Raw genomic sequence first — 57,295 nt, forward strand, 5'->3', positions numbered from 1 at the left:
CCCGGGAGGGGACCTCAAGGTGGATTTCGGACGGACCTCAGACGGTTGGGCAGATCTGCTGGCCACCGCTGGGCAGTTTTCGTGGCCGCCAGCGGGCAGGTTCGTGGCCGTCTACGGGCAGTTTTTCATGGCCGCTAACAAACGGGCCGCACTGGCTCTCGGCCTTGCACTGAGCGTGGACCTTCGCCCGACTGCTTGAAGCAATCCGGCCTCATCGGGATTGGCTCGCTTCAGGGACGTACCGCGACGACGATCCCAGATGCTCACGCGTTTGCTCACACGCGGGCCATAACAGGGCGGATCAGAGCGGACAGAACAACATGTGACGGGCGCCCTCTGAGTAGCTGACGCCCAGGTCAGGACACGTTTTGCCTGGTCAGGAGGCAAATGTGTTCCGGCACCCCCTTCCGACTGTTAATCCGGCAGGCAGGGTTCGAGACCCTGGCGGCCCACAGTGTAGAGATCCGCTGATATATGTATTTGCATATCTAGACGGGTAGGTCGGCTCCCACGAGAACCGTCGTGCTCACGCGCGTTGCCGGACCGGCGTTCGGAGATGGGCGGAGCAGATGCCCGCTCGGCAGCCCGGAACTACCTCCGGCGTGGCCGCCGTTTGCGCTCGACGCCGACCACGAGGCCCACGAGCCCGCGGAGGCCCGGCCGGCGAAGTGATGGCCCACACACAGCGCCGGAGTAGAGCCCCGGGTTGATGCCGCAGAACAACACGATCAGGCCGGGGCCGGCCACGTCGCCGATCGTCGATCCTTCCGCCGTCTCGAGCTGCTGGCGGGTCGGGCGCCAGGGGGTCGGCGCCGAAAGGCTCAGGGGAGGGCCTCGACGACGTAGTCGATGCACGCCGTGAGTGCCTCGACGTCCGCGGGGTCGACCGCGGGGAACATGCCGACCCGGATCTGGTTGCGACCGAGCTTGCGGTAGGGCTCCACATCGACGATCCCGTTGGCCCGAAGGGTCTTCGTCACCGCCGAGGCGTCAACCGTTTCCTCGAAGTCGATCGTGCCAACCACATGCGAACGCGCGTCGGCATCCTCGACATAGGGCCTCGCATACGGCGTCCGATCGGCCCACGCGTACAGACGCCCGGACGAGGTCGACGTACGTTCCGCCGCCCACGCCAACCCTCCCTGCCCGTTGATCCAGTCGATCTGCTGCGCCATGAGGAACAGCGTCGCCACCGCCGGGGTGTTGTACGTCTGGTTCTTCCGGGAGTTGTCCAAGGCAGTGGGAAGGTCGAAGAAGTCCGGCACCCACCGGCCCGAGGAGGCGATCTCGTCAACCCGGGCCAGCGCTGCGGGCGACAGGAGCGCCAGCCACAGCCCGCCGTCGGAGGCGAAGCACTTCTGGGGGGCGAAGTAATACGCGTCTGCTTGCATGATGTCGACCGGCAAGCCCCCGGCGCCCGAGGTCGCATCAATGAGCACGAGAGCGTCCGGGTCCGCACCCTCTACGCGGCGCACGGTGGTCATCACCCCCGTCGAGGTCTCGTTGTGGGGCCAGGCGTACGCGTCGACGCCGCCCTCGGCATGGGGCATGGGGCGGGAGCCCGGTGCCGATTCGACGACGGTCGGGGCCTCGAGGAAGGGCGCCCGACCGACGGCCTTGGCAAACTTCGACGAGAACTCGCCGAAGGACAGGTGCTGGCTTTTTCGCCGGATAAGGCCGAAGGCGGCGACATCCCAGAACGCCGTGGCGCCCCCGTTGCCGAGCACGACCTCGTAGTCCTCGGGGAGGGCGAACAGGGAGCGCAGCCCGTCCCGGACCCGGCCGACGAGGTTGCGGACCGGCGCCTGCCGGTGGGACGTGCCCAGGACGGCCGCGCCTTCGGATACCAGAGCGCTCAGCGCTTCCGGCCGTACCTTCGAGGGTCCGCAGCCGAAGCGCCCGTCGGCGGGCAGCAGCGTGGCGGGGATCTTGATCGTGGGCTCACTCACTGAAAGCCGTCCTTTCTGAGCAGTCAAGAGGATGGAGCGGACGAAAACTGCGCACCTCAGCATTCAAGCGCTCGGGGGCCGCTCCATGGGGCAGGTGGTCAGCTCCTTCGAGACGACCAACTAAGAGCCGATGATTCGCGGTTTCTCGCGACTGGGTCTCCAGGCACGATTGTATGCCGACGGCTCCTAGCGCGGGTCTGGCACGATAGGTTCTCGCCTCGCCGCTAATCACTCTGGTTTATTACGCCACAGGCTCGATTGTTTGTTGGAAATCGGCCTCGTAGTAGTCGGCCTCCGCCGCACTTTTCAGGTGCTGGGGGACAAACGCCCGCTGGCCGATGCCCGGTTCCCGGAGGCGCTCGGCGACCAGCGCCCGCACCGTGGACTCGGCCACCGGGGAATCAAGCTCGTCGGCCACCCGCTGCCAGATCCGGCGGGCGGTATGGCGCTGCTTTCTCGGTGCCTTGTCGTCGACCAGGATCGCCTCGACGAAGGTCCCGATCTCCGGGGTCAGCACCGGGCTGGTGCGCTCCGGCACCTTGTGCTCCGGCGGAACGGAGGACTCGATGGCCTAGCGGACCGTCCACCGGTGTACCTGGTACTTGCGGGAAATGAGCGTACCCCCATGCCCTGTGGCTGCTCTGAGCCTGGCCGCCCTGCCGGACGGGCTCGCCGAGCCCCCGGTAGGAAGCCCGATCTAGCTTCAGGTTCCTCTTCCGCGCGCCCGTCGGGCCCTGCGCCCGCGTCCACGGTACTGGGCGCCCTAGCGGTGACATCGTCAACCCGTGCAGACGGGCTATCGGGAGGCAATAGCTCGCTAGGTCCGCCCCTGTTTTGGCTGTGGCCACACCGGGCATATAGCGCCTCGTCGTCGCCCCGGCTCTGGCGGTCGACTGCAGTCCCCCGCATAGCGTCACGGGCGGATCGAGGAGGAACGGTGGCGGACATCGTGGGTCGGACCGTCGAGCTGGAAATCGTCGGCGGCACCGTCGAGGGTGAAGCTGACCAGGTGCTGACCGACCAGGCGTGTGCATTCGTCGCCGACCTTCATCGCCGGTTCGAACCGGCCCGTCGGCGGCTGCTCGCCGCCCGGGCTGAGCGCCAGCGGCGCCTCGATGCCGGCGAGCGCCCGGAGTTCCGGCCCGACACCGCTGCGGTGCGCGCCGGGGACTGGCGGGTCGCCCCAGTCCCCAGCGACCTCGCCGACCGGCGGGTCGAGATCACCGGCCCCGTCGAGCGCAAGATGATGATCAACGCGCTGAACTCCGGCGCCCGGGTCTTCATGGCCGACTTCGAGGATTCCCTGTCGCCGACGTGGGCCAATGTCGTAAACGGCCAGCGGAACCTGCAGGACGCCGTCCGCCGGACGATCACCTACACCGCTCCCGACGGGCGCCACTACTCGCTCGAGCAGAACGTTGCGACGCTGGTCGTGCGGCCGCGCGGCTGGCATCTCCACGAGAAGCACGTCCGGGTGGCGGGCGAGCCGGTGTCGGCGAGCCTCTTCGACTTCGGCCTGGCGTTCTTCCACAACGCGCGTGAACTCGTCGACCGTGGTTCCGGGCCCTACTTCTACCTGCCCAAGCTGGAGAGCCACGAAGAGGCTCGGCTCTGGAACGAGGTGTTCCTCGCCGCCCAGGAGGCCCTCGGCCTGCCCGCCGGAACCGTGAAGGCGACCGTGCTCATCGAGACGATCCTCGCCGCCTTCGAGATGGAGGAGATCCTCTTCGAGTTGCGCGAGCACGCCGGCGGCCTCAACGCCGGGCGGTGGGACTACATCTTCAGCGTCATCAAGAAGTTCCACCAGGACCCGGGCTTCGTCCTGCCGGATCGGGCGCGGGTGACGATGGCTGTCCCCTTCATGCGGGCCTACACAGAGCTTATGGTGGCCACGTGCCACCGGCGCGGAGCCCATGCCATCGGCGGGATGGCGGCGTTCATCCCCAACCGCCAGGACCCGGAGGTCACCGAGGCTGCCCTCGCCGGCGTACGGGCGGACAAGCTCCGTGAAGCCGCTGCCGGCTTCGATGGGACCTGGGTGGCGCACCCCGATCTGCTGCCGACGGCCGCCCAGGTGTTCGACGACACGCTGGGTGACCGTCCCAACCAGCTCGACCGCCTGCGGGAGGACGTCAAGGTGACCGGGGAGGAACTGCTGGCTGTCGCCGATACCCCCGGTGAGGTGACGGAGCCGGGCGTCCGGACCAACGTGAGCGTCGGCATCCAGTACCTGGAGTCCTGGCTGCGAGGGGTGGGGGCGGCCGCGATCGCCAACCTCATGGAGGACGCCGCCACCTGCGAGATCTCGCGGGCACAGCTCTGGCAATGGCACCACCACGCGGCTCGCCTCGACGACGGGCGGGTGGTAACCCCACAGCTCATCGGTGAGATTGCCGACGACGAGTTGGCGCGGCTCGAGGCCGCCCTGGGCCCCGAGGTGTTCGCCCAGGGCCGGTTCGGCGAGGCGCGCCGCCTTTTCGAGCAGGTCGTCCTCGAGGAACCCCTGGTCGAGTTCCTCACACTGCCCGCCTACGAAGAGCTGCCGTAGGCTTACCCCTAGACTTTGGTCGGCCCGCCCGGGCGCCCGCCGGTGAGACCCAATCGAATGCCTGCTCGGGTCTGGTCCTACTCGCTGCCGCGGTCCTGCCGAGAATCCCTGAAGCCGGGCGCCGGCGGCTGGGATGTCCTCTTACTGCGGGAAGTGGGCTTCTCGGGGAGGGCTGACGGGACGTTGCCTTTGCTGCGACGGCCGTCGGCCGACTGGGCCCGGCCGCACGCTCGGCAGAGGTGCGCCCGGAGGGATTCGAACCCCCGACCCTCGGTTGAGAAGTCCGACGCTCTATCCAGCTGGATACCGGGTGATGGTAGCCACACTGGCCCGAAGGGTGGCTCGCAGGCTTGTCCGCAACGTCGCTTTCCGTAAGGATGTCATCGGGCAATGATCCGCCTCTGTGGGAACCCACGGACCAGGCGCATCACAGTTGGACGAACCGACTAGGCGGAGGGACAAACGTGATCCAATCGCTCACGACGCCGCACTTCAAATTGCAGTACGACGACACCAAGACCCCCAACGGCCAGCAGCTCATCCAGGCGTTGCAACAGACCTGCGAGGGCGACTATGCGCGGCTGAAGGAGATGTTCGGCGCGGAGCCATCGGCCCAGGTGACGGTGACGGTCGACAACGGCGTCGGTGGCCAGGAAAACGGCAAGGACATCACCCACGACGGCGACGCCGGACGTGGGTCGAGCGGCGACTTCGACTACCTGCGGAATTCGTTCATCGCCGAACTCGCCGAGATATTCATGTATGCCCAGAACAAGCAGTGGAACCCCGCGGACAGCAAAGGGGAGGCGTTATCGAGGGTGCTGGCCCAGTTCTTCTATCCGGGTGGACAGCAGCCGAGCTTCACCGTGCACCAGTGGGTCGACGACCTGCCAGACGGCCAAACCCCCACCAAGGACGGACTACACACCGGCCCGGAAGGTCTGGAGGACTGGATTTCGAACACCGACGACAACGACACCAGGGCAAAGTCCATCGGCTGCGGCGTGGCCTTCCTCCACTACCTGCACTACCACGTCGGCTACTCGTTCAAGGAGATCGTATCCATGGCGGGTGCAACCCTCGAGGACATCTACCGGGGACTGACGGGCTCGTCAGGGGGATTCCAGCCTTTCGCCGCTCTTGTTCGCCAGACGTTCCCCAAGGGCCAGCCCTCAAATCTCAACGGCGACAACAAGACGCCGAACTCCGACCAGTTCTTCCCGCTGCCGAGCAACTCCTTCTCGTCAGGGTTCCTCATCCAGGGTCACTTCGGGGCCAAGGGCAACTTCGAGGTCGTGGTCCCGGACGTTGCCGGCCTCTCGCACTACGACCGCAACAACGACGACCCCAACCTGCCCTGGAGCGGCCCTTTCAGCTTCGGAAGTCAACTCGGACGCATCGATGGCCCCGTCAGCCTCATCCAGTCGAACTACGGCCTGCCGGGCAATCTCGAGGTGGTGGCGGTCGCGGGTTCAGACCTGGTGAGTTTCTGGCGTGACTCGGGGCCGGCCTTTACCTGGAACGGTCCCTACACCATCCACCAGGGAGTGCGAGATGTGCCGGCCCTCGTGCAGAGTCGGTTCGGGCAGCGGGGCAACTTCGAGGTCGTCGCGCCGGTTCTTGACGGGCTGATCCACCTCTGGCGCAACAACGATGACCCGGCGATGCCCTGGAGCGACCCCACGCCCTTTGGTGCCGGGATCGGGCTGGTCGATGCGGTGTGCATGATCCAGAGCGACTATGGCGTCCCCGGCAACCTCGAGGTCATCGCCCGAGTCGCTGACCAGCTCTTTCACTTCTGGCGGGATTCCGGTCCGAACGCGAGCTGGAAGGGCCCATTCCCCATCCTCGCCGGGATCACCGGCGGACCGGCGGGAGCCGCGTGGCGACCCAACCTGTCGCTCATCCAAAGTCGTTTCGGCCGCCAGGGCAATTTCGAGCTCGTCGCACCAGCTCGTAACGGCGGCATCGTCCACGTGTGGCGCAACAACGATGACCCCGCCATGCCGTGGAGCGCGCCAACGGTTTTCGGCACCGACCTAGGGCAGGTCGACGCAGTCAGCGTCATCCAGAGCAACTACGGAGACCTCGGCAACCTCGAGGTGGTAGCAAAGGTTGGGGATGAGCTCGCCAGCTTCTGGCGCGGTGACGGCCCAGATCTGGTGTGGAACGGCCCCAATGTCTTTGCGAGCGGGCCCCACACTGGCGGGGGCGGGTCCGGCGGCGGCGGGTCCGGCGGTGGGGGAAGCGGCGGCGGGGGCGGCCATCCGCCCCACGAGCAGTGAGCTGACGTTCCGCTCAGAGATCGACGTGGATCGCCTCCCGGCAGTACCGCCTCCCCGCCCTCGCTCCGGGGGCTTCGACGAGTCCTACAACCACACCCCGCCCTGGGACATCGGCCGGCCCCAACCCGCCCTGGCGGCCCTGGCGGCCAGCGGGCAGATTCGGGGACGGGTGCTGGACGTCGGCTGCGGCACCGGTGAGCACACCCTGATGGCCGCCGGGCTGGGCCTGGTGGCGGTGGGGATCGACCAGCAGCCCCGGGCGATCGAGAAGGCACGTGCCAAGGCGGCAGAGCGTGACCCCGGCAGAAAGCTGACCGTGAACTTTGAGGTGGGCGACGCCCTAGACCCCGTCGTGCTGGCGGCGGCGGGGCCCTTCGACACCGTCTTGGACTGCGGCCTCTTCCACGTCTTCGACGACCCCGACCGCCCCGTCTTCGCCCGCGCGCTGGCGGCGGCCACGGCGCCCGGCGCCCACTACTTCCTGTTGTGCTTCAACGAGCACGTCCCCGGCGACTGGGGGCCCAGGCGGGTCACGCAGGCCGAGATCCACGCCACCTTCTCCGCCGATGCCGGCTGGCGGGTGGATGGCATCGAAGCCGCCTCCTTCAGCGTGCTCCTGGCCCCCGATGGCGTGCCCGCCTGGCTGGCGGCACTGACCCGTCTCTAGGATTCCAGCCTGCTCCTTGTCGATCGTGCGCTACCCCCGCGCAGTGGCACCCGAGGCGACAATCTGCTCGGCGGCCTCGCCAGCGGCGGCCAGGAGCGCCGACGTGGTGCTCCCCTCCCCCTGCCCCATCACCACGCCGACCGCAGTCAGCGAACGCCCGCCGACCGTCACTCGGGTGAGGAAGGCTAAGCACCCTCCGGCCGCAGAGTCTGACCCAGTCTTGCCAACATAGCCTTCGCCGATCAGTGGATTGAAGTTAGTGACCGTACCGGCCACCGGAAGCGTCACGGCGGCCATCGAGACGATCTCGCCGAAGACGGGGGAGCGCATCGCCTGCTGGAAGACGCGCAGCTGGTCGGCAGCGGTGGAGACCGTGCCCGGATCGAACCCACTCGGATCGGTGTAGGTCGTCTGGCCCATCCCGAGTGCGCGGGCCTCGGCGTTCATCTCGGCCAGGAATCGGGTCTCGCTTCCCGCCACCTCGTCGGCAAGCATCCCGGCGATGTTGTCGCCGGATGGGATCAGCAACGCTTCCAGCAGCTGTCGCTCGGTCAGCCGCTCGCCGGCGTGCACCGCTACGACCGACTGGTGCTGGGCGGCGTCCTTCGCCTCGGCCCGAGCCTGGGCGGCGGTGACGGTGACCGTGAACCCGTCCTGTGCACCGCTCAGCGGGTAGCTCTTGAGGGTCAGGTAGGCGGTCATCACCTTTGCCAGGCTGGCGATCGGGGCTGGCCGTTCGTCCGGGCTGGCTGCCGGCTGGCCATCGCCCAGCACATACGCCGCCTGTCCACGCGCCGGCCAGGCAATCGTGGCCGGTTGTTCGTCCGTCCCGGCTGCCGGCGGGCCGTCCGTGCCATTGCGCAGCTGGGGGGCTGCCGAGACCGCCCGGGCAGCCACAAGGGCGAGACAAGCGAGGCCGGCGAGGCCGGCGACGAGTGCGGTCGGTCGGGTACGGCGGGCCGCCGGTCGTGCTGGTGCGCTGCGGGTCACGCCCCCCAGTCAAGCTAGCGCCGCGTTGCCCCGACGTATGTAGTTTCTGATACACCGACGATAGGCCCCGGGTCATAGCATCGTGTGAGCGTGCGTGTGTTGATCGTGGAGGACGAACCCTTCATGGCGGAAGCCATCCGCGATGGCCTCCGCCTGGAGGCGATCGCCGCCGACATCGCCGGGGACGGTGTCACTGCTCTGGGCCTGCTGAGCGTCAATGCCTACGACATCGCCGTCCTCGACCGCGACATCCCCGGCCCCTCGGGCGACGAGATCGCCGGGCATATCGTCGGGTCGGGCAGCGGCATGCCGATCCTGATGCTCACCGCTGCCGACCGGCTCGACGACAAGGCCTCCGGGTTCGGACTCGGCGCCGACGACTACCTCACGAAGCCGTTCGAGCTCCGAGAGCTGGTGCTCCGCCTCAGAGCGCTCGACCGCCGGCGCGGCCACAACCGACCACCCGTGCGAGAGATCGCCGGCCTGCGGCTGGATCCCTTCCGCCGGGAGGTCTACCGTGACGGCCGGTACGTGGCTCTCACCCGGAAGCAGTTCGCCGTGCTCGAAGTTCTCGTCGGCGCCGAGGGCGGTGTCGTCAGCGCCGAGGATCTCCTGGAACGGGCCTGGGACGAGAACGCCGACCCCTTTACCAACGCTGTGCGCATCACCGTGTCGGCCCTGCGCAAACGATTGGGCGAGCCCTGGATCATCGCCACCGTCGCAGGCCTCGGGTACCGCATCAGCACACAACCCGCTGCCCCGGGTGGAGAGGGAGACCGTGGATAGACCTCCGGGCTTGAGTGTCCGTCTCAAACTCACCCTCAGCTACGCCGGCTTCCTCATGGTCGCAGGCGCCTTGTTGGTCGCCGCCGTTGGGATATTCCTCCTGCGATATGTCCCGCTCCACGAGTTCGTCATCGCTCACCCGTGGGCCACCCCGCAGTTGGCGCCCGGCCGCCGGGTTCTCCTGGCCGATTTTGTCCCGACCGCCGCCATCGCTCTCGGGTTCCTGCTGGCGTTCGGTCTCGTGGGTGGATGGTTTCTCGCCGGCAGCATGCTCGCCCCGCTGGGGCGAATCACCGACGCCACCCGCACGGCCGCCACCGGCTCGCTCTCCCACCGGATCCGGCTTCCGGGCCGCAGAGATGAGTTCCGCGAACTCGCCGACAGCTTCGACGCCATGCTCGCGCGGCTCGAGGCTCACGTCGCCGAACAGCAGAGATTCGCGGCCAACGCCTCCCACGAACTGCGCACCCCGCTGGCGATCACGCAGACGCTTCTCGACGTGGCCCGGAAGAGTCCGGACGGCGACATGGATCAACTCGTCGAGCGCCTCCGCGCGGTCAACACCCGGGCGATCGACCTCACCGAGGCACTGCTCGTGCTCAGCCGCGCCGACCAGCGCTCCTTCACCCGGGAACACGTCGACCTGTCCCTCATGGCGGAGGAAGCCACCGAGACCCTCCTCCCCCTCGCAGAAAAACGCGGCGTCACCATCGAGACCTCCGGCGACATGACGCCCACCATCGGCTCGGAGGCCCTCCTGCTGCAGCTAACAACGAACCTCGTACACAACGCGATCGTCCACAACCTGCCGGAACACGGCACGGTATGGGTCAGAACCCGCGCGCAGCCCAACAGCGTGCTGCTCGCGGTCGAGAACACGGGCGAGAAGATGACCCCGCAGGTAGCTTCCACGCTTGCCGAGCCGTTCCTCCGCGGCACTGAACGCGTACACACCGACCACGCCGGTGTCGGCCTCGGCCTGGCAATCGTCGAACGCATCACCCACGCACACGAGGGGACCCTCGCCCTCACCCCCCGCGCCGGCGGGGGGCTCTGCGTCACGGTGCAGCTCCCCGCCGGGCCGACGGCGGTCGGGTCGGGTTAGGCGGCTGCGATGTTCGTCTCCGGCAATTCCTGGTCGACGACTCCGGCTGGGAGCCGGTCCACTTCTAGCAGTGGCTGGGGGACACGCAGGCTGGGCAACTGCTCGGGGCCCGGATCGCGTCCCGCGGGGTTGGCCTGGCCCGCCAGGATCAGCAGGCCAAACCGGCAACGAAGGTGCCGACGCTTGCCTCCCACAAGTCCTGCGCCTGGTCGGGCGGCAGAAGCCCCGCCAGCTCGGTGACGGCGAGCCCGGTGCCCAGCGAACTCAACCCGATGGCCATCGGCATGGGGTCCCCCGGGCGCAGCAGGCCCGCCGCCTGAGCCCGGCGGATCCGGCGCAACAGCGTCTCCCACGCCCGGAGCGACTCGCTGCACGCGTCCTCGTCGAATACCTGTCCGGGGGCGGGGGTGAAGACCAGCCGGAAGAGGTCCGGGTGGTCCCGGACGAATCCGCGAAAGGACTGTGTCACGGCGGCGATGACATCGGCACAGGGGTCGTCGGAGGCGGGCCGGCGCTCCACCTCGGCTCCGAGAAGGCGGAACGTCCGCCCGATGAGCGCCTGCTCCAAGCCGTGCTTGGAGCCGAAGACCGAGTAGACCGCCCGGGTTGAGGTGCCCACCCCTTCGGCAAGCGCGCGCACCGACACCGCGCTCAGGCCCCCTTCGGCGATCAGGGCCTCCGCTGTCTCGAGGAGTGCCTGGCCCGTGGCGGCGTCGTGTTCCCTCTTGCGTCCCATGATTTCTCATGTTACCGTACCGCTGTTACGTTACGTCGTTACGCTACAGTGTCGCGTATGACACCCGGCCCGAGAGGAGGCACGAAATGAGTGACGGCCCGAACACCGGTGTAATGGGTCCCCCGCCGTTCGACTGGAGCCTCGGCGAGTACGAGCGCACGGCGGCGGCCTTGGCGCCTGCGGCGGCCCACGCGGTCCGGCGAGCCGGGCTGACCGGGCGCGAGACGGTCCTGGATCTCGGCTGTGGCACGGGCAACGCCAGCCTGCTCGCCGCCCGGACGGGTGCCACCGTGACCGGGCTGGACGGAGCCAGCCGCTTGCTGGCCGTTGCCCGCGACCGGGTGGCCGCCGAGGGCCTCACCGCCAGCTTCGTCGAGGGCGACTTCCACTCCCTCGACTTCGCCGACGAAAGCTTCGACGTGGTGCTGTCTGTCTTCGGTGTGATCTTCGGCGACCCTTCCCGCGTCCTGCCTGAGATCCTGCGCGTGCTGCGTCCTGGCGGCCGAGCGGTGCTGACCGCGTGGCTACCCGAAGGCCCGATCCACAGCTACATCGGCGGCATCGTCGGCCTGTTTGCCGAGGCGATGGGCATGCCGTTCCCGCCCCCGTTCCCGTGGAGCGAGCCCGCCGCCCTGCGCCCCTTCCTGGAGCCTGCGGGCTGGCGGGTAACGAGCGAGGATGGGTCGGTGGCGTTCGTCGGGGAGTCGCCCGAAGCCTTCCTTGCCGAGCAGGAGGCCTATGCCCCGCCGGCGGTGAGCACCCGCGGCCTGGTGGAGCACTTCGGTCTGGCCCCCCGCATCCGCGAGCAGTCTCTTGCCATCCTCCGTGCGGGCAACGAAGACCCGGCGGCTTTCCGGGTCACCAGCCCGTACCGCGTCCTGGAGCTGTCCTCCTCCTAGGAGCTCTGACGGCTTTCGGCGAGGCGGGTCACGTTGCAGACCTGGGCCCGGAGGGGGGAGCTGCCGCTGATCGGATCGCTCGGCGTCTGGCCGAGCACCAGGTTGAGGTTGGCGCTGCCCGGACCGAAGGGCGGGTAGCCCGGGAGGCCCAGCTCATCGCACGGCTCGAACCAGCCGTGCTGGGCGCACACAACGCCGGGGGCCAGCGTGCCGTTGAGCACGGCCCGCGCCCGGACGCTGCCCTTGGGCGTGGTGATCTCTGCCCAGTCACCCTCCGCCAGGCCGCAGGCCGCGGCCGTGTCCGGGTGCAATTCGACCTCCGGATCTGGGGCGCGGCGGCGCAGGCTGGCAACCTGGCGGTGTTGGGTCTCGCAGAAGTGCACCTCCTTGGCGCAGGTGAGCACCAGCGGGAACTCCCCGGCGAGGTCGGGCCGGGAGCGGGGGCTCAACGCAGGCTCGGTGAAGGTTGGGAGCGGCGGCTGCCCGACGTCGAGGAAGCCCTCCACGTAGAGCTCGATCCGTCCCGTCGGCGTGGCGAACCCGGCTGGTACGCCGTTGTCGCCCGGTGCCGAGTACTTCCGATGGCGGGTCTGCAGGGGCAGGCGAATCCCCGCGGGGTTCCCGCGCAGCTCCCGCAGCGTCACCCCACTGGGTGCGAGGTGGTGCTCCCAGGCGGCATCGACGTCCCCGCCGAAGAAGTGCGCGCCCAGTCCGAGCCGGGTCGCCAGGTCGAAGATGATCCCGATGTCCGAGCGGGCCTCCCCCACCGGCGCCACCAGGGGGGTACGCAGCTGCACCAATGACTGGGCCTCCTGCGAGACTTCGAAGCCGACCTTCAGGCCTTCGGCCTCGAAGGCACCGGTCACCGGCAGGACGATATCGGCTTGCTCGGCGGTCGGGCTCATGAACATGTCCAGGTGGACGTGGAAGTCGAGCGCCTGCAGCGCGTCCCGGCCTCGTGCGCTGTCGCCGTGGGCCATCAGCAGGTTGGACCCGAAGCTCACCAGTCCGCGCGCCCGGTAGGGCCGGCCCTCGAGGGCCGCCGTGTAGAAGTCCTCCCCGGTGGTAAACCCGAAGCGGGCCGGGCCGAGTGGCCGGTCGCCGACCCCGATCGCCTTGGCGTGTTGCGCCGGGTCGAGCAGCTCCATCCCGGTGATCGGGTTGGTCGGCACCGGTGTGAACAGGACGTTGCCGCCGGGAGCGTCCAGGCAACCGGTCAGCGCATACAGCACATTGATCGCCCGGATGATCTGGGTCGAACCACTGTGCTGCTCGAGGCCGCTCCAGGCGTAGAACGCGACGGGGCGGTTCTCCCACAGCACCTGAGCGGTGCGCTCGATTTCTGGGGCCGGTATGCCCGTGGCCACTTCCGCGACCATCGGCGACATCGCACGGCACTGCTCTGCGAGGAGGTCGAATGCCGGCCGGCAGGCCACCGTCCCGTGGGTGGTGGGTACCTGCACGATGCCAGCAAGGGCGAGGTGGTCGTGGTTGTCCACATCCGTACCGCGGGCAGCCGGATCGAGGGTGGCCAGCTGATTGGTGACCTCGTCCCAGGCGACGTAGTGCCCCGGGCTTCCGCCGGCTGACACGTCGTCGCCCCGCAGGAACCGTCCCGTGTCGGTGCGGACGAGCATGGGGGCGTTGGTCCAGCGGCGCACGAACGGCTCGTCAAACCAGCCGCGCTCGAGCATCACATTCGTGATCGCCAACGCCACCGCGGCGTCTGTACCGGGGCGCACCCGCAGCCACGGATCGGCCTTGGAGGCCAGCCCGGCGCGGCGCGGGTCGACGACGACCAACTTCGCACCGCGACGCAGCGCGTCCCTGGTGGCGATTGCGTGGGAAAGCCGCGACACCGACGGGTTGTAGCCCCAGAACAGGATGCACCCGGCCCGTTCAAGATCGGGCATGTACTGGCCGGGCACGGACGCCCCGTAGGTGTACAGCGACGCCAAATAGCGCCCCCAGCCGCACAACTCCATTGAGCTGAGGAAGTTCGGCGTATTGAATGCCCGCTGCAGCCGCTGGATCCAGTCGACGCAGTCGACGATCGCCGACGTCGACGGTGACACCGAACTGAACACGACCGATTCCGGGCCGTGGTCCCGGGCCAGCGCCCGAAGCCGGTCGGCGACGGTACTCAGCGCCTCCTCCCAGCCGATGCGCTGCCAGCCCGGGTCGGCCGCACCCTTCGCGGCGGTGCGCTTCATCGGGTAGCGCAAGCGGTCGGGATGGGCGGCGATCTCCGGCGCCGCCTTGCCCTTGACGCACAGCCCCTTTCCCGTGGGATGCGCGGGGTCGCGGTCGAGCGTGAACGTGCCCTCGGTCACCGTCGCCCGCGCCCCACATCGGGAGACGCACAGCGGGCAGTACGTGGCCACCTCAGTCGCAGTGGGCGCCTCGGCCATCAGTTCCCTCCCCGACCCGATATCAGGGGCTCGACCCTCCAGCACCGACCCTACAGCTACGGCGCCCGGCCCGTCGCCGCACCATGGATGGCAATGAGTTTCGCCGAGATTTCCCGTCTGTCTAGACAACCCTTATCACCGTTGGCGAGGAGGAAAACATGACCGCTACCTACACCTTCGACGTCTTCTCCAGCCTCGACGGCTACGGTTCCCACACCGGCAACTGGGGCGGCTACTGGGGCAAGCAAGGTCCCGAGCTGCTCGACCGGCGGCTGGCGGTGTACGACTCGGAGCAACGGATGGTCTTCGGGGCCAACACGTTTCGGCAATTCTTGCGGATGCTGGCGCCGAGCACCGACGGATCCGAGGTGGGTGACCCCTGGGTCGCCCGGATGAAGAGCATGCCCGCAACGGTGGTGTCGACGACGCTGGAGGGTCCCCTCGACTGGCCGGACGCCACCGTCGTGCCCGGTGACGCCGTCGCCATCGTCGCCCGGCTCAAGGAGGAATCCGGCGTGCCGTTGCGCTCCCACGGCAGCTTGTCGCTCAACTGGGCGCTGATGGCCGCCGGACTGGTCGACCTGGTCCAGGTGACGGTCTTCCCGGTGATCACCGGCCGGACGGGCACGGATCCGATCTTCCAGGGTGCGGGCGACTTCGACCTCGAGCTGATCGAGAGCCGGACGCTCGACGGCCACATCCAAGAGCTCATCTACCGGCCCACCCTGCATCCCTGAGCATGGCATCCCGACCCGTCAAGCTGGCAAACTCGATCCGGCGGCCCCTGGTAGAGATGGTTGAATCGTTAGACTTCTAAGCAAGCAACAAAAGCCGTGCCGAGCACGGCTTTTGTGCCCCACCTCGGCCAGTGCCCCCTCTCGTCACAGCGGCGGGCCATAGGCTGGGCGGGTGCGAACTGGGGCGCGGGATCGGCGACCTCTCGTGAGACCGTCGGGGATCTGGCACTGGATCGGGGCCCACAAGCTCATCGCGGCGGGTGAAGCCGCGGCCCTGCTGGTCTCCCTCACCCTGGTCGGCGTCGCCGGCTACGGCCGCATCCATGCCACCACGGCTGCGTCTGCCGCCCAGGCCCTGCAGCAGTTCCGGGCTCGAGCGGCTTCCCCTTCTCCGGCCCCGGAGCCGATCGCAACCGACACCGCCGACCCGACGCCTTCGCCGGCGCCCTTGTCGACGCCTTTGTCGAGCCCAGCTGCCGCTGGGGCCGCCACGAGCACGGCGGCGGCGGCCGCCCCTACTCCGCGCCCGGCGGTGGCGAGCGCCGCCACGCCCGCGCCCCCGCCCACAGCGTGCACCGGGTGGGACTGCCCCTACCTCGGCCCGCCCGCCCCCGGCGTCACCCAATGGTTCCAGTGCGGGCGCACCGATGGACAGTGCACCGGGGATTCCAGCGAGCCGCCGGCCACCGAGACGTTTGTGATCCTGGTCCCCATCACCCGGGACCTCCCGCGCACCGGGGTGCGGACCATCACCCGGCTGGGGCCCAACTCCTGGAACATCACCCACGTCTTTGCGAACGAGCACAGCGAGCAGGAGGACCTGAACGGGAGCGCCAGCGGGGTCACCAACAGCCGCCTCCTCACCGACATCAGCGTGCTGGGCACCGACAACTCGGTCGCGATCAGGGAGGCGCCGCCCTTCCCGGCGGTCGTGCTCCCGCTGGCAGTCGGCAAGACGTGGAGCGGCCACTGGGACGATGCCAACGGCGGCGTCAACGCCGACTACGCCAACGCCGTCCTCGACCGCCAGACGCTCACGATCGGGGGGCAGCCGGTGCAGACCTGGGTCGTCGACACCCACCTGAAGCTACTGGGTCCCAGCACCCACGGCGACGTCGAGATGAAGTGGTGGGTGTCCCTCAAGTACTCGGAGACGGTGCAGGAGTACGAGACCCAGAACATCGTGGACCCGCACGGGTACACGTACCAGTCCCAGTGGATGATCACCGAGGAGAGCCTCACGCCGGCGACGTAGTCGCCCCCGGGGGTGGCGGCCTACGAGGTCGATCCGCCGCCGAAACGCGGGCAAAGTGACCTCAACGATCTCCGAACGAACCTCGTTAGCACAGGGGCCCGATGGGGGTCAGGGGGGAGGCACGCAGGATCCGCCCGAAGGGGAACGTCGGCGGCGGGCGGCTGATGAAGGCCGCCTCTGTGGTGACGGTGCCCGGCGCCGGGCCGGCTGCCGCCTGCGACGCCGCCGGTGCGGCAGCCAGGGCGAACTCGCGGGGCGGGGGCTGCGTCGGCTGACCCGTGCCGCCCGGCAGCAGCTCGACAGCAAGGACGCTGAGCCCGGTCGACTCCGGGAGGTGGATGGCCTTGAGAAGCGTCGCCAGCTCGGTCTGCGTCCACACGCCCATGGCGATGCGGTCCCGTTGCGTGCGGGTCCCGAGGAAGTTCTTCAGCAGGCCCGCCACCTCGGCGCCCAGGCCTTCCCGGCCGGGACGGAGGAACACACCGAGCGAGGTGGCGAGCAGCACGTTGCGCATCGAGAAGCCGTCCGCCTGCACCACCTGGCCGTAGACGAAGAACCACATCTGGGTCTTCGGTGGGTCCAACGGCGTCACCAACCGGGTGCCGTTGAGGACCGGGGTGGCATATGGGGCGGTGGCGATAACCAGGCTCGGCGGCGCCGGGACGACCTGCAGGCCGCCGATGATGCCGGGGTTGAAAGCGATCGGCCCGACCGGTGCGAGCGGGGTGGCGCTGGCCGCGGGGGGCTGGGCTGCAGCCACCGTGGGGGGCTTGGCCACCGATGCCAACCCGGGTACCACTGAGGTCACCGGCCGCACTTGGGCTGCGGTAATGGCACTCAAGGCGGCCGGGTTGACGGCCGCCCGTACCGCGGGCGAGGAGGTGGCGGCGGGCGCCGCCGGAGCGGCCGGACCAGCAGCCGGCGGGGTCACCGAGATGATGGCGTCCAGCGGGAACGACACCGCCGAGGCCCGGAGCTGGGAGATCAGCGACGGCGTCGGCACCGCCGGCGGGTAGGTGTAGCGCCCGGCCCGGCAGGTCAACGCCGGCGCGGGGTGCTGGACGCCCACTACCCGCAGGGGCGTGCCGAAGCGGGCGTTGGCGGTGGACCACCAACGGAGATCCCCGATCGGGCCGGCGTGGCCCACCCGCAGCTCGTAGGTGTAGAAGCCGAACAGCTCGGGATCGTCGGCGGCCACGCCCGGGGGCAGCGGCAGCAGGAAGTGCCGGTTCGACGTCGACGACGGGATCAGCTGGGTCATGGCGTTGATGCCGCCCCGGTCGTCGGTATCCGAGGGCACGACCACCCGCACCAGCTCGGGGTCGAGCGCCAGCGGGGGGTCCCCGGTGGTGGCGGTGAGCGACGGCAGGGCGTCATACAGCAAGGGGTCAGCGCCATGGGCCAGCACCCGGGCGAAGAGGGCGTCGCCCACCTGGTTGTCGATCGGGTCCACCAGCTCCACCCACAGCGACCGCTGGCGCTGGATCGTCGAGGCGTAGCCCGGCCCGATCTGGTACGGCGTCAGGGCGATCCCCACCGAGGCGATAGCGGGCACCTGAGCGGGCGGGATGGCGATGGGCAGGCGGAGATCCAGCGGTGCCCGGGCGAGGTCCGCCCCGGTGATGGGTGGCACCACCGTCGTTCCCGCCAGGGGCGCCGGGGCTGCCGGGTCCGCCGGGTCCAGGGGTGGCCCGGGCGGGGTCAGGGTCGGGTTCACGAACCAACGGTGCTGAAGCGACTCGGGGAACGCCGAGTCGGTGTTGGGCTCGTGGGGATCGACGGCATCCAGGAACACCAGCCGGGTGCGTCCCCGGGCGGCGACTGTGGGGTTGGTGGTGGCTGCTGCGCCCAGCACCCGGGGCACCATGATGGCGCCCACGGCGGCCGGCGGGGGTACCGAGGCCTCGGTGTCGGTGGGGCCGCCCCGCAGCACGATGAAACCCGCACCGTCGAGGCCGTCCCAGGTCCAGTCCCGTTCCAGGTCCACCATGATGGCCACCACCCACTGCTTGAGCAGGTCGCTGGTGGCCCCGAAGGTCAGGGTCTCGGAGTCGGCCGACAGGGTGGTCCGCAACCCCTTCGACGCCCCGAAGACCACCCGCTGGCCCGGCGGGCTGGTGAGCGAGTTCCCGTTGGCGGCCACCCCCAGCTGTTCGGCCAGCTGGGCCACCAGGGAGGGGGCGGCGACATTTGCCGGCCGGCGGAACAGGTACCCGGTCACCGGCTCGTTGGCATCGGCCTGCTGCAGGAGGGCGGGCTCGTTCACCGGCTCGGCCCGCACCCCGATGGTGACCGCCATCGTGGGCGTGGCCTCGGGGGCAAAGTAGCCGGTGGTGTCGGCCCGCAGCCGGGCCCGGATCTTGATCTGGACGTCGCGGCCCCGGGGGATCAGCAGCGGACCGGAGGCGGCCTGCTCGGCGGCCCAGCCCTCGATGTTGGTGGCATCGACATAGGTGACCGGCACCGTCGTCCCGGGGTCGGTCTGCAGCGGAGCGGCCCCGGTTAGGGCCTCCAGGGTCCGGGTGGCGTGGTACAGGGACTGGAACGTGGCACCGCCGGTGTCGTGCAGTGGGTGGCGCACCAGCACCTCGATCTCGACGGCGTCCACGTCGGGGTCCGGCAGGCCGGCGACGACGGTGGGCACCGGCGGCTTCGGCGAGCCGGGATGGGCCGCGTGCGCGGCGTTGGCGGCCTGGATGGCCGCCACCTGGCTGGCCGCGGTGTCCACCAGGGCGCCCACTATGGTGCTGCGGGCGGCGGCCGTGGACCCCAGTCCGGTGTAGAGAATCTCCGGGTAGCCCATGAGGGGCCGGCTGATCGTGAGCGCGGTAGGCGTCGCCAGCACGGACCCGGTCGCCGGGCCGGCAGGGGTCTGCACCACGATGGGCGCCTTGGGCGGCACCATGCGCTGGAACGTCTGCAGTGCCGTGGCGTTGGGCGGCGGGTTGATCGGGGCGTCAACCGGGTCCGGCCCGCCGCCGGTCAGGTCGGAGAGCCGGACCCGGAAGGCGTAGAGGTGCCCGTAGGACAGCAGCGTCGTCAGGCCGACGGCGGTGCGGGACGACGGGGGCACGGCGGTGCCCCGGGTCAGTGCCAGGGGCACGTGGTCCGGCTCGCACAGCGACCCGCCCCGCCAGTTGGCGAAGTAGCGGGGCAGCCAGGCGTCGGTCACCGCCGGGTTGTTGGGCCGGGTCGAAGCGGGCTCGATCGACAGCTCCCCGGTGAAGGTGCCCAGCGATCCCACCTGCGTGGTGACGCTCTCGAGCGACTGCCAGGCCGGGGCGGCGGGGGGCCCGCCGGGCGCGGCCGGGGTCACGTCGGCCACATCGACCCGGTAGCCCAGCACGCCGAGCGGGGCGGTGGGCTGCGGGTTGCCTGCGCGCTGCGCGTCCAGGAGCGACAGCTGGTCGTTGTGCCAGGTGACCACCTGCTCGTCGTCCCATCCCACCTGGATCCCAAGGTCGCTGGCGGGGGCCAGGGAGCCGTCGCCCACCGCGGCGTCGGTGTTGGTGGGCTGCGAGCAGTGCACCAGCTTGGCGAAGCCGTCGGCGTACTCCTCGGCCACGGCGAAGGCGCGGTCCGGGGGCGGGGATGCCCCGTCCACCACGAACTGCTGGGCGGCGAACACGGCCCGGGCAGTGGCGTCCAGCGGTGGGATGCGGGCGGCGTGGGCCCGGATCGATCCGGCCACCGAGGCGCCGGCCACCGCCCATGGGTCCGCCGGGGCCAGGGTCACGAAGACCCACCCGCCCCCGGCCAGCGCCGCCGCCTGGCCGGCGGGCAGGGTCACCGTGAGGCCGTAGAGGATGCCGAGCTTCGTGGCCAGGACCGGCTGGCGCAAGGCGTAGGAGATGATCTCGCCCCAGGAGATGGTCGAGGGCGGCGTCTGACCGGTCACCGCGGGTTCGTTGCGCACCTCGCAGCCAAAGTCGTCATCCGTGGTGGTCAGCACCCCGGTGGGCGGGCCGCCACCGGCGGCCAGGTACGACGGCGGGAGCGCCTTGCGCACCCGAGCCGTGACAGGCGCCGCGGCCGCCGGGGGCCCGATGGTCTTGCCGGTGGCGGCCACCGAGGTCTGCAGAAGGTGGAACGTGGCCACCGGGTCCGCCGCCGGCGAGGTGACACCGGGCGTGACGGTGAACAGCCCGGGCGCGGCGACGCCGGGCAGGGCCGCCACGGTCGGCTGCACGTGGACGGCGAATGTGGGCTTGCCGGCGGCGAAGGAGGGGGGCGGCGGGGCGGCGGCGATCAGCGGCCCGGCAACCGGGTCCACGCTGGGGATCAGCAGCACGTTGAGCGTCAGCGTCCCCGTGCCGTCCCAGTGCTGGGGGAAGGTCATCATCACCAGGTTCGGCGCGCTCGCCACGGCGTCCCTCCTACAAACTGACCGTCGTGGAGAAGCCCCACGAGCCGTCGAAGTCGATGTTGATGATCCAGCAGATGGAGATGTGGATCCCCACCGCCACGTCGCCGGAGAGCAGTGCCTGGGTGGGATCGGTACCCGGCTCCAGTGCGATGTCGAGGGCGGCGCTGAGCGTCAGCGACGCCGATGCCAGGCCCCCGAGCACGTCCACCTCGGCCTTGCCGGTGAGCATCAGCCCGATGGTGATGGCGGCGCTGGCGATCTCCAGGCTGATCGACACCACAATCGAGGCGCTTCCCGAGGCGATGCCGACGTCGATGGCCAACCCCAGCCCCAGGCCGGCCTCGATGTAGACATCGATGGCGCCGTGGTCGACCCCGAGGACGATGGCCCCCGTCCCGGCCAGCGGGTCGACCGTCCACTGGAACGGCTCCTCCTTGGAGCCGATGCCCACGTGGAAGGCGGCGTCCGTCGGGATGGTTGCGGTGAAGCCCAGGTCGATGCCGAGGTCGGTGATGTCGCCGAAGCCCAACGGGATGGTGGGCAGCGTGAAGCTCTGCAGCACGCTGAGCTGGTTGCCGGTGAAGCCCACGTCGAGGTCGGCGTCGCCGCCCAGGTCCTTCGCCAGGTCCGAGAGGCCCGAGAACAGGTCCTTCACGGCCGACAGGGCGCTGCCATAGAGCACAGCCAGCGGGTTGGGGGCGTTGCCCGCGCTGTCGGGCAGGCTGGTCGGGTCGGGCAGTGGCCCGACAAAGCCGGGCTGCATCCCGGAACCCGCCTGGAACCCGCCGCCGATCTGCAGGAGGGGGTGGAGCCGAACCCATCCACCACCGCCTGCACGCTGATGTTGGTCAGCGAGATGGCCCAGTTCGGGGCGCCCGGGGTGGCGTCCAGCTTCAAGATGGCGTGGGCCTTCGTGGTGGTGCCGTCGCCGTCGGTGGCTTTGTACGACAGCACCAGGTGGACGATGCCCAGGTCCAGCAACGTCCGGTCGGGCTGGTCGATGTCCCAGCTGTAGGTTTTCGAGAACCCGTCGGCCTGCAGCGGCACGGAGTCCAGGTCGGGGATCTGCAGGATGGACCCCAGGTCGGGGAACAGGCCCCCGACGCCCAGCAGCGCGCCGACATCGGCCAGGCTGGGCTTGTGGGCGAACCCCATCTTCTGGCCGGTGTCGCCCACCAGGGGGTGCTCGAAGAGCGTCTTGGCCGTCCCCGTGCCCTGCAGCAGGCTGTAGAAGGTGGCCGGGGCGTCGGGTGACTGGGCGTCCTCCGGGTCGAGCAGCCGCCATCCCTGGTGGTAGGTCTCGGCGCCGGTGGGCGGCGTGGCGGGCGGCAGGCCTCGGGTCAGCGGGACCGGGGTCCCCTGCGGCACACCGGTGGGGGCCTTGGCCGTGCTGACCCGGCGGGCCACGCTCCACTGGCCGTCCTTGGGCAGGCGGGGGGCACCGAACAGGGCCACCTGCAGCATGTTGTTCGTGCTGGTCACCCCGGCGGCGAAGGAGGCGAGGGTCATGGTGAACTGCTGCGGGCCGGTCCCGCCCACCCGGGCGATGCCCGCCGTGGTGCCCGCCACCCGGTGCACCTGCTGGAGCATGCCGATGATGTCGGCCGCGGACGGCGGTACGGGCGGGACCCGGGGAGCGGGGGGCGGCGGTTGCACGACGGGCTTCACGGCCCAGCCCTGGATGGCGCCGGCCGGGATGGCGCCCAGCCCGGTCTTCCCGTTGGCGTCCACCTTGAGGCCGGCGTCCAGGAAGACCGTGGCGTCGAAGACCACCGGGGCGTACTCGCGGCCGTTGAAGGTCACCACCGCGGTCCCCGGGAAGGTCAGGTTGTGGATGGCGTCCAGCTTCACCACGGGCCGGGCGGCCATGAGGGTCGAGGCGTCGAGCAGCTCGAAGGCGCCCGCGCCGACAGCCACCCAGCCGGTGTCGTGGCGGATGACCTCGCCGCCGTCGGAGCGGTCGAAGACCACGGTGCGCTGGATGCGGATGCACCACGGCAGGATCCAGGTCTGGAACTCCACCAGCTCGTGGGCGGTGCGCCCGAGGAGGACGTCGAAGTTTGCCCGTACCACCCCCACCACCTTGGGATCGGTCCAGCTCCAGTCCGAGAACATCGACGTGCCGTAGCCGGACAGGTCGATGCGGCCGACAGGGATGCCCCCCTGGTTGCCGCCCGGATTGAAGGCCTGGTTGAAGAAGTCGGCCGGTGCCAGCTGGGCCGGCGTCGCCCCCATCACCAGGGATCCGTAGGAGTTGTCCGCCAGCGTCGGCGAGAAGGTCCCGACCGTCGCCGACCCGGGCAGCGTGGGCGTCGCCAGCAGGGGCGAGGCGGGCGGCCCCGGGTCGGTGGCGGTGGCCCGCACCGACAGCACCGCCGCCCCGGCCATGCCGGCTTCCGGGAACTGCAGCTTCGGCACCGCGTAGGTTGCCGGTCCGGTACCCGCCGCCGGGGTGCCGGGCTGGCGGCCGGGGCCGTCCACCAACCGGGCCGTGATGCCGAAGGGCAGGGTGAAGGTGGCCGCCGTCGGGTCCTTGCCCGCCAGGCCGGTGTAGGTGTCCAGCACCTGCAACGGGAACAGCGGCACATCGGTGCCCGTGGACACCAGGAACGTCGTCGGGGTGCCGTCGGTGGGCGAGGAGGCGTCGAACCACTGCGGGAAGGCCTGCGTGCCGTCCACCACCGGCTCCCAGGAGATGCCGGGAACCGTGAACACCATCGTGTCGGCGCTGGGGGCCTGCAGCTCGATGCCGTGGAAGCTGAGCTGCGGTACCCCGGCCCCCAGGACGGCCACCCCCCACTGGCTCCCGAACGACGACACATCGAGGAGGGCGAAGCCCACGCCGCCGACGCGTTCGGTGCTGGCGAGGGTGGCATCAGGCCCCGGAGCCGGGGCCGGGGCTCCGACCAGGTTGGCGCCCGGCACGGTGGCCGCCGGGGAGCCCGCTGCGGTGGCTCCGCCCGCGGCGGCGAACACCCGGCCCACGGCCAGGTCCGAGGGCCGGATCAGGGCAATGCTCAGGGCCGCGGGGCTGGTGGGGCCGATGGCCGACCAGGTGACCAGGGCGGCCACGCCCACGATCTGCTCGGTGCGGGGACTGGCCAGGTAGGCGGCGGCGTAGGGGTGTGGCAGCGTCGGGATGACGACCTCGGCCGGGAAGACGACCTCCGCCCGGCCCGACAGGGTGGGCGGGCCGCTGCCCGGCACCAGGGTGCCGTTGACGAAGAAGCCGTTGGGGGTCCCCACCGGGATGATGGCGTTGGGCGTGTCGATGGCGATGCTGGTCTCGGCCTTGGGCGTCAAGGGGGAGCCGATGTCGACCGTGGTCTTCGCCGCCGTCAGCGTGCGCAGTTCGAGGGCGTGCCCGGCCAGGGCGATGCGGCTCCCGTCCGCCGCCACCGGCTGGTCGACGACCGCGCTGAGGAGGCCGCCTGCCAGCACGGTCTCCGCGGTGGGCGTGAAGCTGAAGCCGATGGCGGCGCCGATGGGCAGGTCGAGGGTGACCTCGGGCTGCGGGCGGGGAAGGTCCGGGAAAGCCGCATTGGCGGCCAGCAGCGGGTGGCCGGGACTGCTCCACAGGCGGTACCGCCGGGCAGCCCGACCCTGGAGGGCCGTGAGGCCGGCCAGGCGCTGGGGCGTGAGGGCGATGACCGCCCCGGCCAGCCGGGTGGGGTGCGCGACCCCGGCCAGCTGCACCGTGAGCCCGGGTCCGGCACCGAAGGCGGCGGCCCAGGCCTCGGCGGGCTCGGGCAGGGTGGCGGGCGTGGCCGAGCCCAGCTCCACCACCGGGAAGAGCAGCCCACCGGTCAGCACCGGCGCCGAGCCGCCCAGGCCGAACTCGGCCGACGCCGCCCCGGTGGGGGCGAAGGTCGCCGGCGACGGCGTGCACGGGATGGCGGCGAACGGGGTGGGAAGATCCAGCTCGGCGGCGGCCGCGCCCGGTTTCGGTGCCAGGGCCACGGTCTGGCCGTACAGGGCAGCGGTCGCCTGGCCGGTGGGCAGCACGGTGGCCGAACCGGCGCCCGTCCCCGGAGCGAACGTCACCGTGGCGCCGGGGAACGCGGTGAGCTTGGCCCCCTGGAAGTCCCTGCCGATGGCGTCGCCCGCGGGCGCGGCCAGCGGCGTGCTGCGGGAGGTGACCGAGAGGGTGAGCGTCGCCGCCGGGTCCAGCGTGATGCCGGCGGCACCGAAGGTGACCGCTCCCGCCGTCTTCAAGGTGGCGTGGGCGAAGGGGACGCCCACCAGGGCGGTGCTCGAGGCGAAGGCGGGGCCGAGGAGCGAGGCGTCGAACCACAGGGTGCCGCTGGCGAGGGTCACGCTTGCCGAGGTGGGGGCCTGCTGGCCGCCCCCGGTCACCACATAGCCGATGGTCGTCCCGCCCCGGACCAGGGGCGTGGTGACCGGTGTGAAGTGGAGCGGGAACGGGATGGGCGTGAAGACCTGCTGCAGGCTGGCAGCCGCCGGGAGCGAGGTCCGGATGCCCGCCAGCTGCCCGGCCAGGTTCCTGATCGGCTGTGCGGCTACGCCGTCGATCGGTTCCATCGCTCCTGCCTTCCGCACCCCCGCCCAGGGCCGCGATGGCTCGCCACCCTACATCCTGGGAATCCGCAGTCAAGAGCTCTGCGGGATCCAGTCAAACTTGGCGAGACGCCTGGGGTGTGGGGCGCCGAGAGGACGCCCGCGGGACGCTCCTGGGGCCCCGGGTATTACAGGGGTAGCAGCGCCACCGCGTTTCCCTCCCGGCGCGCCCGGGCAAGACGACCACGTGAGCAGTGCCCCCGGCGCGTTCCCGAAATGGAACAGGAGGCGGGATGATCGACCCGCGGCTTGAGATCAGCATCGGCGTCGTGGCTGTCGGCACGGTGATCTTCCTCAGCTCGGGGGTCGCCGTGGGGCGCTTCCTGAACGACCGGATCGCCCAGTACCACGCCCGCAAGCTCGTGCGCTACACCGTCGGAGCCCTCAGCCTGATTGCCCTCGCCACCACCTGGCATGCCTTCGCCGGCCGGGCTGCCGAGATCCTCGGGTTCGCCACCGCCGGCATCGCCTTCGCCATGCAGGAGGTGATCGGGGCGCTCGCCGGCTGGTTCAACATCGTGTCGGGGCGCATCTTCGAGATCGGCGACCGCATCGAGATGGGAGGCGTCCGGGGCGACGTGATCGATATCACGCTGCTGCGGACCAAGGTCATGGAGATCGGCGACCCCGCCGACGTGGATGCCTGGGTCAAGGGCCGCCAGCCCACCGGCCGCATCGTCGCCATCTCCAACAAGGCGACGTTCACCAATCCGGTCTACAACTTTTCGGCGATGTTCGACTTCGTATGGGAGGAGATCACCATCCCGGTGGCCTACCGGAGCGACTACACCGTGGCCGAGGAGATCCTCCTCGACGAAGCCCGCCGGGTCTCGTCGACCGAGGCCGCCGATCAGGCCATCCAGCGGGTTGCCCGCCGCCACCCGGTCCCCAAGGCCGATGTGCAACCCCGGGTCTTCGTGCAGGCGACCAGCAATTACGCGCAGCTCTCCGTGCGCTTCGTCATCCCGGTCCGGGCGTCCCGGGCGGTGCAGGACGCCATGACCCGGCGCATCCTCGCCCGCTTCCAGGAGGCGGGCGTCGAGATCGGATCCTCGACCTCGGAGGTGACGGTGTTCCAGCCGCCGACGGCGAACGGAGGAACGAATGCGGGAGCGAACGGGGCGGCGGATGCGGATTCCGGGGCGGCCCCCGGCGTGACGGATGCGGTGGCCGGCGCGGCGGCCGCAGCGGCGTCCGACCCCGAGGCCCAGTAACCCCGGGCGAGCGTCAGGCTCCCGACTCGGCCGGATCCGCCTTGGCTGCCCCCCGCTTGGCGGGGGCGCGCTTGCGAGCGGCGCGGGCTGCCAGGCGCTCCTCAGCCAGCAGCTGCTCGCGTGCCTGACCTACGCGGCGGAGGAAATTCTTGGCGATCATGTTGCCCGGCTCCAGGGTGATCACCCGCGCATAGAGTTCCTCGGCGGCGCTGATCTCGCCCTTGTTGAGCAGGCAGCGGGCAAGACGGGTCATCGCAACCGTACGTTCGGGATCGATCTCAAGCAGTTGCTGGTTCACGGCCTCGGCCGCCGCCCCCCACTCCTGGTCCGCGGCGAAGAGGTCGGACTGCCCTTGGAGGACCCGGACTCGCCCAGCGGCTTCCCCGGAGCCCGCGGCTGCGGTGTCCCCGGCATCCAGCGGTTGGTGCGGCATGGCGCCTCCTTTTGCTCGACCGCGGGTGGCATGCACCGCGGGTGCTGCTCAGAAATACGCAAGGCCCCCGGGGGGTTCCCGGGGGCCCGGTTTGTGTCGTGGAACGGTTGAGTTATGACTGGATGGGCGTGACCGCGCTGGCCTGCAGACCCTTCTGGCCCTGCGTGATCTCGAAGGACACGCGCTGGCCCTCCGTGACCTCACGATAGCCCGGAACCTGGATCTGCGACTGGTGAACGAACACGTCCTCGCCGCCGCCATCCGGCGTGATAAAACCGAAACCCTTTGTTGCGTTGAACCATTTCACTGTACCAACGGTCATTCTAATCACCCTCTACTTTCTGTGAAACCACAATAGAACTGCGCTTCTCTGCACCTGCTTTGTTACCGAAATTAAGCCAGATTAAATCCTACCCCGGACATCACCTGCCCGGTCAGCGGGGCCTGCGGGGGCCTCGCCCCGGGGCCTGGCTGGGCGGTCGCTGGACTGGGGTGGGTGGGCGGATCATCTGCGGCCCCGAGCCCTCCCGCTCCAGCAGCACGGCCACGTAGTTGGTGGTGTACGAGCGGTGCGTCTCCCGCCATCCCGTGTTCAGGAGGTGGCGCAACCGTCCCGCCGACCCCTTGCGGAGCCGTTCGGTGTCCGGTGCCTTGAGGTACAGCCGCTCCCGCATCATCTCTGGCATGTCGTCTCCCAACGATTGGCTTCTGGACTGCTAGCACCGGTTGCCGCCCCAGCCTGAGTGGGCCGGCAAGGCATGGGTGCGTGCCCGGCAGCGGATGCGTCAGCGAGGCCGGTTTGCGGTGCGCAGACCCGGCGCAGCGTGCCCGCAAAGACCGTGGCGGCGCTTCCACACATATCTGGTTCCTCCCTTGGCGCCGCAGGCACGGCAGCGTGCTGCAATTCGGGGTCCAGACGGGGAAAGCTTCGGGCAACCGAATATACAACTCGCCCGAGCCTATCACACCCGTGACCGGCTCCTGAGCACGGCCCCGGCCCGCCCGCCTCGGACCGTACACTGCCCAGCCATGCTGGCCGGGAGTGGGCCTCTCACCGAGTTCGCGGCCCGGGTGCGGGCGCATCCGGGTCTGCGCGGCAAGGCGGCGCTCCGGATGGTGGGCTCGATCCTGCCGGGCACCGACTGGCTCTCCCAGCCCGGTGACGACGCCGCTGCCCTTCCCGACGGGGAGGGGTTCCTCCTTGCCGCCGGGGAGGCGATCTCGCCGCACTTGATCGCGTTCTCCCCGTCGGCGGCGGGCATCGCCGCGGTGGTCGCCAACGTGAACGACATCGCCGCCATGGGGGGACGGCCGGTGGCACTGGTGGACACCGTCGTCGGTCCGGAGCACGCCTGTGCCGAGGTCCTCCGCGGGCTGCGCCTGGCCTGCGGCGTGTACGGCGTGCCGCTGGTCGGGGGCCACCTGACCGTTGCCGAGGAGTCCCTGTCGGTCTCTGCGTTTGCGGTCGGCCGGGCGCGCCGCCTCCTGGCCGCCCGCCATGTCGCCCCCGGCCAGACCGTGCTGCTGGCGGCAGCCCTGGACGGGCACCTCGAGCCCGGGTTCCCCCTTTTTTCTTCGTTTACCGAGCGGGGCGGTGAGCTGGGCGACGACATCGGCGTGCTGGCGTCGCTCGCCGAGTCGGGCGAGGCGGTCGCGGCCAAGGACGTCTCGATGGCGGGCATCCTCGGCTCGCTGGCCATGCTGCTGGAGCCGACCGGTTCGGGGGCCACCGTGGACGTCACCCGCATCCCCACACCGCCGGGCGTGGCGCTCGAGCACTGGTGCCTGCTGTTCCCGACGTTCGCCTTCCTGGTGTGCTGCGCCCCGGACCGGGTCCCCGCCTGCCGGGCGGCGTTCGCCGCCCGGAACCTGGCCTGCGAGGCGATCGGCGAGGTGGACGGCACCGGGCTGCTGCGGATCCGGCGGGGGGCGGAGGAGGCGACCATCCTGGATGTCCGCCAGGGCGTCACCGGCCTGGGGGGCTCGCTGTAGAGGTCGCTACCCGGGCGAGAGATCGATGGCCATCTGCTGGTGCGGCAGCCCGGCGTAGTCGACCAGGCCGCCGACGGTGCGCCACCCGAGATGTTCGAAGAAGATCACGTTCGCCGGCTGGATGTGGGCCACCATCCGCCGGCCTCCGCGCTCGCCCGCGGCGCGGACGGCGAAGCGCACCAGTTGCCCGCCCATGCCCCCTTTGACCGCCCCGGCACGGAAAGGCGGCAGCACGGCCAGCCGGTCCCCCTTCCAGATCCCCTCTTCGCCGCCGGCAGCATCGGGGGCCAACGGGTACAGGCGTACAGCCCCCCCAGCGACGGCCCCGCACAGGCCGAGGACGCACACGGTGCCAGGCGCACCGTCATGGACGTCGCGATCGCTGAACGGGAACACCCCCTGCTCGAGCACGAACACACGCCGGCGGATCTCGTAGTGCAGCGCCACCTCCTCGATGCTGGTGACCGGCCGGCAGGTCACCGCCAGGCCCCGCTGCACCGCCTCCCCGGCGATCTCGGGCCGGAGGAAGGGCGAGAGGACAGCCGGGTGGGTCACCGCACCGTGACGATCGGGAGCTGGCGGCCGGGCCGCCCTGGCTCCTCCCCTTCGTAGGAGCTGAGCGCCGAGCACGCCCCGCACCGGGCGCACCCGGCGTGCACCTGCCAGGAGGCGAGACCCCGCTGGGCGAGGTAGGGGCCGACCGCCCGGTAGACCGACTCCATGTACTCCGGATCGGGCGGCAGCTCGGAGCCCATCAGGCTCCCGGGCACCGGCCGCAACGGCACGATGAATGGGTACACGCCGGCGTCGATTGCCCGCCGGCTGGCCTCGATGGTGACCTGCGGGTCCTCCCCCATCCCAAGGATCACGTAGGTGGAGACCTGGCCCCGCCCGAAGAGCTCCACCGCCCGTTCCCAGGCACGGAAGTACCCCTCGACGCCGGTCCGTGCCTTGGCGGGCGCTACCCGGGCCAGCACCACCGGGTCGAAGGACTCGACGTGGATGCCGACTGAGCGCACCCCTTGCTCCTTGATCTCCTCGAGGACCGACAGGTCGTCCGGCGGCTCGAACTGAGCCTGCACCGGCAGGCCGCTGGCCTCCCGGATCGCCCGGGCGCAGCGGCCCAGGTAGCGGGCACCCTTGTCCGCCCCCCGGGTGGTCCCGCTGGTCAGGGTGACGTCCACCGCGCCGTCCAGGTCGCGGGCGGCAACCGCCACCTCGGCGAGGTGCTCGGGCTTCTTCACCGGGATGGTGCGCCCGGCGGCCAGCGACAGCTCGATCCCGCAGAACTGGCACTGGTCGTCGGTGTCCCAGTAGACACAGGTCTGGATCACGGTGGACGCCAACGAGTCCAAATGGAGCAGGGCGATCTTCCAGTAGGGGATCCCGTCCGCGGTGGACAGGTCGTAGAAGCGGGGGCGTGAGGGCACCTCGGCCCCGGCGAGGCGCCTGCCGTCGCGGTAGACACCCCAGCCCCGGTTCCCGCCGTCCCCCTCGGGGCCTTCCTCCTGCAGGTGGAAGGGGGACTCCGAGACGTAGTCCGCCGTGAACGGGAAGGTGACCTGCACGCCCTCGACCCGGATCATGCCGGCATCCGAGGGCCCCGCCCCGCCGGTCCGGGCCGGCACCCCACTCCCCGCAGGCGTGGGGCCGCGCACGATCTGGACGCCGTAGCTCTGCAGCTCGGCGATCAGCCTGCCGAGTTCAGCGGTGGGTGCCATAGAGCTCTTCGAAGTTGCGGTGCAGGATCCGGTCCTTGAGCTCCGTCCCTACTGGTGCCCCGTTGACCTTCCAGTACTCCCCCCAGAAGTCGCTCCAGGGCTCGTCGGAGGCGAACAGTACCCGGTCGTGGCCCACGCCCCGCTTCTCGATCTCGGTCAACAGCCAGCGCACCCCGAAGCCCACGGTCCAGGTGGTGTCGGTGTACACCTTGAAGCCCTGCTCGACCCAGTCGAGGAACCGGGGCACCAGGCGGATGTGGCCGCTGACCCCGCCGCCGAAATGGACCAGGTAGATCTTGACCCGGCGACCGTAGCGCTCCACCAGGGGGATGAAGTTGGAGATGTCGGAGTTCCCGCCCGGGCTGGTGTGGAAGTGGAACACCAGGTCGTGGGCTTCGGCGGCCTCGAAGCAGGCCTCGGCGATCTCCCGGGTGGCGTCGTCCCAATTCTCCGGGTTCGGGTTGCCTCCCAGGAGGAACGTGGTCTTCAGCGCCACGATCCCGGGCTCCCCGGCGTAGGAGAGCGCCTCGCGGGTCATCTCGGCGTTCTGGGGCAGGAACGACACCCACAGCCCGCCCAGGATCCGGTCGTGCGACGCGGCGGCATCCAAGACGAGGGGGTTCAACAGGAAGGGCTGCTCCTGGCGCGGGATGCCGTAGTTGGGCAGCACCAACCCCCGCTCGCACCCGTAGGCGTCCAGGTGCTTGATGTAGTCCCGGGGAGTGGCGAACTCGTACACCGTAGGCTTGACCGCCTCCTTGAGGTCGTAGAACTTCCAGGCAGCCATCTCGCCCAGGTGGCTGTGCCCGTCGATCACCCGGCCGGCAACCCGCTCATCGGCCATGCGACTCCTCCGAATCCTCGAGCCAGTACGAAATCATCCTGAAACAACTATAGGAAATGTTCTTCTACTGACAGTTCATCCTCCCTCCGGCTTTCCAACCCTGTCAAGAGCGCCGGCCGGCCCGGCGCCGGCGCCCTCGATCACCGCCCGGAGTTCGGCATGTGCCGCCTCCCATCCGGCCATATCAGCGGCCTCCCGGCGCTCGGCGGCCTCCCCCCGCGGCCTGCCGCTGGTGGGGTCCAGCGGCACGCGCTCGAGGATGAGCCGGGGCGTGTCGGTATCGACCTGCTCCTCGGTGTAGGAGGAGATCCCCATGCCGCCCGGGAGGTGCATCTCCAGCCGGCGGAAATGCCCGAAGCAGGCCAGGTCGAGGCTGCCCACCTGGTCGACGACGACCCAGCGCTCGCCGCGGCGAGCGGCGTCCGCCACCCGCCGAGCCATCTCGGCGGCTCTGGCCTCAGCCGCCAGCTCGCGATAGCGGATGGCGAAAGCCGCCCCAGCCACCAACTCGGCGACGGCCGCGTCGCCGGATCCGCCCAACTGCTGGAGCTGGCGTGCCGCGCGGCGGGCAGCCCCCGGCCAGGCATCGGGCAGGGACTCGAGGTCGACGACCTCCTTCAGCTCGTCGGCCAGCAGGCTCGCCGCGCGCACACCCCGCTCGTAGGCAGCAGGGTCGGACAGGACGACCGGGTACAGCCGCCGCTCAGCCTCGCTCCAGCGGCGGACCAGCTCGTCGAGATCCTCAGGCATCCCGCGCGGCTACACGTTCCAGGTGTTCAGCACCAGCGCGCCCGCGCGCCAGGCCGTGATGGCGGCATCCAGGACGTCGCGAGGGTTGATCGGCTTCACGCCCTCGATCATGTCGACCTCACGCATGCCGTAGAGGGCGGCAGCGGAGAACCGGCAGGCGTAGACCTTGCCTCCTTCATCCATGAAGGTCTTGATCTGCTTGTTGTAGGTCTGGTTGCCGGGGAACGCCTCGTCGCCCACGTGTGGGTAGCCGCGGGTGCGGGAGGCGATCAATGATCCCGGACCGAAGAGGACAACGCTCGTGTCGAAGCCCTTGCGCCGGATCCGCGTAGCGGTCAACAAGTTGACCAGTGACGCCGAGCTTTCGAATGGCACGCAATGAAAGAAGACGAAGGCCTGCTCGCCCGGGTTGGCCTGGTGATCGGGGAACACCTTGTCCTCATAGTCAACAATGGCGTCACCCGGGTTCGCTGGTTGTCCCACTATCTCAGCCATATCCGCTCCCTTCTGTCGTTTGGCTTCCTTTCCGGCTCCCTCTAAAATTTCCCCTTTCTTGTCTTACGGCTCGGGTGTACCCCTTCCCTCACGCAACGGCCGGTAGCTCCAGTGCCGGCGATGGCTGCCGGGCATCAGCTGCATCATCGATCGCCGCCACGCCCACGGCACCACCCGGTAGGCGGGCACGAACACCCGGCGCCAGAACAGCGGTCCCACCCCGCCTCCGGGCAGGGGGGGCGCTGTCCCCAGGTACCGCTTGGCCATCTCGCGCTCCGAGGCCTCCAGCAGGTAGTGCTGGGAATTGGTGCGCAGCCATTCCGAGAAGGACATTACGACCCCGGCCCACGGGCGAGGCGTGCCAGGCCGTTCTGCGCGGCGAGCGCGATGGGCTCGTTCAAGGCACCGATGGGCGGCGAGTAGACGTTCTCCATCGTGGCCAGGTCCCGCAGCGTGATGCCCTTCTTGGCGGCCATCGCCAGGAAGTCGGCCCGCTCCTTGATCCCCTCCCCGCCCACCATCTGCGCGCCCAGCAGGCGCAGGCTCCCGGGCTCCGCCAGGAGCTTGACCCGCACCTTGTGCAGGCCCGGGTAGTAGCGCGCCCGGGAGATCCCCTCGGCGACGCCCATGTGGAACGGGATGCCGAGCGCGCCCGCGGTGGTCTCGCCGAAGGACACCCCGCCGATCATCCACTTGCCGGCCACCATCCCCCAGGGGACGAAGACCGGGTCGTAGGCCCGCTGCCCCCCGGCGGCGTTGGTCCCGGCCACCTTCCCCTGCGAGTAGGCGTGGCTGCCCGACAGGCCCTGCAGGGGCAGCATCGTCGACCCCTGGGGCACCTCGATGCAGTCGCCGGCGGCGAAGACGCCCGCCCTCGAGGTGGCCATGCGCTCGTCCACCACGATGCCCCCGGTGGAGCCGATCTCGATGCTGGCCGCCCGGGCGAGTGCGTTGTTGGGCGTCTTGTGGGTGCACACCACCACGACGTCGGCCTCGATCTCGCCCTCCGACGTGCGCACGCCGGTGACCGTCGTGGATCCGAGGAACGCCTCCAGCCGGGTGTTGAAGTGCATCTGCACCCCCATCTCGGCCCAGGAGGCCTGCACCGGCGCCGCGATGTCGGGGTCCGCCACCTCGGACAGCGCCCAGGGGTGGGCGTCCACCAGGTGGGTCTCCAGACCGCGGTGCGCCAGCGCCGTGGTCATCTCCAGGCCCAGCGGGGAGGCCTCCACCACCACCGCCTTTTTGGCCTGGTCCAGGATCGGGTCCCACTCCATGGCCCGCCGGATGTTCTTGACGTAGTGGAGGCCGTCCAGCTGCGAGCCGGGTACGCCCGGGTCGGCGTACGTGAACCCGGTGGCGACGATGAGGGCGTCGTAGCCCACCCGCTCGCCCCCGGCCAGCACCACCTCGCCCGCCCCGACATCGAGGCTCTCGACGGTGGTCTCGTAGCGGACGTCGATGCCCGCCTTCTCGTAGAACTCCTTGCCCTGCAGGATCAGGCCGGAGAAGCTCTCGATCTCCCGCCCGTGCACGTAGGGGATCCCGCACGGGCTGTAGCCCACATCCTCGAACTCGGTGAACACCTGGACGCGTGCGTCAGGCGACGCCTGCTTGGCGGCCCCGGCGGCACCGATGCCAGCCGCCCCGCCCCCCACGACGACGATCCGCAGAGCCGTAACCGGGCTCCTCTCGGGTGGATTCGTTACCTGAAATTTACTATGATGAATGTTCCATCAACCGCTCTCGTACTCTACTAGCGGCGGTGCGGTCAGTTCAAGGGGCAGTTCAAGGGGGTACCCATCCAGGATGTCATCGCGGCGATCGGGCCGAAGGTGCACCAGCTCCGGCGCCAGAAGAACCTTTCCCTGCAGCAGCTCGCGGAACGTGCCGGCCTGTCGGCCGCCGCCATCCACAAGATCGAGCGCAACGGCATGGTGCCGACCATCACCACGCTGATGAAGATCGCCGCCGCCCTCAACCGCTCGGTGGCCTACTTCGTCGACGAGGAGCCCGCCGAGCCCGCCGTCCTGGTACGGGCGGATGACCGCAAGCCGGTGTTCACCTCCAAGGAGCACCTGGACCTGGCGGGGATCAGCGGCCCGTACGGCCAGTTCTTCATGGCAGGGGCGGTCGCCACCGTGGAACCGGGGGCCGACAGCGGCCCGCGGCCGATGGAGCACCCGGGCGAGGAGCTGGTCTTCCTGCTCGACGGCGCGCTCGGCTTCGAGGTCGCCGGGGAGGAGTACACCCTGCGCCGGGGTGACGCGCTGCACTTCCGCACCGACCGCCCGCACCGGTGGTGGAACCCGTCCACCCGGCCCAGCAAGGCGCTCTGGATGGCGCTCCGCTCCACCTGAGGTGACCCCGACGGATCGCTCGCTGGTGGTGGTCGCGGTGGGCGGCAACGCGCTGACTCGCACGGGTGAGCGCGGGACCTATGCCGAGCAGTGGCAGAACGCCAACCGGATCGCCCTGTCGATCTGGCGCCTCACCCGGGCCGGGCGCCGGGTAATCCTCGTGCACGGCAACGGGCCGCAGGTGGGGAGCCTCTCGATCCAGCAGGAGGAAGGCAGCCGTCTCGTGCCGCCCCAGCCGCTGTCGGAGTTGGTCGCCATGACGCAGGGCGCCCTGGGCGGGCTCCTCTCGCTGGCGCTCCACAACGCCTCGGGGGGCGCGATCCAGGCGGCGAGTGTGGTCACCCACGTCGAGGTAGCTGCGAGCGATCCGGCATTCCAGCGGCCGACCAAGCCGATCGGCCCCTTCTTCACCGCCGCCGAGGCCAGCCAGCTCACAGCCGAGCGGGGTTGGCTCATGAAGGAGGACTCCGGGCGGGGCTTCCGGCGCATCGTGGCGTCGCCCGACCCGAAGCGCGTCCTGGAGGCGGAATCGGTGCGGGCATTGGTCGACCGGGGCGTGGTGGTCCTGGCGGGCGGCGGCGGGGGCGTGCCGGTGGTGCGCCGGGGCAAGCGGCTCCGGGCGGTGGATGCGGTGATCGACAAGGACTTCACCGCCGCCCGTTTAGCCGCCTCGGTGGATGCCGATGACCTCGTCTTCCTGACTGGCGTTCCGCACGTCTACCTGGACTTCGGCACCCCACGCCAGCGGGTGGCGATCGAGCTGAGCGCGGCCGATGCCGAACAGCACCTCGGTGCCGGCCAGTTCGGGGAGGGGAGCATGGCCCCGAAGGTGCGGGCCGCGCTGCGCTTCGTCAGCGGGGCGGTCGGCGCCGGGGGCGGCCGGCGATCCTTCATCACCTCGGCACGCTGGATGCACGCCGCGATGGCAGGCTCGCACGGCACGCGGATCGTCGGCCACACGCAGGCGGCGCTGAACCCCCCGGGCCGGGCGTCGGCCCTGTGAGCGAACCCCGGGCCCGGGTCTACCCGGACACCTACGTGGACTCGGTCCTCCTCATGGGGGCCACCCGGGCGATGGGGGCGGCGGCCGGTGTCGAATGGTCCGCTGCGGTCATGGGAACGCCCGCCAACCGGGAGGACCTGGCCGCCGCCGGGTTCGCGGCGGCGGCCGGAGTGGGGGCCGCACGTGCCAACGACCTCGTCCTCGCGGTGCGTGCCGCCACCGGGGAGGAGGCGGAGGCGGCGCTGGGCGCCGGCTATGCCGCCCTGGGGGCAGCCGGGCGCGCCGGCCGGGCCGCGACCGAGGAAACGCGGCCCGCAGATCTGGACGCGGCGCTCGCCGCGCTCGGGGAGGCCAACGTCGCCATCGTCTCCGTGCCGGGCCCGTTCGCCGCCCTCGAAGCGCACAAGGCCCTCTCCGCCGGGCTTCACGTGCTGCTGTTCAGCGACAACGTGCCCCTCGCCGACGAGGTCGAGCTGAAGAGCCGGGCAGCCGGGCTCGGGCTGCTGGTCATGGGGCCGGGCGCCGGAACCGCCATGCTCGGCGGGACGGGCCTGGGCTTCGCCAACGCGGTGCGGCCCGGGCGGGTCGGGGTCGTCGCCGCGGCGGGAACCGGCGCCCAGGAGGTCATGTGCCTGCTCGACCGGTGGGGGGAGGGCGTGCGCCAGGCCATCGGTGTCGGGGGCCGGGACCTGTCCGCGGCGGTCGGGGGCGAAATGGCCCGCGCCGGGCTCCGGGCACTCGCCGCCGACCCGGCGGCCGAGGCGGTGATCCTGGTCTCCAAACCCCCGTCGCCCGCCATCGCCGCCGACCTCCTCGCCACCCCGATGGGCAAACCGGTCGTGGCGGCGCTGATCGGGCTGCGCGAGCCGCTCGAGGCCCCGGCGGGCGTGACCCTGGAGGCGACGCTGGAGCAGGCGGTGGTGCGGACCATCGAGATCCTAGGCTCCCCGGTGCCGGACCCAGGCGCTGGGCTGGGCGACCTGGTCGGCCCGGCGATCGCCCGCCTCAGCCCGGAACGGCGTGCCGTGCTCGGTCTGTTCTCCGGGGGCACCCTCGCCTATGAATCGATGGTGGTGATGACCCGCCACCTGGGACCCATCCGGTCCAACACCCCGCTGCAGGAAGGCTGGGCGCTGCCCGCCCCGCCCGGGGCGCACGTGTGCCTCGATCTCGGGGAAGAGGAGTTCACCCGTGGGCGCCCCCACCCGATGATCGACCCGGCGGCCCGGGCGGATCGCATCGCTGCGGCGGCGGACGACCCGGCGGTGGGCGCGGTGCTGATCGACGTCGTCCTCGGCTACGGAAGCCATCCCGACCCGGCGGCCGTCCTCGCCCCGGCGTGCGCCGCGGCCGGGCGGGGGGGTGCCGTGGTGGTGGCCTACGTGCTGGGCACCGAGGCGGACCCCCAGCGGCGCTCCGCCCAGGAGGCCGCGCTGGGCGCCGCCGGGTGCCTCCTGGCCCCCACCGCCGCCCGGGCGGCGTTGATGGCTGCAGCCATCGCCATCCGGCAGCCGGAGCTGGCCGGCTCCCGCCCATGAAGGGGCGCCCGGACATGCCTGACCTGCCTAGGGTGGCGCTGGTGACCTACTCCACCCGCCCGCGGGGCGGCGTGGTGCACACCCTGTATCTCGCTGAGGCGCTGCAGGCCGCAGGGTGCCCGGTCCATGTCTTCGCCCTGGGCGACCCGGAGGCGGGCTTCTTCCGGCCCGTCGCGGTCCCCACGACGATCCTGCCCGCCCCCGAGCCGGCCGGGACCCTGGAGGAGCGGGTCTGGCAGTGCGTCGAGACCCTTACCTGTGGCCTGGCCACCCACCTTCCCGGGCGCTATGACGTAGTCCATACCCAGGACTGCATCGCCGCCCGGGCCGCCGCCGCGCTCCGGCCACTCGACCGGGACCTGGTCCACATCCGCACGGTCCACCACATCGACGACTTCACCACCCCGGCCCTGGTGGACTGCCAGCGCCAGGCGGTCGTGGAACCCGACCACATCCTGGTGGTGAGCGACGTCTGGCGCGCGGCGCTGCGGGCTGAGTTTGGCGTCGAATCGACTGTGGTGCCCAACGGCGTGGACGCCGGGCGGTTCGCCCCCGCCGGCCACGAGCGCGCAGCCCTTCGCCGGCGGATCAATGCCGGTGGCCGCTTCCTCTTCCTCACCGTCGGGGGCATCGAGCCCCGCAAGGGAAGCCGGGTGCTGGTCGAGGCGATGGGCTTGCTGCGCGCCGCCCGGCCCGATCCCCCGCTGGTGGCCGTCGTGGGCGGGCACTCGTTCCAGGATCACGCCGCCTACCGGCAGGAGGCGCTCGCCCGGGCCTCCGAGCTGGACCTCGACGCGGACCTCGTGCTGGTCGGGACCGTTCCCGAGGACGAGCTCGCCGGGTGGTACGCCGCCGCCGACGCCTTCGTCTTCCCGTCGCTCAAGGAAGGCTTCGGGTTGGTGATCCTGGAGGCGATGGCGGCGGGGCTGCCGGTGGTCGCCAGCGACATCGCCGTGTTCCGGGCCTTCCTCACCGAACGAGATGCCGTGCTGACCACCGCCGGTGACCCGGCGGCCCTGGCGGCGGGGATGGCCCGGGTGGCCGGCGATCGCGTCCTGCGGGCGCAGCTGGCGGCGGCCGGGCCGGCGGTGGCGGCCCGCTACACCTGGGCAGCGAGCGCCCGCCGGCACCTGGAGGTGTACGCCCGGGCGGCCCTGCCGGTCGTGGGCTGAGCCCTGGGGCGAGGTGCCCGGTGAGGGCGAGGGGGGGCGGGGGGCGGCACAGGGGACGGCGGGGAGTTCTGGGGACTATTTTCCGCCAAAAACACGGCAAAAAGTCCCCAGAACTTGTGCCGAACCGGACTAATCCCCGATAAAGCCCCCATCGGCGGCACCCTGGGGCTGGTTGACCCCCCGCCAGCCGCCGTTCCACGGTGGTTCGGCCCATGTTGGCGGAGTGGTACATCCCCTGGCTGTACCACGCGTGCAAGTAGGAGCAGCCGGCCCCCGGAACCGCAGACCGGCGGCCAGGCCGCAGGCGAAATCGGCCCCCGAGGAGTGGCCGACCGTGGCCAACGCCCGGGCGGCCGCCTGGGCGCCCAGAGCGTCGCCCCGCGCCCCGGCGCAGAGCAGGTCGTGCGCCGGGGCCAGTGCCTGCCCGGCTGCCGCCCAGCCCAGGGCGGCCGACGCCAGGGCGGTGGTCTCCACGCTGGCCGCCAGCGGCCGCAGCCAGCTCGCGGCGGGTGCCCCGAACCGGGCCCGCAGGGCGAAGAACAGCCCGCACAGGGCGTCGTCGCCCGCCGGCGTCAGGCCCGGTCCGGCCCCGCCCAGCACACCGGCGGCGGCTTCCAGGTCGCCCTCGGCGAGGGCGCGCCCCGCCGCCCCCCAGCGCCCGGCGGGGACCAGGGTCCCCTCTGCTCCCCACTCGGCGGCCTGCGCCGCGATGTCGAGGGCCTGGGCGAGGGCTGCCGGGTCGGGCAGCGCCCCGTGCCAGCGGGGAATCCGTTCCGGATCCAGTGCGTCCAGGCAGCCCGCGGAGCCGGGCAGCTCATCCACCACCACCTGCAGGGGCCCGGGAGGCATTCCGGGGAGGACGAGCACCACCGGCTTGCCCGCGATCTGCAGGATCGCCGAGCGAGAGAAGCGCCACCACCCGGTGGGCGGGCCGGGCGAGGACAAGGTGGCAGCCGCCCCGGCCCCGGCCAGGAGGGCCTTCACCCGAGGGCCCCGGCCAGCCAGCGCACTGCCTCCTGGAAGCATTCCAGCGGGGCATGGGCGACACCCGCCCCCACCTGCCCCCGGCCCCCGCGGGCATCGAGGATCCCGGTGGTGATCTGCGGGGTGACCTCCTGGGCCACCACCCGGCGGATATCGATGCCCACGGGCGATCCGGCGAAGTCCAGGTACGGGATCCGGAAGCGCGTGCTCCGGGCGGCGGTGATCCGCTCCATCGCCCGGGTGGCGCCCACCGCGCCGGCCATCTTGCCGCCGAGGAAGGTTGCCACCGCCGGGGAGGCGGCGGCCGCGGCCCCCCCGAGCCCCAGCGTCTCCAGCACCGCGCTGTCGCCGATGTCCGGGGCGGCGTCGGCCTCGGCGTACCCCGGATGAAAGAGGGCGTCCTCCACCGGCGGCGCCGGGGCGACGAACCAGGCTTCCTGGCCCGCCAGGCGGATGCCGAAGGTGGTGCCGTTGCGCGCCATGGTCGCCACGATGCTGGAGCCCGCCACCTCGGCCGCCCAGTCGCTCGCCGCCTTCGCCGCCGCCATGGCGAAGTTCAGGAACAGCAGGTGGTTGCCCGCCAGGAACCGGGCCACGGCGTCCCGGCGGGGGTGGTCCGACGCCACAAGGGCCGGCAGCAGGTGGCGCAGGACCAGGTTGGTGGCCGCCTGGGTGCGCATGTGGGCGTCGTCGCCCATCTGCAGGCCCTGGGCGGCAACCGAGAAGATGTCGATCGGGCTGGACGCCTGCAGGGCAGCGGCGAGGACCGGTGCCACGGCGTCGCGCAGGAACACCAGGCGCTCCACCGCCTCGGGCGACTCGACCCCGAACCACGCGGTGGCGCCCGGGCCCTGGTTGATGCCGGAGAAGGCCCGGTTGCCTCGGGGCCCGTTCTCCACCACCAGCACCGGCGAGCTCGGCGCCAGGACCGTGGCCATCGGGAGTGCGGCAGCGTGGTGGTTGGCGGACTCCAGGCCGATCTCACCCCGGGCGATCATGTCCCCGGCGGCCTGGGGCGTGGAGGCCCATCCCTCGGCGATCGCCGCCGCCCGGGCGGAGCGCCGGAGCGGGTCGCAGAACGCTTCCCAGAGAAGCGGCGGGCCCGGGTGGAGCAGGGTGCGTCCCTCGATCCCCGGTACCACCTCACCCGCCCGGGCAATGCCGACCAGGACCGGGGCGGCGGCGTCGAGGCGCCGGGTCACTTCGGCGTTGGCCGCCTCGAGCGCCGCGGCGTGCCGGCCGTGGAGCACGGTCAGGGCGGCGACCAGGCCCGGGTCGCCCGCGGCGGGGATCCGCCAGTCGACGTCGACTGCCGCCATGCCCTGAGCCCGCACGGCGTCACCGAACAGCGGCAGCCCGACGTTGATCACGGCCACGGAATCCGGGAGCCGGGGCACGGGTGCGGCACTATTGTTCTCAGCCATGGCAGAGCGCTCCGTGACCACGCGGTGGGAGGGTGGCTACCGCATGACCACCGAGGTGCGGGGATTCAGCCTCACCGCCGATGAGCCGCCGCCCGCCGGTGAGGACACAGGACCAATGCCCACCGAGCTGTTCCTGACCGCCCTCGCCTCGTGCTTCGGCATGGCCGTGGCCGCCGCCGCCCACCGCCGGGGCCCCGACCTGCCCGACCTTGAGGTCACGGCCACGGGGACCTACGACGGGCCCCGGTTCTCGCACCTGCGCGTCGTCGTCCGGTCGTCGGTCGGGCCGGAGCAGCTCGAACCCCTGCTGGAGCGTGCGGTGCACGGGTGCTACATCTCGAACACCCTGCTGCGCCCCCCGACCATGGAGTTCGCCGTCGATCCTACGTAGCGCCGCACCGGCCGCTCGCCCGGTCATGCGGTCGCAACCGCCTCTGCCGCCCCCACCAGGGCCGCCTCGGCCGAACGGAACCCCTCCCGGCGCTCCTCAGCCGAGCGGCGCGTGTGTTCCGCGTCGGCCAGCACCTCGGCCACCATCTCCTCCACCGCGGCCGGGGCGGCGCCCCCGGGGGATGCCCGGGTCGACACGATCGACCGTGGGTCGAGTACCTCGGACAGATCCCGGGACCCGAGGCCCAGCGGCCGGCCGAGGCGCTCTACGGCTGCCTCGTCCAGCATGTCGGCGGTGAGGTCGACGCCGCGCAGGCCCCGGCGGGCGGCGGTGCGCACCGCGCCGCCCACCACGAGGTAAGCGGTGCGGTAGTCCACCCCGCACGCCTGCATGACGAACTCGGCGAGGTCGGTGGCTTGGGAGAAACCGGCCTCGAGGGCCTCCCACATGCGGTCCGGGTGCACCCGCAGCGTCCGGACGACGCCGGTCATCAGCCGGGTGACCTTGGCGGCCAGCTCGACGGCCCGGGGGATCTCCCCGTAGGCAAAGATGAGGTTGTCGGTCCGGGCCGAAGGGGTCTTGACCACGGCCAGGAAGCCGGAGAGGCGCCCGATCAGCACCCCGGCCGCGCCCCGGACGATCGACAGGGCGTAGGGGTTCCGCTTCTGGGGCATGAGGACGCTGGCGCGGGTGTAGGCCCCCGCCAGGTCGACGAAATCGAACTCCTGGCTGTCCCAGATCTCCAGGTCCTCGGCCAGCTTGCTCAGGGTGGACACCAGGCTCGCCGCCGTGGCGAGGATGTCGATCAGGCCGTCGATCTGCCACATGGCGTCACGGGTGTGGGCAATGAAGCCGTCGAAACCCAGGAGCTGGGCGGTGCGGAGCCGGTCGAGCCCCAGGCGGCTGCCGTTGACACACCCGGCCCCCCCGGGGCTCCGGTTCACCCAGTCGGCGGCCTCTAGCAGCCGGCCGGCATCCCGCAGGACCGGGTAGGCGAAGGCGAGGAGGTAGTGGCCGAAGGTGGAGGGCTGGGCCTGTTGCAGGTAGGTCTGATCCGCCATCACGGTGCCGGCGTGGGTCCGGGCAACCTGGGCGACCGCGGCACCGAACCCCGCCGCCTCGGCAGCCAGCTCGGTCACCGTGCCCCGCAGGTGCAGGCGCAACGCCACCCGGCCCGCCTCCCGGCGGGGGCGGCCGGCATGGAGCCACCCGGCGTCGTCGCCCAGGCGGTCGGCGAAGTAGGCCTCCCGGCTGTTGTACGGGTCCCCCAGGGCGGCGTCATAGGGGAAGGCCTCGGGGGGGATGTCCCGGTGCACCGCGAGGATGGCCTGGAGCACCCGGGCGGCCGCCGGTGCCGGGACGACGCCGGCCTCGCCGAGCACCAGGAGATGCGCCAGGTCGGCGAGGTTCAGCCCCCGGTGCAGGAGCGGGGCGTCGGCGATCTCCAGCGCGAACCCAGCCTCCACCAGTTCGGGCGCCGGGGCATCCGGGGAGGGCCCCGCCTCGGTTGCCTGCCCCACGGGCCGGGTCACGCCCAGCCCTCGGGTTCCGCCGCCCGCGCCGCCCGGGCCCGCCGCACGACGAGGTCCACCATCGCCGCCGACGCACCGGTGTCCGCGGTGCCCAGCCGGGCCTCGAGGTTCGCCCGCATGGCCTCGGGATGGACCACCAGGCCGGTCACGAGCTTCCGGCCGGCCTCGAGCGCGGCGCCGGCCAGCAGGCAGGCCTCGGGCACGGCCACCCACTCGGCTTTCCAGCCCCGCCCGTCGCGCTCGCCCTCCGCCACCAGTCCCTCCAGCACGACGGCGTGCTGCGCCCGCACCAGGCGGGCGAGGGTCACCAGGTGCTCGGCGACCTCGGGGTTCACCTTGTGGGGCATGGTGATGCTGCCCACGACCCCGGGGGGCACCGACTCGGCGAGCTCGCCGATCTCCGGGCGCGAGAGCTCGACCACCTCGTTGCCCACCCGGGCGAGCGTGCCGGTGATCATCGCCAGCAGGCCGGTCATCTCCGCCGGGCGGTCCCGGGACGCCAGCCAGGCGATCCCGGGGTCGGCAAGGCCGACGCGCTCGCAGAACCGCCGCCGCACCTCGAGCCCGTGCGGGCCGAAGGCGGCCAGCGTCCCCACCGCGCCACCGAGCTGGCCCACCGCCAGCCGGGGAAGGGCCTCCCGCAGCCGGTCGAGTTGGCGCCGGACCTCGTCCGCCCACGCTGCGGCTTTGAGGCCGAAGGTGATCGGGGCGCCCGGCTGGCCGTGGGTACGCCCGCACATCGGGGTGTCCCGGTGGACCTCGGCAAGAGCGAGCAGCCCGGCCTCGACCGCCCGCAGCTGGCGCCAGGCCACCGCCCCCACCCGCCGGAACGCGAGGGCCATCCAGGTGTCGGTGACGTCCTGGACGGTTGCCGCGTGGTAGATCCACTGCCCGCCGGCCTCGGGCAGGACTGCCCGCAGGCCGTGGATCAGCCCCAGGGTCGAATGGCCGGTGCGCCGAGTCTCGGCAGCCACGAACGCCAGGTCGAGGCGGCCGGCGTCCGCACCGGCCGCGATCACCTGCGCGGCCTGCTCGGGGATCACGCCGTACTCCGCCTGCGCCTGGGCCAGGGCAACCAGGATGTCCAGCCAGGCCTGCAGCCGCTGACGCTCGTCGAAGACCTCGCGCAGCTCCTCGGTCCCCCAGAGGTGGGCGTAGAGGACCGAGTCGGTCAGGCGGGCGCCCACGCCGGCTCCACGAGATCGGCTACCGCCCCCAGGCCCTGGCGCACCTGCTCGAGGGAGGCGCCCCACGGGACCGTCACGCAGCTGCCCACCCGTTCGACCTCCTCCAGCAGGCAGCACTTGGTCAGGGTGGGGGTCCCCTCGGGCACCCGCTCCCGGGCCAGCGCCCGGGGGCACAGGTCAATGCTGGGGGGGTCCTCGTCGCCGTAGAACCAGCGGTGGAGCTGCCGCGACCGGGCGCAGCCCACCAGGACCCAGTCCTGCCGGGCCGGCCGTTCATCGAGGTAGGCGACCTCCCCACCCGGCAGCGCCATCCCGGATCCCCGGCAGGGCACCAGGTAGCGCTTGGCGGGCCGTTCGGCGGCGAGCGCGACGAGGTCGACCACGTCGGGTTGCAGATCGATGGGCGGCAGGTCCTCCGCCACCTCGAGCACCCGGGCCGCCTGGTCCACCAGCTTGGCCGGGGTGGGCGGCGCGACCTCGACCACCCGCACGGCCAGCGGTGCCGGATCGAGCAGGAAGCTCACGTGCCGGTAGCGGCCGGTGACGATGACGCAGCGCTTCCCGGGTGCCCGCTGGCGGGCGACCCGGCCCATCTGCGTGGGCACACCCACGTCGATGTCGGGGGCGTCCACCAGGGCGCACTCCTCCGGCCCGGCGAGCACGTCGAGCTTCAGGATCGGCGAGAAGAGCGGGCCGCGATCGGCGGTCGTCACCGCCACCAGCGCGGCGCCGGTCCCCCGGCGGACCGCGATGAAGGCGGTGTGGCGGTAGGCCTCCCGGCCGAGGAACAGGCCCCGGAGGCTTGCCTCGGTGAGCTCGACATCGACGTCGGCCACCGACACCGCCCGGTAGCGCCCCGGGATGCGATTGCTCATTGCACCAAAGGATGAAGCATTTCTCCTACAGTAGATGCCGCTGGGCGGAGCCCGCAAGCTCGGGGGGTGGGCCTCTTATCGCCGTGCCCGGTGCCTAGGGCGTCTGGGGCGGCGGGGTGAGGCGCTCCAGCGCCGCCGCCGACTCCAGGTGCCCTCCGCGGACGGCCAGCTCCCGTGCCGAGCGGATCTGCTCCGCCGCATCCGGGTCCCCCCGCGCGACGGCCAGCTCGGCCTGCGCCCACCGGGCATAGAAGTGGCAGAAGGGCACTTCCGTGGCCAGCGCGCGGGCGATCATCTCTCCCGCCTCAGCACGGTCGCCGAGGGCGACCAGGGCGCGCGCCAGCAGCGCTGCGGCCCAACCCGCAAAGTGGGGCAGGTGGCGCTCGGCCGCCATCGCCTGGCAGCGGCGCAGCGGCCCGACCGCAGCCGCAGCGTCTCCCCCGGACAACTGGGCTCCGCCCAGTGCGAGCAACGCTCCCGCGGTCCATTCGGCGTGCCCCAGGCCCTCGGCGATCGCCAGCGCGGCGCTCGCCGCCGACTCCGCCTCGCCGGCCCGCCCCAGCGAGGCCATCACCAGCGATTCCTCCAAGCGGCAGTAGGCCTCGGCTTCCGGGTGAGCGAGCTCCCGGGCGATCTCCAGGGCCTCGGCGACGTCGGAGAGGCCCTCGTCGCCCCGGAGCATCCACGCCAGCGCCGCCCCCCGTCCCGCCAGCGGCCAGATCACCCGGGCCAGCTCGCCCGAGTCGGCGAAGAGCCGGGCGGCGCGCCCGAGTGCCTCGGCGCCATCGGCAATGCGGCCCGCCATGACGGCGCCCATCGCCCGGCCGTCCAGCACGTTGGCGACGCCCAGCGGTTCGCCGGCCTGCTCGTACAGGGCCAGCGCTTCGTCGAAGCGGCGGGTCGCCCGCTCCGGGGCGCCGGCGTTCATATCCACCACCGCCCCGACGTACAGGGCCTCAGCCCGTGCCCCCGGGTCGCCCGCCGCCTCGAGCACCGCCCGGTCAATGAGGTCGGCCGCCCGGGCCAGGTCGCTGGCCCCCGAGGTCAGCATCGCCAGGCGGGCCATCCGGCGGGCGCGGTCCGGCCCAGACCGGGTGGCGGCGATCGCCTCGGTGAGGTCGGAGCGGGCGCCGCCGAGGTCCCCGCGATGGGCCCTCGCCTCCGCCCGGATCCGGAGCAGCTCGGTCCGGTCCCGGGGGGCCGTCGCCAGCTCCAACCCGGTGCTGGCCAACGAGTCGGCCTCGTCGACGGCATGGCGGCCGAGGGCCGCCCGGCCCGCCGCCGCGTACGCCTCGACCGCGGGCGCCGCCTGCCCGGCGGCGCGCAGATGGGCCGCCCGCTCGGCCGGCTCGGCACCCTCCCGCCCCAGCGCCTCCGCCAGGGTGGCGTGCAGGCGAGCGGCCTCGCCCGGGCTGAGGCTCTGGCGGACGCCCTCGGCGATCAGGTCGTGGGCGGCGGCCCAGCCCCCGTCGCCGAAGCGGGCCAGGCCGGCCCCCGCCAACGTGTCGAGGTCGGCGAGCACGGTGGCCTGCGGCTGGCCGGTCGCCTGGGCCAGCAGGCCGGCGGGCGCCTCCCGGCCGAGCAAGGCCATCAGGACCAGGACACCCCGCCGCCGGGGAGCCTGGCCGCGAACCCGGGCCAGGATGCTGCGCCGCTGGCCGCCGATCACCACCGTGCGGGCCTGGTCGACGGCAGTCGCGGACCGCAGCGACCAGCGACCCTCCCGGTCGGCAACCACCAGGCCCTCCTCGGCGAGGCTGCGCAGGCCTTCCGCCAGGGTGAACGGCGTGGCGTCGGTCTCCCCGACGAGCAGCTGGGCCAGCATGGGGTCGCTCGCCAGCTCGCCGACCGCCTGGGCGGGGAGAGCCCCCAGGACGACCTGCCGGTGTGCCGGATGTCCAAGCAGGTCCCCCAGGGGACCATCGGCAGGGATCTCCTCCGGCCGGTAGGCCAGGATCCAGCGCACCTGGGGGACCCGCACGATCAGGGAATTCAGCAGCGCAGCGCTGGTGGGATCGGCCCATTGCAGATCATCGATGAGGACGACCGCGTCCGGCCCGCAGGCAGCGCCTAGCAGGCGCACGGCCCCCTCCTGGGCCAGGGCCCGCAGGGTTTCGGCCGAGACCGCGGCGCCCTCGCCCCCCTGCAGCTCGTCGAGCCCGGGCATCGCCTGCGCCAGCGCGGCCTGCATGCGCACGGGAAGGTCCCGGGCGGCGGTCACGTTCAGGGCCAGGGCCTCGGCCATGAGCCCCCGCGCCAGGCTCCACGCCTCGTCGGCCTCGGGGAGGAACGCGCGGACCACGAGGGCGGGCAGTGCCAGCCGGGCCTGCACCTCAGCGAGCAGCCGGGACTTGCCCGAGCCCGCCAGCCCGGCAACCTGCACCACCGCACCGGGCGACGCCAGCGCACCCAGGACCAGGGCGAGTTCCTCTGAACGCCCGACCCAGCGGAGCCGGCCGGGCGAGCCCGCCCCGGCGACGATCCTCGGCACCCTCGTCACCGTCGGCACCGGGAGGGCACCGCCGGCCCGGAGGAGCCGCAGCTCCAACTCGGCCACACCGGCGGACGGGTCGACCCCGAGCTCGTCGGCCAGCCGCTCCCGAAGGCTGCGCAGGGCGCCCAGCGCTCCGGCCTGGTCGCCCGAGGCCGCCAGCGCCTCCGCCAGCAGCAGGGTTGCCCGCTCCCGGATCGGTTCCCTGCCGACGGCCTGCTCGGCGAACACCACCGCCCGGCCCGGCTGCCCGCACGCCAGGCCGGCCTCGGCTGCGCCCTCGAGCGCGTCCAGGTGGGCACGCTGCAACTCCCGGCGGTAGCCCTGCGCCCAGTCGGCGTAGACATCCTCGGGCAGTGGCTCGCCACCCCAGCCATCCAGGGCAGCCTGGAACTCGCCCCGCGCGTGGGGCCAGGCGCCCGAGGCCGCCGCCTCCTGGCCCGCCCGCACGCGCGCCAGGAACGCCTCGGCATCGACCCGGCAGCCCGCCGCGTGCACGAAGCACAGGCCCCCTGACGTGGCGACGATCAGCCCCGGGTCCTGGAGCGCACGGCGCGCACGGCTGACCAAGACGTCGACGTTGGCCCCCGGGTCCACCGGCACGCGCCCGGGCCAGAGGGCCTCGACCACAGCGTCGCGGGGCACCGAGGATCCCCGCGACGCCAGCAGGAGTCGGATCAAGGTGCGGACCAGGCGCCCGGCGAAGGCTGCGGGCGGGACCTCATCCCCATCCACGCACACGGCGAACCGCCCCAGCAGGTGGATGTCGGTGTCCCGCGCGCTCATGGGCTCATTTGAAACCGGTGCGGAGCGCTGCGCAAGGCGGCCGCACGAAGTCGCTGGGAACCCGCAGGGAACCTGCAAGGAGGGCCCCCTAGCGTTGCCGTCGACGGGCTGACCAGCAGCCCGCAACGAGAGGAGGCAGCGATGAGCGGCACCGGAGCAGCGGTTCTCGAGCAGTACCTGGGGCGGATCGACGCCCACGACCTGGACGGGGTACGGGCGGCAGTCACGCCCGACGCAGAGACGCTCGCCCCGGGCGTCGAGCTGCGCGGCCCCGAGGCCATCGCCGGTTGGGTCAACGTCTTCATCCGGGCCTTCCCCGACCTGCGCCACGAGGTGCGCTCGGCAGTGGAGATCGACGGCACCTGCTGCGCCGAGATCCGGGCGACCGGGACGCACACCGGGCCGCTGGCTTCCCCACAGGGCGATATCCCGCCGACCGGGAAGTCGTTTGTCCTGAACTACGCCGAAGTGGCACGGGTCGAAGGCGGGCGCCTGGCAAGCGAGCACATCTACTTCGACCAGCTCGGCTTCATGCAGCAGCTCGGCCTGATGTAGCCCGACCACACCTTCGATACCACCACGCCATCACCTCGAGAGGAGTCAACGACCATGGAAACCGAGACCATCGACCTGGAGACGGTCGAAGCCGAGCCCATCGACGAAGCCAAGGCCGGGGCCTTCACCGGCCGCGTGCTGGGCGACACCGCCGCAGCCGCCACGGTTGTGCTCGCCGCCATCGGCGACAAGCTGGGCCTGTTCAAGGACCTTGCCCGCGGCGGCCCGGCCACCAGCGCCGAGCTGGCCCGCCGCACGCAGACCACCGAGCGCTACGCCCGGGAATGGCTTGCCGGCATGGCTGCCGCAGGATACGTCACCTACGACGCGACTGACGCGACCTATTCTCTGCCCCCCGAGCACGTCCCCACCCTGGCCTATGAGTCGGGGCCGGCCTTCTTCGGCGGCGTGCACCAGGAGCTGCTGGGCGCCATCGCCCAGTACAACCCGCTGGTCGAGGCCTTCCGCCACGGCGGGGGCGTGGATCTTGCCACCTACCCCGACGACCTGCACACCGGCATCGCGCGGTTCACCACGATGTGGCACGAGCACCTCCTCACGCAGGTGTGGCTGCCGGCAGTGCCGCAGGCGCAGGCGATGCTGGAGCGGGGCGTCGACGTCGCCGACATCGGCTGCGGCCAGGGCAAGGCGCTGATCAACCTGGTGCAGGCCTTCCCGCAGTCCCGCTACGTGGGCTATGACAACCTGGCGGTCAGCGTCGAGCAGGCCCGGGCACACGCGGAGGCCGCCGGCGTGGGCGACCGGGTGCGCTTCCTCGAGCTGGACGCCGCCCGGGGTCTGCCCGAGTCCTTCGACCTGATCACCGCGTGGGATGTGGTGCACGACGCCGTCGATCCTCTGGGGATGCTGCAGAGCGTCCGGGAGGCGCTGCGCCCGGGCGGCATCTTCCTGTGCCTGGACATCAACTGCGCCGACGACCCGGCGGCCAACACCGGCCCGGTGGCGACGCTGCTCTACGGCTTCAGCCTGCTGCTCTGCATGCCGGTCTCGTTGGCGCACGGGGGCGCTGGCCTGGGCACCCTGGGCCTCCCAGAGTCCAAGCTGCGGGAGCTGGCGACGAGCGCAGGCTTCTCCTCTGTCACCAAGGTGGCGATGGACAACCCGATCAACAACCTCTACGTGGTGCGGCGCTAGCGGGGCTTGCCATCAGGGCTTCAGACGAGGCGCACCAACGCCGCCCCGATTCCCAGCATGGCGCCGACATGGTGGCCGCCAGTCACTCCTGCGGTTCCGGGGGCAGCAGGGCGGCGATCATCGCGTCGGCCACGAAGGCACCGTACCGGGGGATGCTCATCCCCCGGCGGACCACCAGCAGGTCGTACAGCTCCGCCGAGCTGTAGGTCCACAGCACGTCGGCCGCCTCCGGGACACTGACGCCCGCCCGGAGGTGGCCGGCGGCGGCCAACCGCTGGGCGTTCTGGGTCATCCGCCGCAGGCGGGCCGCATCGATCTCCTCCACAAGCGCCCGCACGTCGGCGTCGCTCACCGCCGCCTCCCGGGCCAGGAGGGTGATCGGGGAGACCCGGGGAGAGATCTCCATGACGAAACGGCCCCACCCCCGGATGATCTTGCGGGGGTCTGGCTCACCGGCCTGGAGGGCGTCCGAGCGATGCTCGGCGGGCACCGGACCCCGACCCAGCAGTGCCGCGTCGACGATCGCCCGGACGAGCCCGGGCTTGCCCCCGAACCCCTTGTAGATGGTGTCCACCGAGACACCGGCGCCCTGAGCAATCGAGCCGATGGTGGTCCCGGCGTAGCCCTGGCGCAGGAACAGCTCCTCGGCGGCGGTGATCACCCGCTCCCGGCTTTGCCGAGCCAGTTCCCGGCGGCGGGTGGCGTCGTATCCCCGCTTGGGCTTGACGGGGGATGCCGGGGCCTCCATAATTAGTTCCAGTCTACTGGATCGAAGTTGGGAGAACAGGGGGGGACGCGCATGGAGGGTCTGGAATCCTGGGTCAGCCGGTTGGTGGACGCGACCAATGGCCACGACCTCGACGCCTTGGTGGCCTGTTTCGACGAGGGGTACGTGAACGAGTGCCCGGTCCATCCGGCCCGCAACTTCACAGGCCGGGAGCAGGTCCGGCGCAATTGGGAGCAGATCTTCAAGCATGTGCCCGATATCCACGCGACGGTCCTGCACGAAGCCTATGGACCCGGGACCGCCTGGACCGAGTGGGAGATGCGGGGGACGCGCGCGGACGGCGGCGAGCACCTGATGCGGGGTGTCGTGATCTTCCAGGTCGCCGGGGAGCAGGCGACCTCCTGCCGGTTCTACGTCGAACCGGTGGACGCCGGCACCATGACCGTCGGAGAGGCCGTGGCCGCCCTGGTGGTGGGGCAATGATCCTGGTGGCGGGGGGTACCGGACGGCTGGGCAGCATCCTCGTGCCGTCACTCACGGCAGGGGGGATCCCAGTGCGGGTGATGGCCCGGCGCGGCGAACGGGCGGATGCCATCCGGGCCGCGGGGGCCGAGTTCGTGGCCGGCGACGTGCGCGACGCCGCCGCGGTCCGGGCGGCGGCGTCCGGCGCCACGGTGGTGGTGTCGGCGGTCCACGGCATGAGCGGCGTGGGCCGGGGACGGTTCCGATCCATCGACGTCCGGGGCAATCGCAACCTGACCGAGGCGGCCCAGACCGCGGGCGCCTCGGTGGTACTGGTATCGGTGGTCGGTGCCTCAGCGGACAACCCGATGGCGCTGTTCCGCGCCAAGAGCGCCGCCGAGGAGCAGGTGCGGGCCAGCGCCTGCCCATGGACCATCGTGCGAGCCACCGCCTACGCGGAACTGTGGGCCGAGTTGGTGGGCAAGGGCCTGATCTTCGGCCGCGGCGACAACGCAATCAATTTCGTCTCGGTACTCGACGTCGCCGCCGTGGTGGAGCGGGCCGTTCTCGACCCCACCCTCCGAGGGCAGGTCCTGGACGTGGCGGGCCCGGAGAACCTCTCCTTTAACCAGTTCGCCGGCGTGCTCCGCGAGATGGGCCGGCTGGACCGTCCCGTGCGCCACGTTCCCCGGGGTCTGCTCCGGGCATTGGCGCATCTGGACCCCAGAGCTGCCTCCTCCCTGGTGATGGATGCCGCCGACCTGGCGGTGCACACCGTGTCGCGGCCCGACGGCGTAGCAGTGACCCCGCTGCGCGTGGCCCTGGCGCAGGCTGTCCGGGCGATGCCGGGCGGCTGACGCCTTCCACAAGGGCCCCACGGCAACCGAAGGCGCCGCCAGGTTGCGGCGTAGACTCGGCGGCGCCATGAGCCAAGGCCGGGAACCCCAGCACCTTGAGGCCCTGGTCGAATCGGCCATGGCGCTTGCCGGAGAGCATGAGCTCGACGTCCTCCTGGCACGCATCGCGACCCTGGCCCGCACCGTGGTGGGGGCGTCCTACGCCGCCATCGGCGTGGTGCGCCAAGGGGCGCTGGAGAAGTTCCTGCACTCGGGCATGGACCCCGAAACCGTCCACGCCATCGGCGACCTCCCCACCGGCCAGGGTGTCCTGGGGGTGCTCCTCACCGAGCCCACCCCGCTGCGCATGCCCGAGGTCTCGGCCCACAGCCAGTCGGCGGGGTTCCCGGCGCACCACCCGGTCATGCATTCGTTCCTCGGGGTGCCCATCGTGATCCGGGGCCGGGTCTACGGCCGGCTCTACCTGACCGACAAGCACGGCGCCGCCGAGTTCTCCGCCGATGACGAACGCCTGGCGGCCATGCTCGCCGCCCAAGCCGGGTCGGCGATCGAACGCTCGGAGCTCTTCGAGCAGCTGCGCGTGCGGGGCGAGGAGCTGTCCCAGCGCCTGGCGCAGCTGGCGTCGGTGGACCGGGTGGGCCGGCTGCTCGTCACCCAGGCCACCACCGACCAGATCCTGCGCTCCGCTGCCAGCGAGGCCTGCTCGCTCACCAACGGCACCCGGGCCACCGTGATGCTGGCGGACGCCGGCACCGAGGACCTGATCATCCGGCAGGCGGTCGGCGGGCCGGAGCCCGAAAGGCTGATCGGCGCCCGGATCCCGCCCGGCACATCGAAGTCCGGTGCCGTGATGTCCCGAGGCCAGCCCGAGCGGGTGGACAACCTGCCCTCCGATCCGGAGATGAACGAAGCCGTCCGGCGCTTCCTCGGCAACCCGCAGAACGGTGCCTTCGTCCCCCTCCAGATCCGCGACCGGGCGGTGGGGGCGCTGGCGGTGTACGGCCAAGCCGGGGGGGCGCCGTTCAGCGACGACGACCTCGTCGTGCTGCAGATGCTCGGCAACCAGGTGGCGGCGGCACTGGAGAACGAGCGCCTCACCGCCCTCCTGCGCGAGATGGCGGTCCTGGAGGAACGCGAGCGGATCTCGCGGGAGCTGCACGACGGCGTGATCCAGGCCATCTACTCCGTCGGGCTCTCCCTGCAGGGCTCGCTCAGCCTCATCGACCGGGACACCCCGCGCGCCCGCATCCGGATCGACGAGGCCATCGGGCGCCTCGATGACGTGGTGCGGGACGTGCGCAACTATATCTTCGAGCTCCGCCCGCACGTGGTGGTGGAGCAGGGCGGTCTGGCGGCCATCGAGCAGCTAGCCAAAGAGTGCGAGGTCAACACGCTGGCACAGGTCAGCACCGTTCTCGACCAGGAAGCGCTCGGCCGGCTGGGGGACGAGCAGGAGGCCAGTCTCATCCAGATCGTGCGGGAAATCCTCTCGAACGTGGCTCGGCATTCGCAGGCCACCGAGGTCCGCATCGCCCTGGAATCGGTGGGCGACGAGGTGCAGGTCGTGGTCGAGGACAACGGCTCCCGCTACGACCCCGCCACTGTCGTGCGGGGCCAGGGGCTCACCAACATCGAGTCCCGGGCGGCGGCGCTCGGCGCCCAGCTCGAGATCGCCTCCCGCCCGGAGGGTGGGATGCGCCATGTCCTCGCCATCCCGGTCACCCGCCCGGCGTGATCACGGCACGATCAACACCGGCATCGTCGCATGGTGGAGCAGGTAGCTGGAGACACTTCCCAGCATGAGGGCGGCAGGCATGCGCACGCCCCGCCGGCCCACGACCACGAGGTCCACGTCGAGTGACTCCGCCTCGGCCAGGACTTCGTCGGGCGGGTGCCCGAAGGACTTCGACGTCGTCGTCTCGATGCCGGCCTCCTCGAGGACCTGGCGCGCCCCGGCGGTCGCGCGGTCCACCATCGCGCGGATGGCCTCATGGCGCGCCGGGGCGTCGCTCAGGTCCCCCAGGTAGCTGGTGGGCTCCATGGTGGCGGACAGGACGGTGTGCACGTGGATGACGCCCTGGTCGGGTCCCAGGGGCCCCATGATGCGGGCCAGGAAGCGCGCGGCCCGGAGAGCGTGATCGGACCCGTCGGTGGCCAGCAGCACCGACATCCGCCCGGCGACGACGGGCATGCCGGGCAGCGTTCCTTCCATGAGCATGACTCCTCCTCCGTGGTCAGGTGTGGTTCAAATCAATCTGCGGATCAGGTCTGGGATGATGGGCAGCACGAGTCCGGTACCAGGAGGAGCGCCGTGGCCATCCGCATCATGCTCGTCGATGACCACGAGGTGGTCCGCGCCGGCCTCGCCGCCCTGATCGAGGCCGAGGACGATCTCGAGGTGGTGGGCGAGGCCTCCGATGGCCCGGAGGCCCTGCGGGTGGCGCCGATCTACCGGCCGGACGTCGTGGTGATGGACGTGCGCATGCCTGGCGGGGGCGGCGTCGAGGCATGCCGGGCGCTGCGGGATGCCTTCCCCAACCTGGCGGTGATCATGTTGACCTCCTACTCGGATGACGAGGCGCTGTTCAACTCGCTCATGGCCGGAGCCGCGGGCTTCGTCCTGAAACAGATCCGGGGCCGCGACCTGGTCACCGCGATCCGCACCGTGGCCGGCGGGCAGTCCCTGCTCGACCCGACCGTCACCGCCCGCGTGCTGGAGCGGCTCCGGCGGGCCAAGATCGATGACAAGGACCCCAAGCTCGCCCGGCTGTCGCCCCAGGAGGAACGGATCCTGGACCTGGTGGCCGAAGGCCGCACTAATCGGGAGATAGCCGAGGTCATCCACCTTTCCGACAAGACCGTTAAGAACTACGTCTCCAGCATCCTGCAGAAGCTGGAGGTGCAGCGCCGGTCCGAGGCAGCGTCCTATGTGGCTCGCACCAAGGCCGCAGGTCCCGGGGCGGGGCACGCGGACTGAGTGACGCTGCCGGTCGGCCGGCTGCCAAGGTTCCATAGGCACCAGCATCGGCCGGTGGAGGCGCTGCTGGAAGGGCCATTCGGCCCGTTGTGGCCGGGCCCTCTACGTTTCGGGGATGCGGCGGCCGGTCACGTCCTGGACCGGGATCTCGATCCACACCGGGGACATCGGTTCCGCCCAGGAGCGCAGCGGCCCCCGGCTGAGCCGGCTCACCTCGGCGGGGTCATCCACGTGGCAGATCGCCCCGTGGACGACGACACTCCAGCCGGCGTTGTAGAGCGGGCGGCTCTCGTCCACCTCCAACGCTACCTGCGTGCCATTGGCCAACCGGCCGAGCATCGAGCCGGCGGCGGTGCAAAACCGGACCACGTCCTCGTCCGGGTCGGCCACGTAGTTCACCGGGATGATTTGCGGCCGGCCGTCGGCGACGAATCCCACCCGGGCCACAAAGCCGTGCTCTCGCAGCAGCTTCAGGCAGTCCTGCCGGTCCAGCTCCTCCGTCATCCGGTGATGGTCGGCCATTGGTGACCCCCTTTCTGGTGGCATTCGAACAGGTTTCAGCGTCGGCCGCTGGCCCCTTCAGGCGTAGGGCCACCTGGCCCCGCTTCAGGGTGCCGGCGGCCCGGGCCGGTCGGTAGTTGGGTCGTAGGCCAGCACCCGGTTGCGGCCCGCCGCCTTGGCTGCGTACAGCGCGGCGTCGGCGCAGCCCACCAGGCCCTCGGCCGTGCCCGCGTGCTGCGGGAAGGTCGCCACGCCGCACGTGATGGTGGGGGCAGCCAGGAGGGTCCGGCCGTGCGGCACCCCGGCGCTGGCCAGCAGGCGGCGTAGCTCCTCGGCCCGCCCCACGGCATCGGCGAGCGCGCAGTCGGGCAGCACGATGGTGAACTCCTCCCCGCCGTACCGGCAGGCGACGCTGGAGACCCGGAAGAGGCGCTGCATCGCCTGGGAGACGTGACGCATCACCGCATCCCCCGCCTCGTGACCGTAGGCGTCGTTGAACTCCTTGAAGCGGTCGATGTCCAGCTGCAGCACCGACAGCGGGGTGTGGCGCCGGCCCGCCAGGCTGATCTCCCGGGTCAGGGTCTCCTCCATGTAGCGCCGGTTGAACAGGCCGGTCAGCGGGTCCCGGATCGAGAGGGTCCGGAGCTTGTCGCGCAGCTTGAGGTTGGCGGTGGCCATCGAGATCTGGCCGGCGACGCTCAGCGCGGGCTGGAGGATGGCCGCCGGAAGCGGCCCCTCCCCGGCCGCGGCGGGCGGGCCGCCGGCCCAGAGGAGGTGGTACACGCCGATGGCCTCGCCCTGGCCCAGCATGGGCACGCAGAGGCACCACGCAGCTCTCGATGTTGCCAGGTGGGGGCAGCGCGGTTCCACGACCCCGCTCAGGTGGGGCTTGCCCCGCCGCACCGCCCAGCAGTCGGTGGGGGCGAAGGCGGGCTGGCCGATGTCCGCCTCGCCCCAGGTCGCCATGGACTCGACGAGATCCCGGGAGGCGTTGGTGATCGAGATCGACCCACCGGAGCCCGGGAAAAGCCCGCCGGAGAGCCGGGCGGCTATGGGGTACGCCTCGGCCGACGACAGGCAGCCTTGCAGGAGCTCCGCCAGCTCGTTGAGGAGGTGGATCTCGGTGTTGGTGCGCTCCAGATCCGCCTGGTGGCGGGCGACATCGTCCGCCTGGATGCGCACGGAGGTGATGTCACGGGCCATCACGACGACCCCGTCGTGCAGCTTGGTGGCCCGCATCTCGAACGCCAGCCGGCGGCGCACCCCGTCGCCCCAGACATCCTCGTACCACAGGCAGGGCTCGACGTAGGGCTCGCCGGTGTCGACCACGCGCCGGTAGGTGGCGAAGATCCCGCTCGGCCCGTGGTCGGGGAGGACCTCGAGCAGGGTGCGCCCGGCCAGATCCTCGGGCCTGATCCCGAAGGTGACGCCCGCCGCCCGGTTGGCGTACTGCCACCGGAAGTCCACGATTTCCCCCGCCCCATCGCGCACCGCAGCGAAGATCGACAGGGTGTCGGGGAGGTCCTCCACCGAGGCCCGGAACCGCTCCTCGCTGGC

At 71.4% G+C, this 57,295-nt stretch carries 50 protein-coding genes and 1 pseudogene (1 of these 51 cut by a window edge); 22 read left to right on the plus strand and 29 right to left on the minus strand.

The window, feature by feature from the left end; genetic code table 11:
• A partial coding sequence (locus VFW71_04240; protein HEU5001970.1) for a hypothetical protein occupies positions 1-199 on the plus strand: 199 nt, incomplete at its 5' end.
• 482 nt (positions 200-681) lie between these two features.
• Here VFW71_04240 and VFW71_04245 read toward each other — a convergent pair.
• The 3 genes and pseudogenes from VFW71_04245 to VFW71_04255 all read right to left on the minus strand — a co-directional run bounded on the left by VFW71_04245 (position 682) and on the right by VFW71_04255 (position 2,487).
• Positions 682-825, minus strand: a pseudogene (locus tag VFW71_04245) (G/U mismatch-specific DNA glycosylase).
• A complete protein-coding gene (serC, locus tag VFW71_04250) occupies positions 822-1,949 on the minus strand; it encodes a phosphoserine transaminase (GenBank protein HEU5001971.1) in 1,128 nt (375 codons plus the stop codon). The pseudogene VFW71_04245 and the gene serC overlap by 4 nt, the downstream one beginning before the upstream one ends.
• A 241-nt stretch (positions 1,950-2,190) precedes the next feature.
• The gene (locus tag VFW71_04255) at positions 2,191-2,487 is read right to left on the minus strand and encodes a hypothetical protein (protein ID HEU5001972.1); all 297 of its coding nucleotides are present in this window, start codon (positions 2,485-2,487) and stop codon (positions 2,191-2,193) included.
• Between the two features lie 408 nt (positions 2,488-2,895).
• Between VFW71_04255 and aceB the strand changes: the two genes are divergently transcribed.
• From aceB to VFW71_04270, 3 genes are all read left to right on the plus strand, one after another.
• Positions 2,896-4,497 carry a malate synthase A gene (gene aceB / locus VFW71_04260; GenBank protein ID HEU5001973.1) on the plus strand — a complete coding sequence of 534 codons (1,602 nt, stop codon included), beginning with the start codon at positions 2,896-2,898 and terminating at the stop codon, positions 4,495-4,497.
• A 464-nt stretch (positions 4,498-4,961) separates the two neighbouring features.
• Positions 4,962-6,782 carry a hypothetical protein gene (locus VFW71_04265; GenBank protein HEU5001974.1) on the plus strand — a complete coding sequence of 607 codons (1,821 nt, stop codon included), beginning with the start codon at positions 4,962-4,964 and terminating at the stop codon, positions 6,780-6,782.
• Positions 6,736-7,449, plus strand: coding sequence for a class I SAM-dependent methyltransferase (locus VFW71_04270; GenBank protein ID HEU5001975.1), 714 nt, complete (start codon positions 6,736-6,738; stop codon positions 7,447-7,449). The genes VFW71_04265 and VFW71_04270 overlap by 47 nt, the downstream gene beginning before the upstream one ends.
• A gap of 30 nt (positions 7,450-7,479) precedes the next feature.
• On the opposite strand, the gene VFW71_04275 is transcribed toward VFW71_04270, so the two are convergent.
• Entirely contained in the window at positions 7,480-8,439 is a 960-nt protein-coding gene (locus tag VFW71_04275) for a D-alanyl-D-alanine carboxypeptidase (protein ID HEU5001976.1), read from the minus strand.
• Positions 8,440-8,529: 90 nt separating this feature from the next.
• On the opposite strand from VFW71_04275, the gene VFW71_04280 reads away from it, so the two are divergent.
• Positions 8,530-9,225: a response regulator transcription factor gene (locus VFW71_04280; GenBank protein HEU5001977.1), complete on the plus strand. Its 696-nt coding sequence runs from the start codon at positions 8,530-8,532 to the stop codon at positions 9,223-9,225.
• Complete coding sequence (locus VFW71_04285) at positions 9,218-10,330, plus strand: HAMP domain-containing sensor histidine kinase (GenBank protein HEU5001978.1); 1,113 nt, start codon at positions 9,218-9,220, stop codon at positions 10,328-10,330. Before VFW71_04280 ends, VFW71_04285 begins: the two co-directional genes overlap by 8 nt.
• A gap of 148 nt (positions 10,331-10,478) precedes the next feature.
• Here the strand turns inward: VFW71_04285 and VFW71_04290 are convergent, their stop codons facing one another.
• Complete coding sequence (locus tag VFW71_04290; GenBank protein HEU5001979.1) at positions 10,479-11,066, minus strand: TetR/AcrR family transcriptional regulator; 588 nt, start codon at positions 11,064-11,066, stop codon at positions 10,479-10,481.
• 86 nt (positions 11,067-11,152) lie between these two features.
• Here VFW71_04290 and VFW71_04295 point away from each other — a divergent pair, with 86 nt between their 5' ends.
• Positions 11,153-11,965: a class I SAM-dependent methyltransferase gene (locus VFW71_04295; GenBank protein HEU5001980.1), complete on the plus strand. Its 813-nt coding sequence runs from the start codon at positions 11,153-11,155 to the stop codon at positions 11,963-11,965.
• Here the strand turns inward: VFW71_04295 and VFW71_04300 are convergent.
• Positions 11,962-14,376, minus strand: coding sequence for a molybdopterin-dependent oxidoreductase (locus VFW71_04300; protein HEU5001981.1), 2,415 nt, complete (start codon positions 14,374-14,376; stop codon positions 11,962-11,964). The genes VFW71_04295 and VFW71_04300 overlap by 4 nt on opposite strands.
• Positions 14,377-14,534: 158 nt before the next feature.
• Between VFW71_04300 and VFW71_04305 the strand changes: the two genes are divergently transcribed.
• On the plus strand, positions 14,535-15,113 hold the full coding sequence (locus tag VFW71_04305) for a dihydrofolate reductase family protein (GenBank protein HEU5001982.1): 579 nt from the start codon (positions 14,535-14,537) through the stop codon (positions 15,111-15,113).
• 205 nt (positions 15,114-15,318) lie between these two features.
• The gene (locus tag VFW71_04310; GenBank protein ID HEU5001983.1) at positions 15,319-16,368 is read left to right on the plus strand and encodes a hypothetical protein; all 1,050 of its coding nucleotides are present in this window, start codon (positions 15,319-15,321) and stop codon (positions 16,366-16,368) included.
• Positions 16,369-16,453: 85 nt separating this feature from the next.
• Here the strand turns inward: VFW71_04310 and VFW71_04315 are convergent, their stop codons facing one another.
• Genes VFW71_04315 through VFW71_04325 form a run of 3 tightly spaced genes read right to left on the minus strand, consistent with a single transcriptional unit; the run spans position 16,454 to position 25,276 of the window.
• On the minus strand, positions 16,454-20,734 hold the full coding sequence (locus VFW71_04315; protein HEU5001984.1) for a hypothetical protein: 4,281 nt from the start codon (positions 20,732-20,734) through the stop codon (positions 16,454-16,456).
• A 10-nt stretch (positions 20,735-20,744) separates the two neighbouring features.
• Positions 20,745-21,497 (minus strand): hypothetical protein, encoded by a 753-nt coding sequence (locus tag VFW71_04320; protein ID HEU5001985.1) that lies wholly within the window; start codon positions 21,495-21,497, stop codon positions 20,745-20,747.
• Positions 21,386-25,276 (minus strand): hypothetical protein, encoded by a 3,891-nt coding sequence (locus tag VFW71_04325; protein ID HEU5001986.1) that lies wholly within the window; start codon positions 25,274-25,276, stop codon positions 21,386-21,388. The genes VFW71_04320 and VFW71_04325 overlap by 112 nt, the downstream gene beginning before the upstream one ends.
• A 269-nt stretch (positions 25,277-25,545) precedes the next feature.
• Between VFW71_04325 and VFW71_04330 the strand changes: the two genes are divergently transcribed.
• A complete protein-coding gene (locus VFW71_04330; GenBank protein ID HEU5001987.1) occupies positions 25,546-26,526 on the plus strand; it encodes a mechanosensitive ion channel domain-containing protein in 981 nt (326 codons plus the stop codon).
• Positions 26,527-26,539: 13 nt separating this feature from the next.
• Here VFW71_04330 and VFW71_04335 read toward each other — a convergent pair whose 3' ends face one another.
• The 3 genes from VFW71_04335 to VFW71_04345 all read right to left on the minus strand — a co-directional run bounded on the left by VFW71_04335 (position 26,540) and on the right by VFW71_04345 (position 27,645).
• A complete protein-coding gene (locus tag VFW71_04335; protein HEU5001988.1) occupies positions 26,540-26,959 on the minus strand; it encodes a tetratricopeptide repeat protein in 420 nt (139 codons plus the stop codon).
• Between the two features lie 112 nt (positions 26,960-27,071).
• Positions 27,072-27,281 carry a cold-shock protein gene (locus tag VFW71_04340; GenBank protein HEU5001989.1) on the minus strand — a complete coding sequence of 70 codons (210 nt, stop codon included), beginning with the start codon at positions 27,279-27,281 and terminating at the stop codon, positions 27,072-27,074.
• 112 nt (positions 27,282-27,393) lie between these two features.
• Positions 27,394-27,645, minus strand: coding sequence for a hypothetical protein (locus VFW71_04345; protein HEU5001990.1), 252 nt, complete (start codon positions 27,643-27,645; stop codon positions 27,394-27,396).
• Positions 27,646-27,988: 343 nt separating this feature from the next.
• Between VFW71_04345 and VFW71_04350 the strand changes: the two genes are divergently transcribed.
• Entirely contained in the window at positions 27,989-28,951 is a 963-nt protein-coding gene (locus VFW71_04350; GenBank protein ID HEU5001991.1) for an AIR synthase related protein, read from the plus strand.
• A 6-nt stretch (positions 28,952-28,957) separates the two neighbouring features.
• Here the strand turns inward: VFW71_04350 and VFW71_04355 are convergent, their stop codons facing one another.
• The 7 genes from VFW71_04355 to VFW71_04385 all read right to left on the minus strand — a co-directional run bounded on the left by VFW71_04355 (position 28,958) and on the right by VFW71_04385 (position 34,419).
• On the minus strand, positions 28,958-29,506 hold the full coding sequence (locus tag VFW71_04355) for an MSMEG_0567/Sll0786 family nitrogen starvation N-acetyltransferase (protein HEU5001992.1): 549 nt from the start codon (positions 29,504-29,506) through the stop codon (positions 28,958-28,960).
• On the minus strand, positions 29,503-30,672 hold the full coding sequence (locus VFW71_04360; protein ID HEU5001993.1) for an MSMEG_0568 family radical SAM protein: 1,170 nt from the start codon (positions 30,670-30,672) through the stop codon (positions 29,503-29,505). Before VFW71_04360 ends, VFW71_04355 begins: the two co-directional genes overlap by 4 nt.
• Positions 30,656-31,516 carry an amidohydrolase family protein gene (locus VFW71_04365; protein HEU5001994.1) on the minus strand — a complete coding sequence of 287 codons (861 nt, stop codon included), beginning with the start codon at positions 31,514-31,516 and terminating at the stop codon, positions 30,656-30,658. The genes VFW71_04360 and VFW71_04365 overlap by 17 nt, the downstream gene beginning before the upstream one ends.
• A 75-nt stretch (positions 31,517-31,591) precedes the next feature.
• Complete coding sequence (locus VFW71_04370) at positions 31,592-32,266, minus strand: hypothetical protein (GenBank protein ID HEU5001995.1); 675 nt, start codon at positions 32,264-32,266, stop codon at positions 31,592-31,594.
• A 9-nt stretch (positions 32,267-32,275) separates the two neighbouring features.
• A complete protein-coding gene (locus VFW71_04375) occupies positions 32,276-32,761 on the minus strand; it encodes an MSMEG_0572/Sll0783 family nitrogen starvation response protein (protein ID HEU5001996.1) in 486 nt (161 codons plus the stop codon).
• Positions 32,762-32,824: 63 nt separating this feature from the next.
• Positions 32,825-33,094 (minus strand): hypothetical protein, encoded by a 270-nt coding sequence (locus VFW71_04380; GenBank protein HEU5001997.1) that lies wholly within the window; start codon positions 33,092-33,094, stop codon positions 32,825-32,827.
• A complete protein-coding gene (locus VFW71_04385; GenBank protein HEU5001998.1) occupies positions 33,094-34,419 on the minus strand; it encodes an FAD-dependent oxidoreductase in 1,326 nt (441 codons plus the stop codon). Before VFW71_04385 ends, VFW71_04380 begins: the two co-directional genes overlap by 1 nt.
• 177 nt (positions 34,420-34,596) lie before the next feature.
• Here VFW71_04385 and VFW71_04390 point away from each other — a divergent pair, with 177 nt between their 5' ends.
• Genes VFW71_04390 through VFW71_04405 form a run of 4 tightly spaced genes read left to right on the plus strand, consistent with a single transcriptional unit; the run spans position 34,597 to position 38,834 of the window.
• The gene (locus tag VFW71_04390) at positions 34,597-35,121 is read left to right on the plus strand and encodes a cupin domain-containing protein (protein ID HEU5001999.1); all 525 of its coding nucleotides are present in this window, start codon (positions 34,597-34,599) and stop codon (positions 35,119-35,121) included.
• 1 nt (position 35,122) lies between these two features.
• Complete coding sequence (locus VFW71_04395; GenBank protein HEU5002000.1) at positions 35,123-36,124, plus strand: carbamate kinase; 1,002 nt, start codon at positions 35,123-35,125, stop codon at positions 36,122-36,124.
• Positions 36,121-37,662: a protein FdrA gene (locus VFW71_04400; GenBank protein HEU5002001.1), complete on the plus strand. Its 1,542-nt coding sequence runs from the start codon at positions 36,121-36,123 to the stop codon at positions 37,660-37,662. The genes VFW71_04395 and VFW71_04400 overlap by 4 nt, the downstream gene beginning before the upstream one ends.
• A 14-nt stretch (positions 37,663-37,676) precedes the next feature.
• On the plus strand, positions 37,677-38,834 hold the full coding sequence (locus tag VFW71_04405; protein HEU5002002.1) for an MSMEG_0565 family glycosyltransferase: 1,158 nt from the start codon (positions 37,677-37,679) through the stop codon (positions 38,832-38,834).
• Positions 38,835-38,963: 129 nt separating this feature from the next.
• On the opposite strand, the gene VFW71_04410 is transcribed toward VFW71_04405, so the two are convergent.
• Positions 38,964-39,818 carry a DUF2877 domain-containing protein gene (locus VFW71_04410; protein ID HEU5002003.1) on the minus strand — a complete coding sequence of 285 codons (855 nt, stop codon included), beginning with the start codon at positions 39,816-39,818 and terminating at the stop codon, positions 38,964-38,966.
• A complete protein-coding gene (locus tag VFW71_04415) occupies positions 39,815-41,242 on the minus strand; it encodes a DUF1116 domain-containing protein (GenBank protein HEU5002004.1) in 1,428 nt (475 codons plus the stop codon). Before VFW71_04415 ends, VFW71_04410 begins: the two co-directional genes overlap by 4 nt.
• On the opposite strand from VFW71_04415, the gene VFW71_04420 reads away from it, so the two are divergent.
• The gene (locus VFW71_04420) at positions 41,241-41,633 is read left to right on the plus strand and encodes an OsmC family protein (protein HEU5002005.1); all 393 of its coding nucleotides are present in this window, start codon (positions 41,241-41,243) and stop codon (positions 41,631-41,633) included. The two genes, VFW71_04415 and VFW71_04420, sit on opposite strands and share 2 nt — an antisense overlap.
• 23 nt (positions 41,634-41,656) lie before the next feature.
• Here VFW71_04420 and argH read toward each other — a convergent pair whose 3' ends face one another.
• From argH to VFW71_04440, 4 genes are all read right to left on the minus strand, one after another.
• Positions 41,657-43,165, minus strand: coding sequence for an argininosuccinate lyase (gene argH / locus VFW71_04425; protein HEU5002006.1), 1,509 nt, complete (start codon positions 43,163-43,165; stop codon positions 41,657-41,659).
• Entirely contained in the window at positions 43,162-44,352 is a 1,191-nt protein-coding gene (locus VFW71_04430; GenBank protein ID HEU5002007.1) for an adenylosuccinate lyase family protein, read from the minus strand. The genes argH and VFW71_04430 overlap by 4 nt, the downstream gene beginning before the upstream one ends.
• Positions 44,337-45,227: a hypothetical protein gene (locus VFW71_04435; protein HEU5002008.1), complete on the minus strand. Its 891-nt coding sequence runs from the start codon at positions 45,225-45,227 to the stop codon at positions 44,337-44,339. Before VFW71_04435 ends, VFW71_04430 begins: the two co-directional genes overlap by 16 nt.
• Positions 45,228-45,321: 94 nt before the next feature.
• Positions 45,322-48,504 (minus strand): BTAD domain-containing putative transcriptional regulator, encoded by a 3,183-nt coding sequence (locus tag VFW71_04440; protein HEU5002009.1) that lies wholly within the window; start codon positions 48,502-48,504, stop codon positions 45,322-45,324.
• Positions 48,505-48,645: 141 nt separating this feature from the next.
• Between VFW71_04440 and VFW71_04445 the strand changes: the two genes are divergently transcribed.
• The gene (locus VFW71_04445; GenBank protein HEU5002010.1) at positions 48,646-49,059 is read left to right on the plus strand and encodes an ester cyclase; all 414 of its coding nucleotides are present in this window, start codon (positions 48,646-48,648) and stop codon (positions 49,057-49,059) included.
• Positions 49,060-49,113: 54 nt separating this feature from the next.
• A complete protein-coding gene (locus tag VFW71_04450; protein ID HEU5002011.1) occupies positions 49,114-50,214 on the plus strand; it encodes a class I SAM-dependent methyltransferase in 1,101 nt (366 codons plus the stop codon).
• 82 nt (positions 50,215-50,296) lie between these two features.
• On the opposite strand, the gene VFW71_04455 is transcribed toward VFW71_04450, so the two are convergent.
• Positions 50,297-50,962 (minus strand): TetR/AcrR family transcriptional regulator, encoded by a 666-nt coding sequence (locus VFW71_04455; protein HEU5002012.1) that lies wholly within the window; start codon positions 50,960-50,962, stop codon positions 50,297-50,299.
• Positions 50,963-51,013: 51 nt separating this feature from the next.
• On the opposite strand from VFW71_04455, the gene VFW71_04460 reads away from it, so the two are divergent.
• The 3 genes from VFW71_04460 to VFW71_04470 all read left to right on the plus strand — a co-directional run bounded on the left by VFW71_04460 (position 51,014) and on the right by VFW71_04470 (position 53,995).
• Positions 51,014-51,424 (plus strand): nuclear transport factor 2 family protein, encoded by a 411-nt coding sequence (locus tag VFW71_04460; GenBank protein ID HEU5002013.1) that lies wholly within the window; start codon positions 51,014-51,016, stop codon positions 51,422-51,424.
• Positions 51,421-52,260: an NAD(P)H-binding protein gene (locus VFW71_04465; GenBank protein HEU5002014.1), complete on the plus strand. Its 840-nt coding sequence runs from the start codon at positions 51,421-51,423 to the stop codon at positions 52,258-52,260. The genes VFW71_04460 and VFW71_04465 overlap by 4 nt, the downstream gene beginning before the upstream one ends.
• Positions 52,261-52,327: 67 nt before the next feature.
• A complete protein-coding gene (locus VFW71_04470) occupies positions 52,328-53,995 on the plus strand; it encodes a GAF domain-containing sensor histidine kinase (GenBank protein HEU5002015.1) in 1,668 nt (555 codons plus the stop codon).
• Here the strand turns inward: VFW71_04470 and VFW71_04475 are convergent, their stop codons facing one another.
• Positions 53,996-54,478, minus strand: coding sequence for a universal stress protein (locus VFW71_04475; protein HEU5002016.1), 483 nt, complete (start codon positions 54,476-54,478; stop codon positions 53,996-53,998).
• 108 nt (positions 54,479-54,586) lie between these two features.
• Between VFW71_04475 and VFW71_04480 the strand changes: the two genes are divergently transcribed.
• Positions 54,587-55,237 (plus strand): response regulator transcription factor, encoded by a 651-nt coding sequence (locus VFW71_04480; GenBank protein HEU5002017.1) that lies wholly within the window; start codon positions 54,587-54,589, stop codon positions 55,235-55,237.
• A 102-nt stretch (positions 55,238-55,339) separates the two neighbouring features.
• Here VFW71_04480 and VFW71_04485 read toward each other — a convergent pair whose 3' ends face one another.
• Positions 55,340-55,741 (minus strand): pyridoxamine 5'-phosphate oxidase family protein, encoded by a 402-nt coding sequence (locus VFW71_04485; protein ID HEU5002018.1) that lies wholly within the window; start codon positions 55,739-55,741, stop codon positions 55,340-55,342.
• A 102-nt stretch (positions 55,742-55,843) separates the two neighbouring features.
• Positions 55,844-57,295, minus strand: the 3' portion of a protein-coding gene (locus VFW71_04490) for a diguanylate cyclase (GenBank protein ID HEU5002019.1). 849 nt of this gene lie beyond the right edge of the window; the window shows 1,452 of its 2,301 coding nt (coding positions 850-2,301); the start codon falls outside the window, past its right edge — the gene reads right to left on this strand; it ends in the stop codon at positions 55,844-55,846.

The organism is Actinomycetota bacterium (assembly GCA_035765775.1).
Classification (GTDB): Bacteria; Actinomycetota; CADDZG01; order JAHWKV01; family JAOPZY01; genus DASTWV01.

What these genes read in the sequence shown, in the direction of transcription:
- VFW71_04290 (HEU5001979.1), bottom strand. Translation starts at nt 11,066, where the DNA reads ATGGGACGCAAGAGGGAACACGACGCCGCCACGGGCCAGGCACTCCTC.
- VFW71_04295 (HEU5001980.1), top strand. Translation starts at nt 11,153, where the DNA reads ATGAGTGACGGCCCGAACACCGGTGTAATGGGTCCCCCGCCGTTCGAC.
- VFW71_04300 (HEU5001981.1), bottom strand. Translation starts at nt 14,376, where the DNA reads ATGGCCGAGGCGCCCACTGCGACTGAGGTGGCCACGTACTGCCCGCTG.
- VFW71_04305 (HEU5001982.1), top strand. Translation starts at nt 14,535, where the DNA reads ATGACCGCTACCTACACCTTCGACGTCTTCTCCAGCCTCGACGGCTAC.
- VFW71_04320 (HEU5001985.1), bottom strand. Translation starts at nt 21,497, where the DNA reads ATGCAGCCCGGCTTTGTCGGGCCACTGCCCGACCCGACCAGCCTGCCC.
- VFW71_04325 (HEU5001986.1), bottom strand. Translation starts at nt 25,276, where the DNA reads ATGGAACCGATCGACGGCGTAGCCGCACAGCCGATCAGGAACCTGGCC.
- VFW71_04330 (HEU5001987.1), top strand. Translation starts at nt 25,546, where the DNA reads ATGATCGACCCGCGGCTTGAGATCAGCATCGGCGTCGTGGCTGTCGGC.
- VFW71_04335 (HEU5001988.1), bottom strand. Translation starts at nt 26,959, where the DNA reads ATGCCGCACCAACCGCTGGATGCCGGGGACACCGCAGCCGCGGGCTCC.
- VFW71_04340 (HEU5001989.1), bottom strand. Translation starts at nt 27,281, where the DNA reads ATGACCGTTGGTACAGTGAAATGGTTCAACGCAACAAAGGGTTTCGGT.
- VFW71_04345 (HEU5001990.1), bottom strand. Translation starts at nt 27,645, where the DNA reads ATGCCAGAGATGATGCGGGAGCGGCTGTACCTCAAGGCACCGGACACC.
- VFW71_04350 (HEU5001991.1), top strand. Translation starts at nt 27,989, where the DNA reads ATGCTGGCCGGGAGTGGGCCTCTCACCGAGTTCGCGGCCCGGGTGCGG.
- VFW71_04360 (HEU5001993.1), bottom strand. Translation starts at nt 30,672, where the DNA reads ATGGCACCCACCGCTGAACTCGGCAGGCTGATCGCCGAGCTGCAGAGC.
- VFW71_04365 (HEU5001994.1), bottom strand. Translation starts at nt 31,516, where the DNA reads ATGGCCGATGAGCGGGTTGCCGGCCGGGTGATCGACGGGCACAGCCAC.
- VFW71_04370 (HEU5001995.1), bottom strand. Translation starts at nt 32,266, where the DNA reads ATGCCTGAGGATCTCGACGAGCTGGTCCGCCGCTGGAGCGAGGCTGAG.
- VFW71_04375 (HEU5001996.1), bottom strand. Translation starts at nt 32,761, where the DNA reads ATGGCTGAGATAGTGGGACAACCAGCGAACCCGGGTGACGCCATTGTT.
- VFW71_04380 (HEU5001997.1), bottom strand. Translation starts at nt 33,094, where the DNA reads ATGTCCTTCTCGGAATGGCTGCGCACCAATTCCCAGCACTACCTGCTG.
- VFW71_04405 (HEU5002002.1), top strand. Translation starts at nt 37,677, where the DNA reads ATGCCTGACCTGCCTAGGGTGGCGCTGGTGACCTACTCCACCCGCCCG.
- VFW71_04420 (HEU5002005.1), top strand. Translation starts at nt 41,241, where the DNA reads ATGGCAGAGCGCTCCGTGACCACGCGGTGGGAGGGTGGCTACCGCATG.
- VFW71_04415 (HEU5002004.1), bottom strand. Translation starts at nt 41,242, where the DNA reads ATGGCTGAGAACAATAGTGCCGCACCCGTGCCCCGGCTCCCGGATTCC.
- VFW71_04435 (HEU5002008.1), bottom strand. Translation starts at nt 45,227, where the DNA reads ATGAGCAATCGCATCCCGGGGCGCTACCGGGCGGTGTCGGTGGCCGAC.
- VFW71_04440 (HEU5002009.1), bottom strand. Translation starts at nt 48,504, where the DNA reads ATGAGCGCGCGGGACACCGACATCCACCTGCTGGGGCGGTTCGCCGTG.
- VFW71_04445 (HEU5002010.1), top strand. Translation starts at nt 48,646, where the DNA reads ATGAGCGGCACCGGAGCAGCGGTTCTCGAGCAGTACCTGGGGCGGATC.
- VFW71_04450 (HEU5002011.1), top strand. Translation starts at nt 49,114, where the DNA reads ATGGAAACCGAGACCATCGACCTGGAGACGGTCGAAGCCGAGCCCATC.
- VFW71_04455 (HEU5002012.1), bottom strand. Translation starts at nt 50,962, where the DNA reads ATGGAGGCCCCGGCATCCCCCGTCAAGCCCAAGCGGGGATACGACGCC.
- VFW71_04460 (HEU5002013.1), top strand. Translation starts at nt 51,014, where the DNA reads ATGGAGGGTCTGGAATCCTGGGTCAGCCGGTTGGTGGACGCGACCAAT.
- VFW71_04465 (HEU5002014.1), top strand. Translation starts at nt 51,421, where the DNA reads ATGATCCTGGTGGCGGGGGGTACCGGACGGCTGGGCAGCATCCTCGTG.
- VFW71_04470 (HEU5002015.1), top strand. Translation starts at nt 52,328, where the DNA reads ATGAGCCAAGGCCGGGAACCCCAGCACCTTGAGGCCCTGGTCGAATCG.
- VFW71_04475 (HEU5002016.1), bottom strand. Translation starts at nt 54,478, where the DNA reads ATGCTCATGGAAGGAACGCTGCCCGGCATGCCCGTCGTCGCCGGGCGG.
- VFW71_04480 (HEU5002017.1), top strand. Translation starts at nt 54,587, where the DNA reads ATGCTCGTCGATGACCACGAGGTGGTCCGCGCCGGCCTCGCCGCCCTG.
- VFW71_04485 (HEU5002018.1), bottom strand. Translation starts at nt 55,741, where the DNA reads ATGACGGAGGAGCTGGACCGGCAGGACTGCCTGAAGCTGCTGCGAGAG.